General features: G+C 60.6%; 42 protein-coding genes. 25 read left to right on the top strand and 17 right to left on the bottom strand.

The annotated features are described in order from the left end of the window. Positions 1-100: 100 nt before the first annotated feature. The 7 genes from NTD85_RS22260 to NTD85_RS22230 form a co-directional block, all read right to left on the bottom strand. Positions 101-448, bottom strand: coding sequence for a ribonuclease E inhibitor RraB (locus NTD85_RS22260; RefSeq protein ID WP_003223226.1), 348 nt, complete (start codon positions 446-448; stop codon positions 101-103). 212 nt (positions 449-660) lie between these two features. Next, complete coding sequence (locus NTD85_RS22255) at positions 661-894, bottom strand: hypothetical protein (RefSeq protein ID WP_003223224.1); 234 nt, start codon at positions 892-894, stop codon at positions 661-663. 256 nt (positions 895-1,150) lie between these two features. Beyond that, positions 1,151-2,026: a polyamine aminopropyltransferase gene (speE, locus tag NTD85_RS22250; protein ID WP_041068886.1), complete on the bottom strand. Its 876-nt coding sequence runs from the start codon at positions 2,024-2,026 to the stop codon at positions 1,151-1,153. A 254-nt stretch (positions 2,027-2,280) separates the two neighbouring features. Continuing rightward, positions 2,281-2,472: a PLDc N-terminal domain-containing protein gene (locus tag NTD85_RS22245; protein ID WP_003223221.1), complete on the bottom strand. Its 192-nt coding sequence runs from the start codon at positions 2,470-2,472 to the stop codon at positions 2,281-2,283. 71 nt (positions 2,473-2,543) lie between these two features. Continuing rightward, positions 2,544-3,074 (bottom strand): hypothetical protein, encoded by a 531-nt coding sequence (locus NTD85_RS22240; protein WP_003223219.1) that lies wholly within the window; start codon positions 3,072-3,074, stop codon positions 2,544-2,546. A gap of 157 nt (positions 3,075-3,231) precedes the next feature. Then, positions 3,232-3,750, bottom strand: coding sequence for an ankyrin repeat domain-containing protein (locus NTD85_RS22235; RefSeq protein ID WP_003223216.1), 519 nt, complete (start codon positions 3,748-3,750; stop codon positions 3,232-3,234). Between the two features lie 96 nt (positions 3,751-3,846). Further along, a complete protein-coding gene (locus NTD85_RS22230; protein ID WP_262143230.1) occupies positions 3,847-5,685 on the bottom strand; it encodes a long-chain-acyl-CoA synthetase in 1,839 nt (612 codons plus the stop codon). 377 nt (positions 5,686-6,062) lie between these two features. Between NTD85_RS22230 and NTD85_RS22225 the strand changes: the two genes are divergently transcribed. Then, complete coding sequence (locus tag NTD85_RS22225; RefSeq protein WP_027613327.1) at positions 6,063-6,341, top strand: DUF3509 domain-containing protein; 279 nt, start codon at positions 6,063-6,065, stop codon at positions 6,339-6,341. A gap of 104 nt (positions 6,342-6,445) precedes the next feature. Here the strand turns inward: NTD85_RS22225 and mtnC are convergent, their stop codons facing one another. The 5 genes from mtnC to aroC all read right to left on the bottom strand — a co-directional run bounded on the left by mtnC (position 6,446) and on the right by aroC (position 10,663). Further along, positions 6,446-7,129 carry an acireductone synthase gene (gene mtnC / locus NTD85_RS22220; protein ID WP_262143229.1) on the bottom strand — a complete coding sequence of 228 codons (684 nt, stop codon included), beginning with the start codon at positions 7,127-7,129 and terminating at the stop codon, positions 6,446-6,448. 4 nt (positions 7,130-7,133) lie between these two features. Continuing rightward, positions 7,134-7,679: a 1,2-dihydroxy-3-keto-5-methylthiopentene dioxygenase gene (locus NTD85_RS22215; protein WP_103486004.1), complete on the bottom strand. Its 546-nt coding sequence runs from the start codon at positions 7,677-7,679 to the stop codon at positions 7,134-7,136. 92 nt (positions 7,680-7,771) lie between these two features. Then, positions 7,772-8,398 carry a methylthioribulose 1-phosphate dehydratase gene (locus NTD85_RS22210; RefSeq protein WP_103486002.1) on the bottom strand — a complete coding sequence of 209 codons (627 nt, stop codon included), beginning with the start codon at positions 8,396-8,398 and terminating at the stop codon, positions 7,772-7,774. After that, positions 8,395-9,540, bottom strand: a complete 1,146-nt coding sequence (locus tag NTD85_RS22205) for an MFS transporter (protein WP_103486001.1) — start codon at positions 9,538-9,540, stop codon at positions 8,395-8,397. The genes NTD85_RS22210 and NTD85_RS22205 overlap by 4 nt, the downstream gene beginning before the upstream one ends. 31 nt (positions 9,541-9,571) lie before the next feature. Beyond that, positions 9,572-10,663, bottom strand: coding sequence for a chorismate synthase (gene aroC, locus NTD85_RS22200; protein WP_262143228.1), 1,092 nt, complete (start codon positions 10,661-10,663; stop codon positions 9,572-9,574). 130 nt (positions 10,664-10,793) lie between these two features. Here aroC and NTD85_RS22195 point away from each other — a divergent pair, with 130 nt between their 5' ends. Together NTD85_RS22195 and NTD85_RS22190 are read left to right on the top strand one after the other, a co-directional pair. Next, positions 10,794-11,747 carry an alpha/beta hydrolase gene (locus NTD85_RS22195; RefSeq protein ID WP_262143227.1) on the top strand — a complete coding sequence of 318 codons (954 nt, stop codon included), beginning with the start codon at positions 10,794-10,796 and terminating at the stop codon, positions 11,745-11,747. Positions 11,748-11,846: 99 nt separating this feature from the next. Then, positions 11,847-12,638: a hypothetical protein gene (locus tag NTD85_RS22190; protein WP_003223198.1), complete on the top strand. Its 792-nt coding sequence runs from the start codon at positions 11,847-11,849 to the stop codon at positions 12,636-12,638. Between the two features lie 160 nt (positions 12,639-12,798). Here NTD85_RS22190 and prmB read toward each other — a convergent pair whose 3' ends face one another. Further along, positions 12,799-13,707 (bottom strand): 50S ribosomal protein L3 N(5)-glutamine methyltransferase, encoded by a 909-nt coding sequence (gene prmB, locus NTD85_RS22185; RefSeq protein ID WP_262143226.1) that lies wholly within the window; start codon positions 13,705-13,707, stop codon positions 12,799-12,801. 238 nt (positions 13,708-13,945) lie between these two features. Here prmB and NTD85_RS22180 point away from each other — a divergent pair, with 238 nt between their 5' ends. The 8 genes from NTD85_RS22180 (at position 13,946) to NTD85_RS22145 (ending at position 22,836) form a co-directional block, all read left to right on the top strand. Further along, the gene (locus NTD85_RS22180; RefSeq protein WP_003223193.1) at positions 13,946-14,536 is read left to right on the top strand and encodes a cysteine hydrolase family protein; all 591 of its coding nucleotides are present in this window, start codon (positions 13,946-13,948) and stop codon (positions 14,534-14,536) included. A gap of 130 nt (positions 14,537-14,666) precedes the next feature. Continuing rightward, positions 14,667-14,987 carry a hypothetical protein gene (locus NTD85_RS22175; protein WP_003223191.1) on the top strand — a complete coding sequence of 107 codons (321 nt, stop codon included), beginning with the start codon at positions 14,667-14,669 and terminating at the stop codon, positions 14,985-14,987. 74 nt (positions 14,988-15,061) lie between these two features. Then, positions 15,062-15,619, top strand: a complete 558-nt coding sequence (locus NTD85_RS22170) for a Smr/MutS family protein (RefSeq protein WP_262143225.1) — start codon at positions 15,062-15,064, stop codon at positions 15,617-15,619. 77 nt (positions 15,620-15,696) lie between these two features. Further along, the gene (gene folE, locus NTD85_RS22165; protein ID WP_003204506.1) at positions 15,697-16,242 is read left to right on the top strand and encodes a GTP cyclohydrolase I FolE; all 546 of its coding nucleotides are present in this window, start codon (positions 15,697-15,699) and stop codon (positions 16,240-16,242) included. A gap of 104 nt (positions 16,243-16,346) precedes the next feature. Beyond that, a complete protein-coding gene (locus NTD85_RS22160; RefSeq protein ID WP_003223187.1) occupies positions 16,347-16,718 on the top strand; it encodes a glutathione S-transferase N-terminal domain-containing protein in 372 nt (123 codons plus the stop codon). A 281-nt stretch (positions 16,719-16,999) separates the two neighbouring features. Then, entirely contained in the window at positions 17,000-20,203 is a 3,204-nt protein-coding gene (locus NTD85_RS22155; protein ID WP_262143224.1) for an efflux RND transporter permease subunit, read from the top strand. Between the two features lies 1 nt (position 20,204). Beyond that, positions 20,205-21,395, top strand: coding sequence for an efflux RND transporter periplasmic adaptor subunit (locus tag NTD85_RS22150; protein WP_262143223.1), 1,191 nt, complete (start codon positions 20,205-20,207; stop codon positions 21,393-21,395). After that, the gene (locus NTD85_RS22145; RefSeq protein ID WP_103521097.1) at positions 21,388-22,836 is read left to right on the top strand and encodes an efflux transporter outer membrane subunit; all 1,449 of its coding nucleotides are present in this window, start codon (positions 21,388-21,390) and stop codon (positions 22,834-22,836) included. Before NTD85_RS22150 ends, NTD85_RS22145 begins: the two co-directional genes overlap by 8 nt. A gap of 6 nt (positions 22,837-22,842) precedes the next feature. On the opposite strand, the gene NTD85_RS22140 is transcribed toward NTD85_RS22145, so the two are convergent. Next, positions 22,843-24,009, bottom strand: coding sequence for a PLP-dependent aminotransferase family protein (locus NTD85_RS22140; protein WP_262143222.1), 1,167 nt, complete (start codon positions 24,007-24,009; stop codon positions 22,843-22,845). 82 nt (positions 24,010-24,091) lie between these two features. Here NTD85_RS22140 and NTD85_RS22135 point away from each other — a divergent pair, with 82 nt between their 5' ends. From NTD85_RS22135 to NTD85_RS22125, 3 genes are all read left to right on the top strand, one after another. Beyond that, positions 24,092-24,538 (top strand): MarR family winged helix-turn-helix transcriptional regulator, encoded by a 447-nt coding sequence (locus NTD85_RS22135; protein WP_045122353.1) that lies wholly within the window; start codon positions 24,092-24,094, stop codon positions 24,536-24,538. Between the two features lie 290 nt (positions 24,539-24,828). Beyond that, a complete protein-coding gene (locus NTD85_RS22130) occupies positions 24,829-26,178 on the top strand; it encodes an NCS2 family permease (RefSeq protein ID WP_201138326.1) in 1,350 nt (449 codons plus the stop codon). A 90-nt stretch (positions 26,179-26,268) separates the two neighbouring features. Next, entirely contained in the window at positions 26,269-26,895 is a 627-nt protein-coding gene (locus NTD85_RS22125) for a LysE family translocator (protein WP_003223174.1), read from the top strand. Between the two features lie 192 nt (positions 26,896-27,087). On the opposite strand, the gene uraH is transcribed toward NTD85_RS22125, so the two are convergent. Continuing rightward, complete coding sequence (gene uraH / locus NTD85_RS22120; RefSeq protein ID WP_003223171.1) at positions 27,088-27,441, bottom strand: hydroxyisourate hydrolase; 354 nt, start codon at positions 27,439-27,441, stop codon at positions 27,088-27,090. 421 nt (positions 27,442-27,862) lie between these two features. Between uraH and puuE the strand changes: the two genes are divergently transcribed. The 8 genes from puuE to NTD85_RS22075 all read left to right on the top strand — a co-directional run bounded on the left by puuE (position 27,863) and on the right by NTD85_RS22075 (position 36,067). Next, on the top strand, positions 27,863-28,789 hold the full coding sequence (gene puuE, locus NTD85_RS22115) for an allantoinase PuuE (protein ID WP_003223169.1): 927 nt from the start codon (positions 27,863-27,865) through the stop codon (positions 28,787-28,789). Next, positions 28,786-29,301: a 2-oxo-4-hydroxy-4-carboxy-5-ureidoimidazoline decarboxylase gene (gene uraD / locus NTD85_RS22110; protein ID WP_098967921.1), complete on the top strand. Its 516-nt coding sequence runs from the start codon at positions 28,786-28,788 to the stop codon at positions 29,299-29,301. Before puuE ends, uraD begins: the two co-directional genes overlap by 4 nt. Positions 29,302-29,388: 87 nt before the next feature. Then, positions 29,389-30,384 (top strand): allantoicase, encoded by a 996-nt coding sequence (alc, locus tag NTD85_RS22105; RefSeq protein WP_262143221.1) that lies wholly within the window; start codon positions 29,389-29,391, stop codon positions 30,382-30,384. 117 nt (positions 30,385-30,501) lie between these two features. After that, on the top strand, positions 30,502-31,005 hold the full coding sequence (locus tag NTD85_RS22100) for an ureidoglycolate lyase (RefSeq protein ID WP_007960046.1): 504 nt from the start codon (positions 30,502-30,504) through the stop codon (positions 31,003-31,005). Positions 31,006-31,056: 51 nt separating this feature from the next. Further along, entirely contained in the window at positions 31,057-32,373 is a 1,317-nt protein-coding gene (locus NTD85_RS22095) for a urate hydroxylase PuuD (protein WP_201138329.1), read from the top strand. 237 nt (positions 32,374-32,610) lie between these two features. Next, positions 32,611-33,963 carry a nucleobase:cation symporter-2 family protein gene (locus NTD85_RS22090; RefSeq protein ID WP_003223161.1) on the top strand — a complete coding sequence of 451 codons (1,353 nt, stop codon included), beginning with the start codon at positions 32,611-32,613 and terminating at the stop codon, positions 33,961-33,963. 159 nt (positions 33,964-34,122) lie between these two features. After that, positions 34,123-34,908, top strand: a complete 786-nt coding sequence (locus NTD85_RS22080; protein WP_201138331.1) for an outer membrane protein OmpK — start codon at positions 34,123-34,125, stop codon at positions 34,906-34,908. A 373-nt stretch (positions 34,909-35,281) separates the two neighbouring features. After that, entirely contained in the window at positions 35,282-36,067 is a 786-nt protein-coding gene (locus tag NTD85_RS22075; RefSeq protein WP_003223156.1) for an outer membrane protein OmpK, read from the top strand. A 123-nt stretch (positions 36,068-36,190) separates the two neighbouring features. Here the strand turns inward: NTD85_RS22075 and NTD85_RS22070 are convergent, their stop codons facing one another. Both NTD85_RS22070 and NTD85_RS22065 read right to left on the bottom strand, forming a co-directional pair. After that, positions 36,191-37,363: a patatin-like phospholipase family protein gene (locus NTD85_RS22070; protein ID WP_262143220.1), complete on the bottom strand. Its 1,173-nt coding sequence runs from the start codon at positions 37,361-37,363 to the stop codon at positions 36,191-36,193. Positions 37,364-37,398: 35 nt separating this feature from the next. Further along, positions 37,399-38,334: a lipid A biosynthesis lauroyl acyltransferase gene (locus NTD85_RS22065; RefSeq protein ID WP_003223152.1), complete on the bottom strand. Its 936-nt coding sequence runs from the start codon at positions 38,332-38,334 to the stop codon at positions 37,399-37,401. Between the two features lie 117 nt (positions 38,335-38,451). Here NTD85_RS22065 and minC point away from each other — a divergent pair, with 117 nt between their 5' ends. The 3 genes from minC (at position 38,452) to minE (ending at position 40,455) form a co-directional block, all read left to right on the top strand. Beyond that, a complete protein-coding gene (gene minC / locus NTD85_RS22060; protein ID WP_045122352.1) occupies positions 38,452-39,189 on the top strand; it encodes a septum site-determining protein MinC in 738 nt (245 codons plus the stop codon). A gap of 199 nt (positions 39,190-39,388) precedes the next feature. Further along, positions 39,389-40,201: a septum site-determining protein MinD gene (minD, locus tag NTD85_RS22055; RefSeq protein WP_003223148.1), complete on the top strand. Its 813-nt coding sequence runs from the start codon at positions 39,389-39,391 to the stop codon at positions 40,199-40,201. Then, positions 40,201-40,455: a cell division topological specificity factor MinE gene (gene minE / locus NTD85_RS22050; RefSeq protein ID WP_003223146.1), complete on the top strand. Its 255-nt coding sequence runs from the start codon at positions 40,201-40,203 to the stop codon at positions 40,453-40,455. Before minD ends, minE begins: the two co-directional genes overlap by 1 nt. Positions 40,456-40,517: the final 62 nt, after the last annotated feature.

Raw genomic sequence — 40,517 nt, 5'->3', positions numbered from 1 at the left:
CGGGATTCTTGTTTCAGGGTTTTGCCAGAGCATTCTCAAGGCCGGAAACGACAACGGCCGACCCGAAGGTCAGCCGTTGCTCGACAATAGTTGCGCTGAATCAGTTAAGACGATAGCGATTGCGCACCTCCTGCTTCACGCCCCAGCCCTCGATGATGCCGCCCAGCGGCTCGACCACGGCAGAAAATCCCTGCTCGAAATCGCCAATGTCGTCATACGTTGCGTACATCACTTTGCTCAGTTCCAGCGACCAGGCGCCATCGTCGCGCGCACTGACCTGAGCATTGATGGATTCACCACGGAATTTACCTGCCGCCCTGCGCGCCCGCTCCTCGTCCGGGAAAATGGCGTAGAACTCGATGGGATGGAACCGGGAAAAGTCGAAACCGCCTTCTTTCATGCGGCGCAGTACGTTGCTGCTGATGTCTTCTTGATAGGCTGTGCTCATGAAACGTCCCCCTCGCATAGATGGATAGACTTTCCGTATTCCCGCCCCGGGCCTTACAGGCCGAAGTGCATCGGCAACAGGGTTGCCGGCGGGAAACAAGCATGTAGCTGACAAGACCAGACCTTAGCGATTGTTTCGCTGATCTCGCTTGCAGAGTAGCCCCAAGACAGAGGCGCTGCCAAGGCCTGGTACTTCAAGTGACAGGAAGAATTTCAGATTGGAGTGATGCTGCGGATTTCGATGCTGTTCTGGGCTTTCAGATTTTTCGCACCTGCATCCGGGGTTCGCCCTTCCAGATCATTCATATCCAGTTCGGCGGCCACCGGCAGGAGCCGTTCCTTGATCAGGCGTGCAGCCTCGTCGTCGCTGGGGCATTCCGCGCGCTCGAACACCTCATCGACAATTTCACCATGATCGTCCACGAAAGTGACTTTCCACTTTTGCATCGGTGCCTCCTCGATCAAACCCGCAAATGGGCTTACTTCTATCTCGACTTTTGGCGAGATTGATCGTTCAAAAGGATTGCAGCAGACGAACATGAAAAAAACATCATTTTCATGGCTGGAAAAATTGTGTGGCGAGGGAGCTTGCTCCCGCTGGGCTGCGAAGCGGCCCCAAAATATTTAGCGATCGCAGACTTTGTGAGTGCTGCGCACTCAAGCGGGAGCAAGCTCCCTCGCCACAAGGACTCCATCGACCTGGTCAGTCGTTGCTTGGCTTGTTGATCGCCTGCAGCACGTACTGTGGCAACGCGAACGCGCCGATGTGGATTTCCGGGTTGTAGTAGCGGGTGACGATGCCGCTGCCGATGAAGCGCTGTTGCAGGGTTTCACGGCTCAGCTTGCGGTAGGCCGGATTAGTCGAGCCCCAGGCGAAAGTCATCGAACCGCCGATGTAGGTCGGCACGGCCGCCTGATAGAAGTGCCAGTCCGGGAACAGGCTGCGCAGGCGACCGGCAGTGGTTTTGACTTCATCGATCTGCATGAACGGCGTGCCGTTCTGAGTCACGAGGATCCCGCCTTCGTTCAGGCAGCGGTGGCACGCCTGGTAGAAGTTCTCCGAGAACAGCACTTCGCCCGGGCCGATCGGGTCGGTGGAGTCGGAAATGATCACGTCGAATTTTTCCGTGGTGGTGGCGACGAAACGCATGCCGTCGTCGATCACCAGGTTCAGCCGTGGGTCGTCGTAGGCGCCCTTGGAGTGGTTCGGCAGGAATTCCTTGCACATGTCGACCACGGTGCCGTCGATCTCGACCATGGTGATGTGCTCGACGCTCGCGTGTTTGGTCACTTCGCGCAGCATGCCACCGTCGCCGCCGCCGATGATCAGCACGCGCTTGGCGGTGCCGTGGGCGAGGATCGGCACGTGGGTGAGCATTTCGTGGTAGATGAATTCATCGGCTTCGGTGGTCTGGATCACGCCGTCCAGCGCCATTACCCGACCCATGCGCGGGTTCTGGAAGATCACCAGGTGCTGGTGTTCGGTGCGCACTTCGTGCAGCAGTTTTTCCATGCGAAAACGCTGGCCGTAGCCTTCGTAGAGGGTTTCCAGGTACTCGCTGGTCTTGGTGACGGTCATGGTCAAGTGCTCCGATGAATGCGCGGGCGTCAATCGTGGAAACGATTGCCCGGGAAAGGCGCGCATTCTACGTTGCTGAAGATGACAGGTCGAACCTTCCTCCGACAGGGCACACTCTGAAGCTAACGCAAGACCAATGTGGGAGCGGGCTTGCTCGCGAAAGCGGAGTGTCATTCAACCTGTGTTTCGACTGAACAATCGCCTTCGCGAGCAAGCCCGCTCCCACAGGGGATCAGCGTGTTTTCGGGAAAGCGTCAGATCCGCACATTGCCCCGCGGCCCGGCAATTGCCCAGATGATCAGGCCCAGCACCGGCAGGAGGATGATCAGCAGGACCCAGAGGATTTTCATCCCGGTCTCGGCCCCGCTTTTCAGCACGTTGATGATGGCCCAGATGTCGAGGGCAAGGATGATCAGGCCAATCAGACCGTTGAACGTGGAACCCATGGTGTCGCTCCAGAATAGTGGCATGCACTTTTAGGATAGACGGTCGCGCGCAGGGTTCCCTTTTATTGCGTTCAAACGTGAACGGCGACCTTCAACGCTTCCAGCGACGGCGCGGCAGCGATACCGACTTCAGCGCACAGTTCCAGCACTCGCGGCACGTCGTTGCCGTAGACCAGTACCACTTGCAGCTCGTCGTCGAGCAACTGGCTGAAATTCATCAACGTGTAACCGCCGTTTTCCTTGTTCAGGCTGCTCATCTGCACCTGGATGCGGTTAAGCGCGGTCAGCGCTTCGGTCTTGGCCAGTTGTTTGGGCTTGAGGTTGAAATCCACGCCCGGGCCGAACGAGGCGACGATCTGCGCGAACAGGTCAACGTAGGTGTCGGCCTGGAACAACACGGTTTCCGGCAGACTGCCGACCACGACCCACTCGCCCAGCGGGATCGGGAAGGTGTCGTCGTAGTTGATGTCCGGGTTGGCCGCCAGAAAGGCTTCGGCATCGGCGTAGGCCTGCGCGGCTTCGTCGGCCACATTCAGGATCTCGTCCTCGCCCATGCAGCCGGAGCTGATTTTGCTGATGAGTTCGACGAGTGCGGCTTTCATGAGAGCGGATCCTGTGGAAGGTTGAATTCGAGGGCGCGGAGAATAGCGCACAAAGCAAAAGATCGCAGCCTGCGGCAGCTCCTACAGGTTCCGCGTCCATTTGGCGAACGAATGTGAGACCTGTAGGAGCTGCCGCAGGCTGCGATCTTTTGACTTATCAGGCCAGCAGTTTTTCCAGCTGCGCCGTGGTATCGACCGCGCCCATGGTGCGGGCCGCATCCAGCGCGGTGATGCCGTTGGCATCCTTGGCCTTCGGATCCGCTCCCTTGCTGATCAGGTAATCGACGATTTCCACGCGATTGAACATCGCCGCCATCATCAGCGCGGTGCGGCCATCGAAGGACGAACCTTCGATCTCGGCGCCCGCTTCCACCAGCGCCTTGACCACGGCCAGATCGCCCTTGAACGCCGCGCCGGCAATCGGGCTCTGGCCGTTGCCGTTACGCAGTTCCGGGTCGGCCTTGTGTTTGAGCAGCACCTGCACCGCGTCGACGTGGCCGTAGTAGCTGGCGAGCATCAACAGCGTGTCGCCCTTGCTGTTTTTCAGGTTCACCGGCAAACCGGCGCTGATCAGGCGATCGAGCATCAGCGCATCACCGTCGCGTGCCTTGTTGAAAACCTGCTCGGTGAATTCGGCAGCTTCTTCAGGGGTCATCTGGCGGCTTTGGTCAGACATGGGCAACTCCACTTTCGGTTATTCGCAAAGCCGACAGTTTCCCGAGCGCGACGATAGCTGTCACCCCCTTTTTCTCAAGACGTGCCATAGCCAATCTCAATAGCGGTACTTGCCCTGATGAATATCGGCCAACACCTGATCCGTCACCTGCACGTAAGTCTGGGTGCCGGGCAGCCACGCGTAGATCGGGTCATCGCCCGTCTGGCCGGGGTCGAAGCCTTCGTTTTTCAGTCGGGTCTTTTGGTATTTGAAAGTCCCGGTGGTTTCCATTTTCACCTTTACCCGCAGAAACAGCGGCACCGCATAGGCCGGCATGCGCTGACGGGCGAACGCCAGCAATTCGGCGAAATCCAGGGTCGCGAGGGATTCGGCGGGCGTGATTGCGGCCATCCCGGCGCGACCGTTGGTGTTGCGCACTTCCACACCGTAAGCGACTGCCTCGGAAATGTGTGGATGTTGCAACAACAGGTTTTCCACCTCGGTGGTCGAAACGTTTTCACCCTTCCAGCGATAGGTATCGCCGAGCCGATCGACGAATTGCGCATGGCCAAAACCGATATTGCGCAGCAGGTCGCCGGTATTGAAGTAGCGGTCGCCCTTGCTGAACACGTCGTGCAGCACCACCTTGGCGGTTTTCTGCGGATCGGTGTAGCCATCCAGCGGAGCTTTTTCGTCAATCCGCGCGAGCAGCAAGCCCTGCTCGCCTTTGCCGACCTTGCGCATGAAACCGTCGGCGCTGCGCAGCGGCTGCCCGCTGTCGTGGTCGTACGCCACCAGCTCCCAGGCCATCAGCGAGAAACCGATGGTGTTGTCGAAGTTGAGGATATTGCTGAAGCCGATATTGCCGTCGCTCGCCGCGTACAGCTCACAGATGTGCTCGACGGCAAACCGGGTCTTGAACTCGGCCCAGGCGCCAGGGCGCAAACCGTTGCCGATCATCTTGCGCACCCGGTGACGGCTGTCCTCGGCGCTGGCCGGTTGATCGACCAGATAGCGGCACAATTCGCCGACATACCCGAGGGTGGTTGCGTTATAGCGACGCACATCAGGCCAGAACTGGCTGGCGCTGAACTTGCGGCGGATCGCGAACCCCGAAGCACCGTTGATCGCCGAGCCCCAGCACACACAGAGCCCGGTAGCGTGGTACAGCGGCAAGGTGCAATAGACGACGTCGTCGGGGGTCATGTTCAGGGCAATCATGCCGAAGCTGGCCGAGCTGCGCATCCAGCGACCGTGCTTGAACACCCCGGCCTTGGGCAGGCCGGTAGTGCCGGAGGTGTAGATGTAAAAGCACGGGTCGTTGAAGAACACTTCGCCGCTGCTGGCCGGGTTGTCACCGGGCGCTTCGGCGCTGGCGCCGATCAGGTTGATGTAGCCCTCGGGGGCAATTCCGGGCTGGCTGTAAGTGTCACGGTCGGCGATAAACCAGGTGCGTTGCGCCGGGATCGACACTTGCTCGCGGATCGCGGCAAACGCCGGCTGCAGCTCCTCACCAAGGACAACCGCCACTGGCGCGACCAGATTTATGCTGTGGATCAGCGTATCGCGGGTCTGCGAAGTATTGAGCAGTGCACTGACCGCACCGACCTTGGCCAGCGCCAGAATGGTCACCAGCAGTTCCGGACGGTTCTCGATGAACACCGCCACCACATTACCCTTGCCGATCCCCTGCGCGCTCAGATAGTGGGCAATCCTGTTGGCCCACTGGTTGACCTGCGCATAGGTCAGCAAGACGCTGTCCTGCAAGATCGCCAGGCCTTCGGGGTTACGCAGCGTTGCCTGCTCGAAGGTCCAGCCGAGGCCACACGTTTGGGTCGGATCCGTGACGTTGGCGACTTTCATGCCTTTGACCACCCTTGGGATGGCTTTGGCGATCGTCGGCAGTTTGCGGAGCATCATGCCCCAGGTAATCGTGTCGCTCGGCGCGTGACTCATGGCAGCTCCCCGGTCGGCCTGGTTGGCCGTTTTTTATTGTTCGGGCTGTGGGCATGACCTGCGTTGTGGGCAAGGTCGAGTCCGAAAATACGTCAGCGCTTCTCGGCCTGTACACGCGGTTTTTGCAATGTTTTGTATCCGCCCTGTCACATCTGGCGGCGGTGATTGCGCCTTTGCCGTTTGGTTCCGTTTAATCCGTGACGATCCCGCAAAATGCAGGATGCACGATGGCCATTCATGCAGATTGCACGACCCTTGCAGATTTCACGATTTTTAACTTATTGATTTATAAGGATTTTATTTTTTCAGGGTGCTGGCACAATCACTGCAATCTCCTTTGCATGCTTGCCATTCAAGTGCATACGGAGCTGAAAGACATGAGCCTGATCCAAGAAAAATTTACCTCGCTGTTCTCCAACTTCAACGTCACCACTGCGCCACGTCCCGATGGCGGGATTTTGCTGACCTTGCGCAGCAGTGAAGGCAAAGTGTTCAAGCGCGCCCTGACGTATCAGCAAATGCACAACGCCGACCAACTGTCGTGGGCGATCAGCGCGATCCGTCGTGACCTGGCGGAAGAAGCCAGCGAACTGCCGCAGATTGCGATGCTGCAAAGCCAGCAGCGCTTTGCTCTGCCGACGTATCACTCGCTGTAATTGATTCGAAGCTTTAAACAGCTTTAAACAAAAACAGGCCGGGCAGCTTTCACTGTCCGGCCTGTTTTTTTGACTGATGCAAAACTCCGTGTGGGAGCGGGTGGTTAAAAGGCTTCGGGTTCGATGCCGGTGAAGCTGTCGACGGTGATATGGTTGCCCAGCTCCCCACCCTCGCGCGCCAGGCCGCAGGTCTGCAGGCCTGCCGATTGAGCGGCATCCAGCTCCTCAACGATGTCGGACAGAAACAGAATGTCCTGCGGTTCGACACCAATCGCCTGTTGGATGTTGGTGTAAGACTGCGCCTCACGCTTGGGCCCCGACGTGGTATCGAAATACCCGCTGAACAGCGGCGTCAGATCCCCCGCCTCGGAACAGCCGAAGATCAGCTTCTGCGCCTGGATCGAACCCGACGAATACACAAACAGTTGATAACCGGCCTGATGCCATTGCTTGAGCGCTTCAACAGCGTCCGGGTAAACGTGGCCTTTCAACTGCCCGGCCTGATAGCCCTGCTCCCAGACCATGCCTTGCAGCGCTTTCAGCGGCGTGGCCTTGCGGTCTTCGGCGATCCAGCTCAGGAGAATTTCCACCACCCGTTCAACATCGGCCTGCGGCTCGTTGCTGTCGCGGCGCACGGCGGCGATCTGCTCGGCGACATCGGCGCGCTCGGCGTTCTGCCGCACGAAGTCCGGCAGATGTTTGGCGGCGTAGGGAAACAGCACGTCGAAGACGAAACTCACCGCGCTGGTGGTGCCTTCGATATCGGTGAGGATGACTTTGATCGACATCGGCTCAGTCCTCCAGACGCGGGAAGCGCCCGGCGATGTCTTCGCCGGTGAAATTCGCGACCCAGCCTTCGGGGTTGTTGAACAGACGAATCGCCACGAAGTGCGGGTGCTCGCCCATGTCGAACCAGTGCTTGGTACCGGCCGGCACCGAGATCAGGTCGTTCTTCTCGCACAGCACCGCGTAGACGTAATCGTCGATGTGCAGGGTAAACAGGCCACGGCCAGCAACGAAAAAGCGCACCTCGTCTTCGCCATGGCGGTGTTCTTCAAGGAACTTGGCGCGCAATTCGGCTTTTTGCGGGTGGTCGCTGTTGAGGCTGATCACATCGACGGTGATGTAACCGCGCTCGGTCATCAGTTTGTCGATTTGCTCCTGATAGGCGCTGATCACTTCTTCCTGACTGGCGCCGGGCTGGATCTTCGCTGCGGCTTGCCAGCGGTCGAAGCGTACGCCCTGCTCGGCGAGCGTCGAGGCGATGTCTTCGAAATGGGTCAGCACCTTGTTCGGAATGTCAGGGCTGGAAACGTGATAGACGGACAGGCTGCTCATGGGCAATTCCTCGGTATCGGCCTTGCCGTCCGGCTCTTGCAGACCGGTCGGGCAGTGCATTTCATCAGGCGAATGGGCGGCTTCTGGTGAAGTCAGCCTTGGCGGTTCATGACGCTGCGGGTTTTCAACTCGCATTCAAACAGGAATTCAAAGGCCTCGATCTGCCGCAGGGCATCGCTCATCTGCGCGCCCCAGGTGTAGAGGCCGTGGCCGCGAATCAGGTAACCGACGCAATCGGGATGGGCGTCGAGCCAAGGCTGCACCTTGGCGGCGAGGCGCGCAATGTCCTGATCGTTGTCGAAAATCGGCACGCGTACCCGGGATTCGTGGGTGGAGATGCCGCTGAAGGCTTTTTGCAGTTCGTAGTCTTCGAACTCGATGAAATCTTCCGGCGTCAGGCGCGACAGCACCGTGGCATTCACCGAATGGGTGTGCAGCACCGCGCCGATCTCCGCGCGCCAGCGATACAACTGAGTGTGCAGCAGAGTTTCGGCGGAGGGCTTTTTGCCCGGTTCCAGGCTGTTGCCGGACAAATCCGTGGCGAGCACGTCGTCCAGGCCCAACTGGCCCTTGTGCTTGCCGGACACGGTCAGCAGCGCTTCGCTCGGCGACAGCCGCGTCGAGTAATTGCTGCTGGTGGCCGGCGACCAGCCGCGACCATAAAGAAAACGCCCGGCGTCGACGATCTGCTGGGCGAGCTGTTCACGCGTAAGGCTCATGGCCTGTCCTCTTGCATACGTGTGGCAATGATAACGGCAGCAGCGAGCGCCGCGAGACTGGCAATACTAAAGGTCAATGTCGCGCCGAGGGCATTCCAGCTGTAACCGGAATACAACGCACCCAACGCGCCACCGGTGCCGGCCAGCGCCGCGTACAGCGCCTGGCCCTGACCTTGCTGACGCGCACCGAAGCTACGTTGCACGAACGCGATGGCAGCGGCATGAAAGCTGCCGAAGGTCGCCGCGTGCAACACCTGGGCGAACAACAGCACCCAGAGGAATTCGGCGAACGAACCTAGCAGTAACCAGCGCAACGCCGCCAGCAGAAAACTCGCCATCAGCACGCGGCGCAATGAAAACCGCGCGAGAATCCGGCTCATCGCCATGAACATCAGCACTTCGGCGACCACGCCCACGGCCCAGAGCATGCCGATCACACCACGGCTGTAACCGAGGCGTTCAAGGTGCAAGGTCAGAAAGGTGTAATACGGGCCGTGGCTCATCTGCATCAGCGCGACGCAGGCGTAAAACGCCAGCACACCGGGGCTGCGCAGTTGCTTGAGGAACCCTTCCCCGCTCGGCCGGTTACCTTGCGGTGGTTGCGCATTCGGCACCCACAAACTGCTGAGGACGATGCCGGCCATGATCAGCACCAGCGCCGCCGGGTAGATGTCGAGGCTCAGCCATTCGAACAAACGGCCCAGCGCGACCACGGTGATGATGAAACCGATCGAGCCCCACAGGCGAATCTGGCTGTAGCGCGAGGTTTGCCCCTGCAAGTGCGCGAGGGTGATGACCTCGAACTGTGGCAGCACCGCATGCCAGAAGAATGCGTGCAGGGCCATGACCATCGCCAGCCAGGCGTAGGTCTTGCTGACGAAAATCAGCGAGAACGTCAGCAACGTGCACACCGCGCCGAAGCGCACGATGGCCAGGCGCTTGCCGGTGTAGTCGCCGAGCCAGCCCCAGATGTTCGGCGCCACGCAGCGCATCAGCATCGGAATCGCCACCAGTTCGCCGATCCGCGCAGGGCTGAAGCCGAGGTGATCGAAGTACAGCGCCAGAAACGGCGCTGTCGAACCAAGCAAGGCGAAATAGAACAGATAGAAACTGGACAGCCGCCAGTACGGGAGCGCCGCCACGCTCAGACCGCGACGGCTTGGCGATCAACCATCAAAGCTGACCCAGTACCGGGGTGCTGACGCGCACGTCGGCGTTTTGCCCACGATGACGCAGCAAGTGGTCCATCAGCACGATGGCCATCATCGCTTCGGCGATCGGCGTGGCGCGGATGCCGACACACGGGTCGTGACGGCCCTTGGTGATCACGTCGACCGGATTGCCGTGGATGTCGATCGAACGGCCCGGAGTGGTGATGCTCGACGTTGGCTTGAGCGCCAGATGCGCGACGATCGGCTGACCGGACGAAATGCCGCCGAGGATGCCGCCAGCGTTGTTGCTGAGAAAACCTTCCGGGGTCAGTTCATCGCGATGCTCGGTGCCGCGCTGGGCGACGGAGGCGAAACCGGCGCCGATTTCCACGCCTTTGACCGCGTTGATGCTCATCAGCGCGTGCGCCAGTTCGGCATCGAGGCGGTCGAAAATCGGCTCGCCGAGACCCGGCATCACGCCTTCGGCGACCACCGTGATCTTGGCGCCGACCGAGTCCTGATCACGGCGCAACTGGTCCATGTAGGCTTCCAGCTCCGGAACCTTGTCCGGATCCGGGCTGAAGAAGGCGTTCTCTTCCACCGAATCCCAGCTCTTGAACGGGATTTCGATCGGGCCGAGCTGGCTCATGTAGCCACGGATGACGATGCCCTGGGTGGCGAGGAATTTCTTCGCAATCGCCCCGGCCGCCACGCGCATCGCGGTTTCCCGCGCCGAGCTGCGACCGCCGCCGCGGTAATCGCGCTCACCGTATTTGTGGTGGTAGGTGTAGTCGGCGTGTGCCGGGCGGAACAGATCCTTGATCGCCGAGTAGTCCTTGGACTTCTGGTCGGTGTTGCGGATCAGCAGACCAATCGAGCAACCGGTGGTGCGCCCCTCGAACACGCCGGAAAGGATTTCGACTTCGTCGGCTTCCTGGCGCTGGGTGGTGTGGCGGCTGGTGCCCGGCTTGCGGCGATCGAGGTCGCGCTGCAGGTCTTCAAGGGAGATCTCCAGGCCCGGCGGGCAGCCGTCGACAATGGCGACCAACGCCGGACCATGGCTTTCGCCAGCGGTGGTGACAGTGAACAACTTGCCGTAGGTATTGCCGGACATGCAGGACGCTCCGTGAAATCAAACCCGAATTCGTGATGCGCGCCAGTATACGCAGGCTAACCGACTAGTTCATCCTCGAACCTTAGTGGTGTTGGTGAGTCCAACCCGCACCTTGGCGAATGATGGCGTGATGATGCTGCGAGTTCTGATCTTGAGTCTTACCCTGTTTACCGGTTTTGCCCACGCGACTGTCCTGCAAAGACCGATCTCTCTGGAGACCGGCAGCGGAGAACTTTTCGGCTCGCTGCTGCTGCCAAAATCCGACAACCCGGTGCCGGTTGTCCTGATCCTTGCGGGTTCCGGTCCGACGGATCGTGACGGCAACAATCCCGATGGCGGGCGCAATGACAGCCTCAAGCGGCTGGCCTGGGTGCTGGCCAAACACAACATCGCCAGCGTGCGCTACGACAAGCGCGGGGTGGCCGCAAGCCTGGCGGCCACGCCCGACGAGCGCAATCTGTCGGTGGAAGCCTACGTCAACGATGCGGTGGCCTGGAGCCAGAAGCTGAAAAACGATCCGCGTTTCGGCCCGTTGATCCTGCTCGGACACAGCGAAGGCGCATTGATTGCCACCCTCGCCGCCCCCCGTGCCGACGCCGCCGCGCTGATTTCGCTGTCCGGCAGCGCCCGCCCGGTGGATCAGGTGATCCGCGAGCAACTGGCGCGCAGCCTGCCACCGCCGTTGATGCTGCGCAGCAATGAAATTCTCGACAGCCTCAAGGCCGGCCACACCGACGACAACGTGCCGGCGCCGCTTCAAGCGATTTTCCGTCCGAGTGTGCAGCCTTACCTGATTTCCCTGTTTCGCCAGGATCCGGCCAAGGCCTTCGCGCAACTGAAAATGCCGGCGCTGATCATTCAGGGCACGCACGATATGCAGGTCGGCGTAGGCGATGCGCAGGCACTGAAAGCCGCCAGACCCGAGGCCCAACTGGTGGTGATCGAAGGCATGAACCATGTCATGCGCATCGTTCCCGCCGACGTGAAGCGGCAATTGGCCTCGTACAAGGACCCGAATTTGCCACTGGCAGCGGAGCTGGGCGGCAAACTCATCGAATTTATTGACGGACTTCGCACCCGTTAAGGGCTTTTTGCCCTCCAGTCCTGGAAAAAACGGCCGATAAGCCTTTGTCGCCAGCGTACCGGCTGGCGACAAGCAGGGCTTGGACAGGATCTCGCCGTTATGACTGATACCCCGACTTCACCCGACACCACCGCTGAAAAAGACGCACCGCCAGCGGTCGAGCTGCCATGGGCGGACGTCAGCGTCGAGCACCACAAGATGCTCCGCCTGGCCCCGCTGCAGACCGACCGCAACACCGGTGGCCGGCCGCTGCGCTTTGTCGAATTCGGCTATGCCGAGCGCAACAGCAAAGAACACAGCCTGATGCGCATGGCGATCAAACTGCCCGGCCAGCGCGTGCGCAAGGAGCAGAACCAGCTCGACGTGTGGGTCAATCACACCAGCAAACGTGTGCATTTCGGCCCGGACAGCGGCTTGCAGATCGAACCGCTGAACCGTGGCATCGGTCGTTTCATGGCCGCGCAAGGCATCAACTGGGCGAAAAAACGCTGGCCCGCCTACACCGTCGACGGCATGGACTTGAACAACAAGGACGCGCTGAATGAAGACACCCGCCTGCGTCGCGATCACTTCTTGCGCGTGCATGGTTTTGATGTGGTGTACGCCGATGCCCAGCATCTGAAGGGCAGCGTCAAAGAGGTGCAAGTCGGTGACTTGCTGGGCGACTGGAACAGCGAAAAGCTGCAGATCGTCGAGATTCTTGAAGCGGCGCAGATGCTGCAACAGGCCGAGCAGAACCTGGCCGAGCAGGAAGTGAAGCTGAAGAAGCAGGAAGACAAAGTCAGCAAGTTCAAGCGTGAAGACGCCGGGTTGCGCTTCACCATTACCTGTCTGGTGGCGTTTGCGGTGTTTCAGGCGGGGTTGCTGATCTGGATTGCTACGCACCGCTGAAATCAGCGATGACCTGTGGCGAGGGAGCTTGCTCCCGCTCGGCTGCGAAGCAGTCGTAAAACATGCGCATGCGGTATGTCTGGTGCACCGTCATTGCATATTTTGGGTCTGCTTCGCAGACCAGCGGGAGCAAGCTCCCTCGCCACAGAAGTCAGTCAGGTCAAACGCGGGAAGCGAACAGCGCCTGATGATTGCGGCACTGCTCCGCCGTCAGCATGAACACGCCATGCCCGCCGCGCTCGAATTCGAGCCAGGCGAAGTCGACTTCCGGGTACAGCGCTTCGACGTGCACCTGGCTGTTGCCCACTTCAACGATCAGCAAACCCTTCTCGGTCAGGTGATCTGCCGCTTCGGCGAGCATCCGCCGTACCAGGTTCAGACCGTCATCACCGCAGGCCAGGCCCAGCTCCGGTTCGTGCTGGTATTCATCCGGCATGTCGGCGAAATCTTCCGCGTCAACGTACGGCGGGTTCGACACGATCAGGTCAAAACGCTGCCCCGGCAAACCATCGAAACCATCGCCCTGCACGGTATAAACGCGCTCATCGACGCCATGACGCTCGATGTTCTGATTGGCCACTTCCAGTGCTTCGAACGACAGATCCGCCAGCACCACTTCGGCGTTCTGGAATTCGTAGGCGCAGGCGATGCCGATGCAACCGGAGCCGGTGCACAGGTCGAGAATCCGCGCAGGCTCGTCGCCGATCCACGGTGCAAAGCGGTTTTCGATCAGTTCGCCGATCGGTGAACGCGGGATCAGCACGCGCTCATCGACGATGAACGACATGCCGCAGAACCACGCCTCGCCCAGCAGGTACGCAGTCGGGATGCGCTCTTCAATGCGGCGCTTGAGCAGGCGTTGCAGGTTGACCAGTTCGTCGTCTTCCAGCGCACAATCGAGGTAGCTGTCGGCAATTTCCCACGGCAGGTGCAGGGCACCCAGCACCAGTTGCCGGGCTTCATCCCAGGCGTTGTCGGTGCCATGACCGAAAAACAGATCCTCCCCATGGAAGCGGCTGACGGCCCAACGGATGTGGTCGCGCAGGGTACGAAGTCGGGAAGTGATCACGGGGCAGAACTCCAGAAAAAACGACTGACGATTCTACCAGCCAAAACGCCCGCCGACGACGCAGGAAAATCAGCGGAGCGACAGTAGGACTTTTCTGATTTTTGCATCAGCTATTGAACAGAACGTGTAACTTGACAAGGCTGCAGGCCAGTAACGACGGCGCCTACGATGGTAGCGGTTCACAGAACCGCTCAGCCAGAGGACAATGCCGCAAAAGCCCCACCCCAAGGAGCCCCGAATGTCCGTTCCAAAAACGATGTTTCAACTCAGCGGCCGCGGTTACGCAGCGGCCACCCTGAGCCATGCCACCGTGGTCATCATCGATGCCCAGAAAGAGTACCTCAGTGGCCCGCTGGCCCTGAGCGGCATGGACGCGGCCGTCGCGAACATCAAACAACTGGTCGCCGCGGCCCGTGCAGCCGGTCGGCCGATCGTGCACGTGCGTCATCTCGGCACCGTCGGTGGCCTGTTCGACCCGCAAGGCGAACGTGGCGAGTTCATCCCCGGCCTTGAGCCACAGGGCGATGAAACCATCATCGGCAAACTGCTGCCGAGCGCGTTCCATGGCACCGAACTGCTCGATCGCCTGCAAAACCTCGGTTCGCTGGACCTGATCGTCTGCGGCTTCATGAGCCATTCCAGCGTCAGCACCACCGTGCGCGCGGCGAAGAACCTGGGCTTCCGTTGCACCCTGGTCGAAGACGCCTGCGCCACCCGTGACCTGCCGTTCAAGGGCCGCGTGCTCAGCGCCGCCGTGGTGCAGGAAGCGGAAATGGCGATCATGGCCGACAACTTCGCCACCCTCGCCCTGACTCAAGATCTGATCTGATCTGCTCTGATGAGCGGCTCAGCACGCCGCTCATCCGCAAAAGCCTCGCATTTGCTTCAATTGCCTTAGCCTCAGGAACAACCCGGTCAACTCCCGGTCGAAGGGCCGATACCCATTGAGGAAGGTCGGAATGAAGTTATCCGATGGATTTGACGCACGCCGCTTGCGGCCCAAAGGCCAAAGCAACTGGCGTTTTCGATTCGGCGCAGCGATCGCCGCCATTCTGGCGACGTTCGGTGTGCTGCTGGCGATGGCCGGTGCCGCCAGCCTGCTGGGGCGCCCGCCGGCGCTCGGCGACTTGAATGCCACGCCGACGGGTTCGGCGATCATTCTGGCGGTCGGTTTGTTGTTCCTGTACTTCGGCGTGGCGCTGTGGCGTCGATGCCGGCGTCGCGCCCGGCAATCGCGGGAACTGAACATGTCCCCGCACCTGATGAAAAAACACGACTGAGGTGATGGCCTGGCTTTTTGCCGGGCCGTTTTGTTTCGACTTGGGTAAACTGGCCGCCCTTCGCGGAGGCTGACATGCAAGACGACGATTTTTCCCTGTTCAAAAGTGCGATCCAAGGCGTCAAGCCGATCAAGCACGACCGCGCCGACACCGGCAAACCCAAGGCTGACCGCGCGCGGATCGCCAAGCTGCGCCAGTCCGCCACCGTGCGCACCGACACCACCACCGTGGATGGCCTGTCCGATCAGTTCGTGATCGACGTCGGCCCCGAAGACGAGTTGATGTGGGCCCGCGACGGGGTGCAGGAAAGCCAGATGCGCAAGCTCAAGATCGGCCAGATCCCGTTCGAAGGCAGCCTCGACCTGCACGGCATGAACGTAGAGAAGGCCCGGGAAACCCTCTGGGCTTTTCTCGCCGAAGCGACCAAATTCGAAATCCGCTGCGTGCGCGTCACCCACGGCAAGGCTGTGCGTCTGGACGGCAAGCGGCCGATGATCAAAAGCCACGTCAACACCTGGCTGCGTCAGCATCCGCAAGTGCTCGGTTTCTGCTCGTGCCAGGCGAAACACGGCGGTGCCGGTGCGGTGTACGTGATGCTCAAACGCACCATGATGGAAGGCCGCGACGAATAATCGCGTTACACCGAACTTGCAGGGTTGTGTCCGCCACCGTACCCTTGCCCTTTGCGAAAATCCCCACAGGTAGTTTCATGTCCCTGGAACAGAATTACACCGCGATTCTCGGCCAACTGGGCGAGGACGTCTCCCGCGAGGGCCTGCTCGACACGCCAAAGCGTGCCGCCAAAGCCATGCAGTACCTCTGCCGCGGTTATGAACAGACGCTCGAAGAGGTCACCAATGGTGCCCTGTTCAGCTCCGACAACAGCGAAATGGTGCTGGTCAAGGACATCGAGCTGTACTCGTTGTGCGAACACCACCTGCTGCCGTTCATCGGCAAGGCGCACGTTGCGTACATCCCGAGCGGCAAAGTGCTGGGCCTGTCGAAGGTCGCGCGGATCGTCGACATGTACGCCCGCCGCCTGCAGATCCAGGAAAACCTCAGCCGCCAGATCGCCGATGCGGTGCAGCAAGTCACCGGCGCGCTGGGCGTGGCCGTGGTGATCGAGGCCAAGCACATGTGCATGATGATGCGCGGTGTCGAGAAACAGAATTCGTCGATGATCACTTCGGTGATGCTCGGTGAGTTCCGCGAAAACGCAGCAACCCGCAGCGAATTCCTCAGCCTGATCAAGTAATTCGCGGTACGAAGAAAACCGGCATTCATCGCCGGTTTTTTTTCGCCCGCAAAAAATCGGGTAAGCTGCGCGCCCTTCTCTTTTTGCACCGTGAGGCTTTCAACGTGTTCGTCAAAGCGCTTCGTGTCGGCCTCGGCCAACTGATCATCTTCATCGACTTCATTACCCGCCCGGGCAAGAAACAGCGTCCGGCCGAAGTTCAGGCACAGGTCAACTCGGCCGCCAAAGACCTGACGCTGTACCAGTTCCACGCCTGCCCGTTCTGCGTGAAAACCCGCCGCACCCTGCGTCGCTTGAACGTGCCGGTGGCACTGAAGGACGCGAAGAACAACGAGCATGACCGCCAGACGCTGCTGGAACAGGGTGGCAAGATCAAGGTGCCGTGCCTGCGCATTGAAGAGAACGGGCAGACGACCTGGATGTATGAGTCCAAGGTAATCATTGATTATCTGGATAAGCGGTTTGCTGCTATCTGAATGATTTTCGGTGTCCTGAGCGACGCCTTCGCGAGCAAGCTCGCTCCCACAGGGGGCGGGTCACGCCTGATTGCTTACCAAGCTAACTAAATATTCATCTACTGTTGGTCGATTTGCCGGCTGCCACAGCCACGGCGGTCTATTCTGCGAAAAGCAGAGCCAGAGGCGCATTCACCTGCCATCCGGGCTCACCCACGCTCCCACGGACAGGCAGTCGATCAAGCGCTCACGGCCCGTTCATCGCTCGTATCGCTGTCCGCTCCGTTGCCCGGACAATCGCAATGCATGCACTGGTACGTATCGCGCTGGGAAAACCGTATACCTTTGTGGTGCTGGCGATTCTGATCCTGATCGCCGGTCCGCTGGCGGCGCTGCGTACGCCCACCGACATCTTTCCCGAGATCCGCATTCCGGTGATCGCGGTGATCTGGCAGTTCACCGGTTTATCGCCCGACCAAATGGCCGGACGGATCACCTCACCGTTCCAGCGCGTATTGACCACCACGGTCAACGACATCCGCCACATCGAGGCGCAGTCGCTTAACGGCTTCGGGATCGTGAAGATCTTCTTCCAGCCCAACGTCAATATCACCAACGCCAACGCGCAAGTGACTTCGGTGTCGCAAGCGATCCTGCGCCAGTTGCCGCCGGCGACCACCCCGCCGCTGATCCTCAACTACAGCGCCTCGACGGTGCCGATCATTCAACTGGCGTTGTCCGGCAAGAATCTGAGCGAACAACAACTGGGCGATATCGGCCTGAACACCGTGCGATTGATGCTGACCACTGTCGCCGGAGCGGCCATCCCCTATCCGTTCGGCGGCAAGAGCCGGCAGATCCAGATCGACCTCGACTCGGCCGCCATGCAGGCCCGCGGGCTCTCGGGGCAGGATGTCGCCAACGCACTGGCCACGCAGAACCTGATCACCCCGGTGGGCACCGAAAAAATCGGCGACTATGAGTACCCGCTGCTGCTGAACAACGCGCCGACGGACTTCAAGGACCTGCAGGATTTACCGATCAAGACCGCCAACGGCACCACAGTGCTGATTCGCGATGTGGCAACCGTGCGTGACGGCAATCCCCCTCAAACCAACATCGTTCACGTCAACGGCAGCCGCTCGGTGCTGCTGACCATTCTCAAGACCGGGTCGGCCTCGACCCTTGGCGTGATCGACGGTATCCGCAACAAACTCGCCGACTCCAAGGCTGCGCTGCCTGACAACCTGAAAATCGAGTTCATCGAGGATCAGTCAGTGTTCGTCCGCGCGGCGATCAGCAGCGTGGCCAAGGAAGGGATCATCGCGGCAGCCCTGACCAGCCTGATGATTCTGCTGTTCCTTGGCAGCTGGCGCTCGACGGTGATCATTGCCGTGTCGATTCCGCTGTCGATTCTGGCCTCGATCGCGACCCTCGCCGCCCTCGGCGAAACCCTCAATATCATGACCCTCGGTGGCCTCGCCCTGGCAGTGGGGATTCTGGTGGATGAAGCGACCGTCACCATCGAAAACATCAACTGGCACCTGGAACAGGGTAAAGAGGTGAAGACCGCGATCCTCGACGGTGCCGCGCAAATCGTAACCCCGGCCTTCGTTTCGCTGCTGTGCATCTGCATCGTGTTCGTGCCGATGTTCTTCCTTGAAGGCATCGCCCGCTATCTGTTCGTGCCGATGGCCGAAGCGGTGGTGTTCGCCATGATCGCTTCGTTCCTGCTGTCGCGGACGCTGGTGCCGACCATGGCCAACTACCTGCTCAAGCCGCACACCAAGGAGGAACAAGCAGCGCACAATCAGCGTTCGCGCAATCCGCTGGTGCGTTTTCAACGCGGTTTCGAGAAGCGCTTCGAGGCCGTTCGCGATCGCTACCACGCGATGCTGGAAACCACCCTGCACCACCGGGGAATTTTCGTTGTGTGCTTTTTCGGCTTCGTGCTTTTGTCGTTTACCCTCGTGCCGTTTCTGGGGCGCAACTTTTTTCCGGCGGTCGATGCGGGACAGATCCTGCTGCATGTACGCGCGCCGGTCGGCACCCGCGTAGAGAAGACCGCCGAGCTGATTTACGACGTCGAGAACGCGATCCGCCGCATCATCCCACCCGCCGATCTCGGCTCGGTGGTCGACAACATCGGCCTGTCTATCAGCGGCATCAACATCACCTACAACAACACCGGCACCGTGGGTTCGCAGGACAGCGACATCCACATCAAGCTCAATGACGGTCACCGCCCCAGCGCCGACTATATGCGGCAGATTCGCGAGCAACTGCCCAGGCAATTTCCCAGTCTGGTGTTTTCCTTTCCACCGGCGGATATCGTCGGGCAGATCCTGAATTTCGGTGCGTCGGCGCCCATCGACCTGCAGATCCAGGGCGGCAATCAAGTCGCCAATTTCGCCTACGCCAATACCTTGTTGCGTGAGATCCGGCGAGTCCCGGGAGTGGCCGATGCGCGCCTGCAACAATCCGAGCAACTGCCAACCTTTCAGGTCAACGTCGACCGCACCCGCGCGCAACTGGTGGGCATCACCGAACGCGATGTGACCAACAGTCTGGTGGTCAACCTCGCGGGTTCGAGTCAGGTGGCGCCGACGTACTGGCTCAACACCGCCAACGGCATTTCTTATCCGATCGTGATGCAGACGCCGCAATACAACCTCGACTCGCTGTCAGCGCTGAACAACCTGCCACTGAGTCCGGCCGGCGCCGGCAATGCCCAGCAGATTCTCGGCGGTCTGGCGACGCTTGAGCGCACCAACAGCCATTCGGTGTTCAGCCAGTCGGAGTTGCAACCGGTGGTGGAGATTTTCGCGTCGACTCAGGACCGCGACCTTGGCGCCGTGGCGGCGGATATTCAGGACATCATTAATGCCCACGCCAAAGATGTTCCGAAGGGTTCGAAAGTCGCCCTGCAAGGCCAGGTGCAAACCATGAACAGTGCGTTCAACGGCATGCTCTATGGCTTGCTCGGCGCGGTGGTGCTGATCTATCTGGTGATCGTGGTCAACTTCCAGTCGTGGCTCGATCCATTCGTGATTCTCATGGCGTTGCCGGCGGCACTGGCGGGGATTGTCTGGATGCTGTTTCTCACCCACACGCCATTGTCGGTGCCGGCGCTGACCGGGGCGATCATGTGCATCGGGGTGGCAACCGCCAACGCGATTCTGGTGGTCAGTTTCTGCCGCGAGCGCCTCGACGCCCATGGTGACTCGGTCAGTTCGGCACTGGAGGCCGGGTTCACCCGTTTTCGCCCGGTGCTGATGACTGCGCTGGCGATGATCATTGGCATGACCCCGATGGCCCTGAGCCTGGGAGAAGGTGGCGAGCAAAACGCGCCACTGGGTCGGGCGGTGATCGGCGGGCTGTCCTTTGCCACGGTGGCGACGTTGTTCCTGGTGCCGATCATTTTCAGCATTGTCCACGCCCGAGACGCCCGCGAGCCGGCCCCGGCCGCTGACGCGCCACTGCCTCCTGCCCCGGAGGGCGCCTGACATGACTGACGAGCACATTGCCCCGGACACCCCTGCGCCCCAGCGGCGCAAGCACAGACTGTGGCGCATCGCATTGACCGGGCTGGTGCTGGTGTTGATCGTCATCGCGTGCATCATCTGGCGCGTCAGCGAATCGCGCACGCTCAAGGACTGGACCGACAAACAGGCCGTGGCCAACGTGGTGCTGATCTCGCCAAGCATCGCCCCGCAAGGTCCGGTGCTGAATCTGCCGGGACGGCTGGAGGCGTACTCCCGCGCCTCGATTTTCGCCCGCGTCAGCGGGTATTTGAAGTTATGGAAATTCGACATCGGTGCGCCGGTCAAGGCCGGTCAATTGCTCGCCGAAATCGATGCCCCGGAGCTTGATCAACAACTGCTGCAAGCCCGCGCCGACCTCGCCACCGCCCAGGCCAACGAGTCGCTGGCGGCGACCACGGCAAAGCGCTGGCAGGCGATGCTGGCCTCCGATTCGGTGTCGCGCCAGGACGTTGATCAACGCAACGGCGACCTCAGCGCCAAGCAGGCGCAGGTACTGGCGGCAAAAGCCAACGTCGACCGATTGGTGGCAACCAAAGGCTTTCAGCGTCTGGTAGCGCCGTTCGATGGCGTGGTGACCGCGCGCGAAACCGATGTCGGCGCGCTGATCAACGCTGGCAGCGGCAGCAACGGTCCCGAGCTGTTTGTGGTGTCCGATGTCAGCCGCTTGCGGGTTTATGTGCAGGTACCACAGAATTTTTCGCCACTGGTCCGTGCGGGGACCAGCGCCAATCTGACCGTGCCGGAATATCAGAAGGAGCAGTTTCCGGCCAAGGTCATCGCCACCGCCGACTCGGTGAATGCCACCTCCGGCACGACACTGGTTCAGTTGCTGGTGGATAACCCCGGCGGACGCCTGATCCCGGGCGGCTTCACCAATGTCGAGTTCAAGTTGCCGGTGCAGGTCAACGCCTTGCGGCTGCCGGCCAGTGCGTTGCGCTACGACGAACACGGCTTGCGCGTGGCGACGCTGGATGCAAATGACAAGGTGCGCTTCAAGACCATCACCATTGCCCGCGAGTTGGGAGATTCAGTGGAGATCGGCTCCGGCCTGCTGGCCAGTGACCGAGTGATCGATACCCCGCCGGACGGCCTCGCCGACGATGACAGCGTGCAGATCGTGCAGCCCGACAAGGGAGGCAAAAACAATGGCTGAGCGCTCGGCGTTGTGCACTGCCGCGTGGGTGTTGGGCGCGGCGCTCGGGCTCAATGCCTGTTCGCTGGCACCCACCTACCACGTGCCGCCGACGCCGGTTGCCGCGCCGTTTCACACGGTCGCACCGTGGACCACGGCGCAGCCTTCCGACCAGTTGAACCGCGATGGTTGGTGGCGGATGTACAACGACCCGCAGCTCGACGCGCTGCAACAGCAATTGCTGCACAACAACCCCGACCTGAGCGCCGCGCTGGCGCATTACGCCCAGGCGCAGGCGTTCGTCAAACAGGTCGAGGCCGGGCTGTTTCCGAGCATCACCGGCAATGCCCAGCCGCAGCGCATTCGCCAGTCGGACAACAAGCCGCTGCGCAATGGCGGCCCGGATGAGTACAACTCGGTGACGCTCGGGGCCGAGATCGATTACGAGGTGGATTTGTGGGGCCGGGTGCGCGACACGGTCGCCGCCGGCAAGGACGAAGCCCAGGCGCAGAAGGCTGACCTGGCCTCGGCGCGCCTGAGCCTGCAGACGCAACTGGCCGACACCTACATCCGCCTGCGCGGACTGGATCAGCAAACCCGCCTGCTGAAGGAAACCGGTGCGGCGTTCGAGAAAGCCCTGAACCTGACGCAGGGCCTGCATGACGGCGGCATCGTCTCCGGACTGGACGTGGCCCGTGCCCGCACGCAATTGTCATCGACCAAATCGCAGCTGACGCAAAACCAGGCGCAACGGGCCTTGCTGGAACATGCGATCGCCGCGTTGGTCGGCGCATCGGCCTCGGACTTCAGCATCGCCGAGAGCACTCATCCGGTGACCCTGCCGGTAGTGCCGGTCGGGTTGCCGTCAACCTTGTTGCAGCGCCGCCCGGACATCGCCGCCGCCGAGCGCCGCACCGCTGAAGCCAACGCGAAAATCGGCGTGGCCAAGGCCGCGTTCTATCCCAGCCTGACCCTGAGCGCGCAGGCCGGTTTTCAAAGTGCCGAGTACGCCAAACTGCTTTCCGCACCTAATCTGTTCTGGGTCATCGGCCCTTCGCTGTTGGGCACTATTTTCGATGGCGGCGCACATCAGGCTGAACTGGATGCAGCACGGGCCGCCACCGACGAAGCCGGCGCGCACTATCGCAGCGTGGTACTGGCGGCGTTCGCCCAAGTCGAAGACAACCTGTCGCTGGTGTCCGGCCTGGGCTCGGCACTGAAGGATCAGCGCGACGCGGCGGACGCGGCGCAGCAGTCAGAGAACCTTGCGCTGGACCAGTATCGTCAAGGGGCGGTGGGTTATCTGGATGTGGTGTCGGCGCAGACCACCGCCCTGCAGGCGCAGAGCAGTGTGCTGGATTTGCAGACCCGTCAGCTCAGCGCCAATGTCGGCTTGATCAAGGCGCTGGGTGGCGGCTGGTCGAACGAGGAGTTGGCGAGCATCGCCGCGCAGAAAGAGTGATCGCTCTTACGCCGCTAACGCTGCCTGGGCTTGGCGCACCACCGCCGCCAGTCGCTTGAGCCCTTCATTCAGACGCGCCGGATCGATGTGGCTGAAGTTCAGGCGCAGATGCCCGTGATGGTTGTCCGGATCCGCAAAGAACGGCTCACCGGGCATGAACGCTACGTCGTTGGCCAGCGCGGCGTTGAGCAGCGTTCGCGTATCCAGCGGTTGCTTTAGCGTCAGCCAGAAAAACAGCCCGCCCTGCGGCATGTTCCAGTGCGCCAGATCGGAAAAATGCGTTTCGAGCGCTGATTGGAAAGCATCCCGGCGCTGCCGGTAAAAACCGCGCAACTCGCTCAGGTGCTGCTGATATTTTTCACTACCAATCCATTGCAGCGCCTGCCACTGGCCGATGCGGTTGGTGTGCAGATCCGCCGATTGCTTGAGCTTGAGCAAATGCGGGAACAGGTCCGGACTGGCGATCAGGTAGCCGACGCGCAAACCCGGCAGCAGGGTTTTCGATACGGTGCCGGTGTAGATCCAGCTGGCTTTGTGCAGGCGCCCGGCAATCGGTTTGGCGCTGCCGCCGTCGAACGTCAGTTCGCGGTACGGCTCGTCTTCGATCAGGGTTACGCCGAATTCATCCAGCAACGCGGCGACGGCGGCGCGTTTGGCTTCGCTGTAGCGCACGGCGGAGGGGTTCTGGAACGTCGGGATCAGGTAGATGAACGCCGGGCGATGTTGCTCAAGGCGACTGCGCAGTTGAGCGAGATTCGGGCCATCGGATTCTTGCGGCACGGTCAGGCATTCGGCGCCGAACAGCTGGAAGATCTGTAGCGCGGCCAGGTAGGTCGGCGCCTCCAGGAGAATTTCGGTGCCTTTGTCGATGTACAACTTGGCTGCCAGATCGAGGGTCTGCTGGGAACCGCTGACCACCAGCACCTGACTCGCCTCGCACGCCAGGCCCAGCGCCCTCGCCTCCGCTGCCAGTGCTTCACGCAGCGCCGGCTCGCCCTCGCTCATGCCGTACTGACCCAGCGCCAGCGGCATCTCGGCCCATTCGACTTTCGGCAGCATGGCTTCGGCGGGCAGGCCACCGGCGAACGACATCACCTCCGGGCGCTGGGCGGCGGCGAGGATTTCACGGATCAAAGAACTTTTAAGGCGCGAGACACGTTCGGAAAAAGCCATGGGAGTCACCGGTAGCGAGGCTGGAGAGATTTGAGTCAAACTGCTTGACCGAAACTACGACAGCTTGAGCGAGTACGTCAACATGCTTGACCTTAAAAGCCCCGCCAGCCAGCAACAGGCGATGGAAGCGTTTTTCTTCGGCTATCAGGCGTTCACCGCCAAGGCCGATGAAATGCTGGAGCGCCGCGGTCTGTCCCGGGTGCATCAGCGGATTGTATTTTTCATCGCGCGCTATCCGAATTTGAGTGTGAAGGAGTTGCTGGGATTGCTCGGCGTGAGCAAACAGGCGCTGAACATGCCGTTGCGCCAACTGCAGGAAATGCACCTGGTGGACAGCGTGGCGTCGGCGGCGGACAAGCGTAAGCGTCTGCTGGAATTGACCGTGGAAGGTGCGAAGTTCGAGCAGGCGTTGCGTCGTGAGCAGGTGAAGTTGCTCGAACGGGTGTTTGCCGAGGCTGGGGAGGCGGCGGTGAATGGGTGGCTGGCGGTGAATATGGCGCTTGGGAACACTCAGTCACCTCTCGATTGACTGGACTGGCCTCTTCGGGAGCAAGCCCCCTCCCACAGTGGAACGCATTTCAAATGTGGGAGCGAGCTTGCTCGCGAAGGGCCCCCAAGAGCGATATATCCCTATCGCCTGACCTTTCGTAAACAAAACCAAAAACAATATTTGCTTTATTTGTACACAAAAGCATAATCCACTGCGTGCGAGTTCCTGACCGCATGGTCAACAAATTCGCGTATGCCTCAAAGGGCTGCTGCCACCCCTCATGGGTCCGGCCCTGGAAATAACAATAAAACTCTTGAGGAGTACTCGCTGTGGAAAGCCGCAAATCCGAAGCATCGACGCTGGAACTCTCGCCGCCCTTACGCACAGGCGTGCTGGAGCGCATCTTCAAACTCAGCTTGCATGGCACCACGGTGAAGACCGAGCTGATTGCCGGTCTGACAACCTTCATCACCATGGCCTACATCATCTTCGTCAACCCGAACATCATGGCCGATGCCGGGATCGATCACGGTGCAGCCTTCGTCGCCACCTGCATCGCCGCCGCGCTCGGCTGCCTGCTGATGGGTCTGTACGCCAACTGGCCGGTGGGCCTGGCGCCGGGCATGGGCCTCAACGCATTCTTCACTTACACCGTGGTCGGCACCATGGGCTACAACTGGGAGACCGCGCTCGGTGCGGTATTCGTCTCCGGCGTGCTGTTCATGATCCTGACCTTCTCGCGCATTCGCGAATGGCTGCTCAACAGCATCCCGGTCAGCCTGCGCTTTGCGATGGGCGCCGGTGTCGGTCTGTTCCTCGGGCTGATCGGCCTGAAAACCGCCGGCATCGTCGTCGACAGCCCGGCGACGCTGATCAAACTCGGCTCCCTGCGCGAGCCCGGCCCGCTGCTCGCCGCGATCTGCTTCCTGATGATCGCGATCCTCAGCTACCACAAAGTCTTTGGCGCGATCCTCATCAGCATCATCACCGTGACCCTGGCCGGTTGGGGCCTGGGCATCGTGCACTACTCGGGCATCATGTCGACCCCGCCGAGCCTGGCGCCTACGTTCATGGCCATGAACATCGCCGGTGTGTTCAACGTCAGCATGATCAGCGTGGTCCTGGCCTTCCTCTTCGTACACATGTTCGACACCGCCGGCACCCTGATGGGCGTCGCCCAGCGCGCGAATCTGGTCAACGCAGACGGGCGTATCGAAAACCTTTCCCGCGCGATGAAAGCCGACAGCGCCTCCAGCGTCTTCGGTGCGGTGGTCGGCGTTCCTCCCGTCACCAGCTATGTGGAAAGTGCCGCTGGCGTAGCAGCTGGTGGTCGGACTGGTCTTACCGCAGTCACCGTGGGTGTGCTATTTATAGCCGCGATGTTTTTCGCGCCACTGGCCGGCATGATTCCGGCTTACGCCACAGCCGGTGCGCTGATTTACGTAGCGATGCTGATGATGGGCGGCATGGCGCACATCGAATGGGATGAGGCCACTGACGCCATCCCGGCGATTGTCACCGCGATCATGATGCCGCTGACCTTCTCGGTCGCCGATGGCATTGCGCTGGGCTTCATCACCTACGTGGCGCTGAAGGCCGGCACCGGCAAGCACAAGGAAATTTCCGTCAGCCTGTGGGTGCTCTGCGCGATCTTCATCGCCAAGTTCATCTTCTTGTAAGCGTCACGCGGTTCAAGCGTCAAAACAGCCTCACCCTCGCGGGTGGGGCTTTTGCACATTCTTGAGTACAACAAAAAAAGGAGCAAAGTGATGAGTCTGGAAACCTGGCTGCTGTTCAGCGGCGCTGCATTGGTGGTGATCCTGATTCCGGGGCCGCTGTCGTTGTTGATGATCAGCAACAGTCTGAACTACGGCTTGCGCCGCTCTTACCCGGCATTTCTCGGCGGCGTGATCGCCTCGATCTGCCTGCTCAGTGCTTCGGCGCTGGGGCTCGGCGCCCTGCTGCTGGCGTCGGAACAACTGTTCAGCGCCCTGAAAATCGTCGGCGCGCTGTACCTGTTCTATCTCGCCTGGCAGAGCTGGCAGCAATCGCGTCAGCCAGCGGTCGGTGCCGAAGTACCACAAGCCGCTCCAGTGCCACGCTTTCGCACACTGTTCGGGCGCGCCTTTGTCTTGGGCGCGAGCAATCCGAAAGACATTCTGTTCTTCGCCGCGTTTCTGCCGCAGTTCCTCAGCGCACAACAGCCGTTCCTGCCGCAGTTGCTGATCATGATTGCGACGTGGGTGGTGCTGGATCTGTGCTGCAAACTGGCTTACGGGCTGGGCGCGCATGGTGCAGCGCGGTATCTGCGTAGCGGCAAGGGACAGAGCTGGTTCAATCGGGTGAGTGCCGGGTTGTTCAGTGGTGCCGGGGCTGCTTCCCTGTTGAGCCGCTGACAGCAAAAGCTTCGCGAGCAAGCCCGCTCCCACAAGGGAATGCATTCCAAATGTGGGAGCGGGCTTGCTCGCGAAGGCGTCAGATCAGACAACACTTTCCTCCAGGCGAAAAAAAGCCCGCAGTGTGAGCGGGCGAAAGACCAAAGAAGCTATATGCGCAGTCGCTTCCCGGTGGGGGCAGCTGCTTGGGGGTCAGCTGCCCCGATAGGTGGAATAGCTGTAAGGCGAAATCAGCAGTGGCACGTGGTAGTGATCCTGTTCGGCGGAGATGCCGAAACGCAGCACCACCACGTCGAGGAACGCCGGTTCCGGCAACTGAACGCCACGGGCGCGGTAGTAATCGCCAGCGTGGAACTGCACCTGATAGACCCCGGTGCGGTAGTCATCGCCTTGCAGCAGCGGTGCATCGACCCGGCCATCGCTGTTGGTAATCGCACTGGCGACCAATTCCAGGTGCGAACCTTCGACGCGGTACAGCTCGACCTTGATCGAGCTGCCCGGGCAACCGTGTGCAGCGTCCAAAACGTGTGTTGTCAAACGTCCCATTGATTCTGCGCGCCTGGCCGCAAAGAGCAGTCAGACTTCGCGCCTCCCGAAGTCAGGTAAAAAGGAGACCGCACCGATTCGGAGCACGAAAAGTTGCGGCGAGCGACTGATTAAGACACTTTTCAAAAAAATTGTACACAATAAAAACGACATTTTTCGCATCACCCCCGTCATTCGGGCGTTTAACGCGAACCTGCGCCTAAAGCGCCTGGCTATTGAACCTCGCATCCATTAGCTGACTGATCAGGCAGGTTTCTTGCAGGTTTACGCCATTAGCAGCAAAAGATGACAGTCGGTGAAAAATGCGAAAAATCAGGCTTACAAATTGAGAATAAAGTTGTATACAATCAGCCCATCGCTGTGACGCCAGCCTGTGCATGCCGTTACACAAACCTGTCAACGAACAAGAAGGAAGACTGCAGTGAGCGCTGACTACCCACGCGACCTGATCGGTTACGGCAGTAACCCTCCTCACCCACACTGGCCGGGCAATGCCCGCATCGCCCTGTCGTTCGTGCTCAATTACGAAGAAGGCGGCGAACGTAACATCCTGCACGGCGACAAAGAATCTGAAGCCTTCCTCTCGGAAATGGTCGCTGCCCAGCCGCTGCAAGGCGCGCGCAACATGAGCATGGAATCGCTTTACGAGTATGGCAGCCGCGCCGGCGTCTGGCGGATTCTGAAACTGTTCAAGGAATTCGACATTCCACTGACCATCTTCGCCGTGGCCATGGCCGCCCAGCGCCACCCGGACGTGATCCGCGCGATGGTCGAAGCCGGTCACGAGATCTGCAGCCACGGCTACCGCTGGATCGACTACCAGTACATGGACGAGGCGCAGGAGCGCGAGCACATGCTCGAAGCGATCCGCATCCTCACCGAACTCACCGGCGAACGCCCACTGGGCTGGTACACCGGCCGCACCGGCCCGAACACCCGTCGGCTGGTGATGGAAGAAGGTGGTTTCCTCTACGACTGTGACACCTACGACGACGACCTGCCCTACTGGGAACCGAACAACCCGACCGGCAAGCCGCACCTGGTGATCCCGTACACCCTCGACACCAACGACATGCGCTTCACGCAAGTTCAGGGTTTCAACAAGGGCGACGACTTCTTCGAATACCTCAAAGACGCATTCGACGTGCTCTACGCCGAAGGTGCCGAAGCGCCGAAGATGCTCTCGATCGGTCTGCACTGCCGCCTGATCGGCCGTCCGGCGCGTCTGGCCTCGCTCAAGCGCTTCATCGAATACGCTAAAAGTCATGAACAGGTGTGGTTCAGCCGTCGCGTCGACATCGCACGCCACTGGCACGCAACCCACCCGTACCAAGGGGCCGCCAAATGAGCCGCTTTCAAACCCTGCAACCGTCGACTCTGAGCCGCGACGCCTTCGTCAAAGCCTTCGCCGACATCTACGAACATTCGCCATGGGTGGCCGAGAAGGCCTACGACTTGGGCGTGGACGCTTCGATCGACGAGATCGAAACTCTGCACCAGCGCATGAGCGACATCCTGTTGAGCGCCGATCACGCCAGTCAACTGGCACTGATCAACGCTCACCCGGACCTGGCCGGCAAAGCCGCCGTCCAGGGCCAATTGACCGAAGCCAGCACCAATGAACAGGCTGGCGCCGGTATTCACCAATGCACGGCCGAAGAGTTCCAGCGCTTCACCGAGCTGAACGACGCCTACAAAGCCAAGTTCAAGTTTCCCTTCATCATGGCGGTAAAAGGCAGCAACCGGCATCAGATCCTCGCGGCGTTCGAAACGCGCATTCACAACTCGGTCGACACCGAATTCAAATGCGCGCTGGCGGAGATCAACAAGATCGCCCTGTTCCGTTTACTGACTCTTTAGCAAGCCTGGCCCGAGCATGTCAGACGCGGAGAATGCCCAGGGCCTCGCAAGCATCCCCAGCCACTTATTTAAAGGCAGACAAGAAGAATGAAAGCTTACGCCGTACCTTTCGAGAAGTTCGTCAACCTGGCCGATGCCCGTCTGGGCACCAAAATCATCTCGGTCACCGATGACTGGTTCGCAGACGCCAATCGTCTGTTTCAGCCGACCCCGGCCGTGTGGAAGGAGGGTGTGTTCGACGACAACGGCAAGTGGATGGACGGCTGGGAATCGCGTCGCAAGCGCTTTGAAGGCTACGACAGCGCGGTGATCCGTCTGGGCGTACCGGGCTCGATCAAAGGCGTGGACATCGACACCTCATTCTTCACCGGCAACTTCCCGCCATCGGCCTCGCTGGAAGCGTGCTTCCTGGCCTCGGGCGAGCCGGACGAAAACACCCAGTGGACTGAAGTGCTGTCGGCCGTCGAGCTGCAAGGCAACAGCCACCACTACCACGAAATCAGCAACGACCAAGCGTTCAGCCACCTGCGCTTCAACATCTACCCGGACGGCGGTGTCGCCCGTCTGCGCGTGTACGGCATTCCGTTCCGCGACTGGTCCGCTGTTGGCGATAACGAGCAAGTCGACCTGGCTGCAGCCCTTAACGGTGGCCGCGCCCTCGCCTGCTCCGACGAACACTTCGGCCGCATGAGCAACATCCTCAACCCGGGCCGTGGCATCAACATGGGCGACGGCTGGGAAACCGCACGTCGTCGTACCCCGGGTAATGACTGGGTGATCGTCGCGCTGGGCCATCCGGGCGAGATCGAAAAAATCATCGTCGACACCCTGCACTTCAAGGGCAACTACCCGGACACCTGCTCGATCCAGGGCGCGTTCGTCAAGGGCGGCACCGACAGCCAGATCGAAACCCAGTCGCTGTTCTGGCGTGAACTGCTGCCGAGCCAGAAGCTGGAAATGCACGCCGAACACACGTTCGTCGAGCAGATCAAGGCACTGGGCCCGATCACCCACATCCGTCTGAACGTGTTCCCGGACGGTGGTGTGAGCCGCCTGCGCGTTTGGGGCAAGGTCGCGAAGTAAGCGGCGCGACCATTCGCGAGCAAGCTCGCTCCCACATTGATCGCAATTCCTGTGGGAGCGAGCTTGCTCGCGAAAGCGTCAGATCAAACAACACAGAATTCGGATAAGAAGAACAGCATGCGCACACTAACGATTGAACCGCTGACCAAAGAAGCCTTCGCCCCCTTCGGTGACGTGATCGAAACCGACGGCAGCGACCACTTCATGATCAACAACGGTTCGACCATGCGCTTCCACAAACTGGCGACGGTCGAAACCGCTACGCCTGAGGACAACGCGATCATCAGCATCTTCCGCGCCGACGCGCAGGACATGCCGCTGACCGTGAGCATGCTGGAACGCCATCCGCTGGGCAGCCAGGCTTTCATTCCGCTGCTCGGCAACCCCTTTCTGATCGTGGTCGCGCCACTTGGCGATGAACCTGTATCAGGCTTGGTCCGCGCCTTCGTCACCAACGGCAGGCAGGGCATCAATTACCATCGCGGCGTCTGGCACCACCCGGTGCTGACGATCGAAAAGCGGGATGACTTCCTGGTGGTTGATCGCAGTGGCACAGGCAATAACTGCGATGAGCATTTTTTCAAAGAGGATGAGCGTTTGATCCTCGCCCCCCACCAATAAGAGAAGGTCTGATCACCCGACAACAAGGGTGACAGGCGAGAGGTAAAGACTGTGGAAGCACATCTGTTGGAATGGCTGAACCTGAGCGTGCGCTGGGTTCACATGATCACTGGCGTGGCCTGGATCGGCGCGTCGTTCTACTTCGTCTGGCTGGAGAACAACCTCAACCGCGTCAACCCGAAAACCGGTCTTGCCGGTGATCTGTGGGCAATCCACGGCGGCGGTATCTATCACCTGGAAAAATACAAACTGGCCCCACCGTCGATGCCGGAGAACCTGCACTGGTTCAAATGGGAAGCCTACTTCACCTGGATGTCGGGGATCGCGCTGCTGTGCGTGGTGTTCTACTCCAACCCCGTGCTCTACCTCGTGGCACCCGGCAGCGGCCTGACCGGCCCTGAAGGCGTGGCCATCGGCATCGGTTCGCTGATCGCCGGCTGGTTCGTCTACGACTTCCTCTGCGATTCGCCACTGGGCAAAAAACCTGCTCTGCTGGGCTTCATCCTGTTCGTGCTGATCATCGGCGCGGCGTATGGCTTCAGCAAGGTGTTCAGCGGTCGTGGTGCGTACCTGCACGTCGGCGCGATCATCGGCACCATCATGGTCGGTAACGTGTTCCGCATCATCATGCCGGCGCAACGTGCACTGGTCGCAGCGATCGCCGAGAACCGCACACCGGACCCGGCGCTGCCAGCCAAGGGCCTGCTGCGTTCGCGTCACAACAACTACTTCACCCTGCCGGTGCTGTTCATCATGATCAGCAACCACTTCCCGAGCACCTACGGCAGCCAGTACAACTGGTTGATTCTGGCCGGGATCGCGGTGTTGGCGGTGTTGGTGCGTCACTACTTCAACACCCGTCACGACAGCCACAAGTTTGCCTGGACCCTGCCGGTGGCAGCGGTGGGCATGATCACCCTGGCGTACGTCACCGGCCCTGCGCCGATGCCGACCGCACCGGACGTGGCCAAGGCACCCGCGAAAATCGAGTACCAGCCACTGCCGGAAACGGCACTGGGCGGTGGCGCGAAACCGGCTGAAGCGGCGGCACCTGCAGCGCCAGCAGCAGCCCCTGCTGCGGCACCGGCGCAAGCGTCCAACGCCGGTCCTGCGTTCGACAAGGTGCACAACGTGATCCAGGAACGCTGCGCGGTCTGCCATTCGGCCAAACCGACCAGCCCGTTGTTCAGCGCGGCACCTGCCGGTGTGATGTTCGACACCCCCGAGCAGATCCGCCAGAACGCGGCGCGGATCCAGGCGCAAGCCATCACCACGCAGATCATGCCACTGGGCAACATCACTCAGATGACCCAGCAGGAACGTGACCTGATCGGTGCATGGATCGCGCAGGGAGCCCAGACCAACTGAGCCAGACAAAAGCCTGTGTAAAAGCAGGCTTTTGTGGCGAGGGAGCTTGCTCCCGCTGGGTCGCGAAGCGGCCCCTCTCTTTGCCTGAAGAGCAGGGACTGCTGCGCAGTCCAGCGGGAGCAAGCTCCCTCGCCACAAACAAGCTCTGCAGCCACAACTATGAATGATGCAAAAGGACAGCTGTGAGCCACCCGGCAGCTGTTCAATCACAAGAATAAAAAAGATCCGAGGTGTTGCATGTCCGAGCTGTCCAAAGCGCGCATCCCCGACGCACCCGCCATTCAGCGTTTGCCCCTTTTGCAACTGATCCTGGTCGGTTTGCAACATGTTCTGCTGATGTACGGCGGTGCCATCGCGGTGCCGTTGATCATCGGACAGGCCGCTGGCCTGAGTCGTGAAGAAATCGCCTTCCTGATCAACGCCGACCTGCTGGTCGCCGGTATCGCCACCATCGTCCAGTCGCTGGGTATCGGCCCGATGGGCATCCGCATGCCGGTGATGATGGGCGCCAGTTTCGCCGCTGTCGGTAGCATGGTCGCCATGGCCGGTATGCCCGGTATTGGTCTGCAAGGGATCTTCGGTGCAACCATCGCCGCCGGGTTCTTCGGCATGCTCATCGCGCCGTTCATGTCCAAGGTCGTGCGTTTCTTCCCGCCGCTGGTGACCGGCACAGTCATCACCTCGATCGGTTTATCGTTATTTCCCGTGGCTGTGAACTGGGCCGGTGGCGGCGCCGCGGCTGCGCAATTCGGCTCGCCGATTTACCTGGCCATCGCCGCCCTGGTGCTGGCGACCATTCTGTTGATCCACCGCTTCATGCGCGGGTTCTGGGTGAATATTTCCGTGCTGATCGGCATGTGTTTCGGCTACGTACTTTGCGGCGCGCTCGGCATGGTCGACCTGAGCGGCATGGCCAGCGCGCCATGGGTTCAGTTCGTCACCCCGCTGCACTTCGGCATGCCGAAATTCGAACTCGCGCCGATCCTGTCGATGTGCCTGGTGGTGGTGATCATCTTCGTCGAGTCCACCGGCATGTTCCTGGCGCTGGGCAAAATCACCGGCCAGGAAGTCTGCCCGCGCATGCTGCGTCGCGGCTTGATGTGTGACGCGGCTGCATCGTTCTTTGCCGGGTTCTTCAACACCTTCACCCACTCCTCGTTCGCGCAGAACATCGGCCTGGTGCAGATGACCGGCGTGCGCTGCCGCTCGGTGACCATCGTCGCCGGTGGTCTGCTGATCGTGCTGAGCCTGCTGCCGAAAGCGGCGTTCCTGGTGGCGTCGATTCCACCGGCGGTGCTTGGCGGTGCAGCGATTGCGATGTTCGGCATGGTGGCGGCTACCGGGATCAAGATCCTTCAGGAAGCCGACATCGGTGACCGTCGCAACCAGTTGCTGGTGGCGGTGAGCATCGGCATGGGCCTGATCCCGGTGGTGCGTCCGGAGTTCTTCGCGCACTTGCCGATGTGGATGAGCCCGATCACCCACAGCGGCATCGCCATGGCCACGCTCAGCGCACTGACCCTGAACCTGCTGTTCAATATCCTCGGCGGCGCCGAACGCGCAGCGATCAACGACTGCCATGCGCATTAACAGCATTACCGATTACCCCTGTGGGAGCGAGCTTGCTCGCGAAGAGGCCATGTCAGTCAACATCACTGTTGAATGACACACCGCTTTCGCGAGCAAGCTCGCTCCCACATGGACTATGCAACACCCTGCTTCAACAATAAAAACAAGAGGGAGCAACAGATGATTCGCACGCAAACCAACGTTCTGTTGAGTGGCGGCCTGCTGGCCGCGAGTCAGGCCATGGCCGGCGATTTACTGCTGTGGCAGACCAACAGCCTGAGCTACCTGTACGGCAAGAACTTCGCGATCAACCCGTCGATCCAGCAGACGGTGACGTTCGAGCACGCCGACAAGTGGAAGTACGGCGACAACTTCCTGTTCGTCGACAAGATCTTCTACAACGGCCAGGACGACCGCAACAAAGGCCCGCACACCTACTACGGCGAATTCACTCCGCGCTTCTCGTTCGGCAAGATCTTCGACCAGAAGCTCGAGTTCGGCCCGATCAAGGACGTGCTGCTGGCGATGACCTACGAGTACGGCGAAGGCGACAGCGAGGCCTACCTGATCGGCCCCGGCTTCGACCTGAAAGTGCCTGGCTTCAACTACGTGACCCTGAACATCTTCCGCCGCCACACCGAAGGCCCGCGCCCTGGAGACGGTGTGTGGCAGGTCACCCCGGGCTGGTCGTACAGCGTTCCCGTGGGCAATTCCGATCTGCTGATCGACGGCTATCTGGACTGGGTCGTCGACAACGACCAGAACTCGCGCGGCACCTACCACGCCAACCTGCACATCAATCCGCAGATCAAATACGACCTGGGCAAAGCCCTGGGCTGGAGCCACAAGCAACTGTACGTCGGCACCGAGTACAGCTACTGGAAGAACAAGTACGGAGTCGAAAGCAGCCATAACCTCGACACCAACCAGAACACCGCCAGCCTGCTGGTGAAGGTGCACTTCTAAGATGGCCCGCAACCGTGCCCCATACCTGTCGTCGGTGCTCTGTTGCGGGGCACTTGAGACCTGGCCGAGGAGTCAGTATTCTCCGCGGCCTCTTGAATTCGGTCTAAAAAAAAGCCCGGATTTAATTCCTGACCGAAGAGCCAACTTATCCCGGCCCCGGTCAGTACCGAGGCATCCCGAAAACACGCTCAATCGACTGTTTTTCAGCAGCCGAACGGGCGTTTTTTTGCTTTTCGAAAGCCTTGGCCCAGCTCTTGCTATCACCAGCGAAGCTGACCGATCGGATGACTTTTGCAGCAACGAAAAAAGGCGCCACACCAGAGCGCCGATCTTAAAAAAATAAACGTGGAACACCTACTTTGGGAGCAACCGAATGAAACGTATGTGCACCAGCCTGATGCTCGCGGGATCGATGTTGGCCGGGGGTCAGGCCATGGCCGATGGCCTGCTGCAATGGCAGAACAACAGCCTGACCTACCTCTACGGCAAAGACTTCAAGGTCAACCCGGCGATCCAGCAGACCGTCACCTTCGAACACGCCGACGCCTGGAAATACGGGGATAACTTCCTGTTCGTCGACAAGATCTTCTACAACGGCAAGGACGACGCCAACGTCGGCCCGAACACCACTTATGGTGAGTTCCAGCCACGTATTTCGCTGGGCAAAGTCCTGGACCAGAAGATCGAGTTCGGCCCGATCAAGGACGTGTTGCTGGCGATGACTTACGAGTTCGGTGAAGGCGACGTCGAGTCGTACCTGATCGGTCCTGGCTTCGATCTGGCGATCCCGGGTTTCGACTATTTCCAGTTGAACTTCTACCAGCGCCACACCGACAGCTCGCGTCCGGGTGACAACGTCTGGCAGATCACTCCGGTCTGGTCCTACACCATTCCGGTCGGCAGCTCGAACGTGCTGATCGACGGCTACATGGACTGGGTGGTCGACAACGACGTCAACAACAAGGGCGAGTATCACGCCAACCTGCACTTCAACCCGCAGGTCAAATACGACCTGGGCAAGGCCCTGCATTTTGGCGAGAAGCAGCTGTACGTCGGTGTTGAGTACGACTACTGGAAAGACAAATACGGGATCGAAGACTCCCGTGGCTTTACCACCAATCAGAACGTGACCAGCTTCCTGGTGAAGTTCCACTTCTGATCCTGGTATCAGTGGCGTCTGCAAGGACGCCTTCGCGAGCAAGCCCGCTCCCACACTGGTTTTGTGACCGACACAGAACCCATGTGGGAGCGGGCTTGCTCGCGAATGGCCGCACCGCAAATCTCAGGCCGGCACCACCGCTTCGCTGATCCCCAGAAACCGGCACAACTCTGCACGCTTGGCCAACGCATCGCGCCGTCCCAGGTCGATCAGTTCGCTGCAATACCCCGCCTCGAACAGCAGATAGCTCAACACCCCTGCCCCACTGGTCTTGGTCGCACCCGGGCCGCGCAGGAACAGGCGCAACGCCGCCGGCAACTCCTGGCGATGCCGCGCCGCGATTTCATCGATCGGCTGACTCGGCGCAATCACCAGCACCTCCACCGGCGCCACCCCCAGCTCCCGAGTCGGTACGCCCTCGGGCATCAGGTGACTGAACTGGTTCAGACGCTGCAGCAACTCGATGTCGCTCTCCAGGCTGTCGATGAACGTACTGTTGAGAAGGTGCCCGCCGATCTGCGCCAGGGTGGGCTGCTGACCGGTGTAGGAGCGCTCCAGCGGTTGCTGAGGATCGAAACCGCGCGGGTTGCCGCTGACGCCCACCACCAGCACCCGGCTCGCGCCCAGGTGCAGCGCCGGGCTGATCGGCGCCGATTGGCGGACTGCGCCGTCACCGAAATATTCCTCGCCGATTTTCACCGGGGCGAACAACAGCGGGATTGCTGAACTGGCCAGCAAGTGGTCCACCGACAACTGCGTCGGCACACCGATACGGCGATGCCGCAACCATGCATCGATCTTGCCGCCGCCCTGATAGAAGGTCACCGCCTGCCCCGACTCATAACCGAACGCCGTCACCGCCACCGCATGCAACTGCTCGCAGGCAATGGATTCGGCAATGCCGGACATGTGCAGTTTTTCGTTGAGTAAATCGCGTAAGGGCGAGCTGTTGAGCAGCGCCACCGGCAGGTGGCGGCCCATACCCAGCAGGCTGTGGCTGACGAAGCGGCTGGCCTGACGGATCACCCCCGGCCAGTCACTGCGCAGCACCCGATGGCTGCGAAAGCCCTGCCAGAACAGTGTGAGGCGTTCGATCGCCGCGCGAAAATCGGTGGCGCCACTGGCGAGGCTGACCGCGTTGATCGCCCCGGCCGAAGTGCCGACGATCACCGGAAACGGATTGTCCGCCCCCAGTGGCAGCAGTTCGGCAATCGCCGCCAGCACCCCCACCTGATACGCCGCCCGAGCCCCGCCGCCGGAAAGAATCAAACCTGTGACCGGTTCAGCTGGGCTCATCGCAACGCTCCATGGTGCTTGAAAGGGTGAGTGAATCAGCCGCGCCGTTTCGGGTAAAGCTTCGGCTCGCCCGGTGGACGGCTCTTGAAGCGGCGATGCGCCCACAAGTATTGCTCAGGGCAGGCGCGCAACGCACTTTCCACCCACTGGTTGATGCGGATGCAGTCGGCCTCTTCGGTTTCACCCGGGAAGTCTTCCAGCGGCGGATGGATCACCAGCCGGTAACCGCTGCCATCCGCCAGACGTTCCTGAGTGAACGGCACCACCAGCGCCTTGCCCAGCCGGGCGAACTTGGTGGTGGCGGTCACCGTTGCAGCCTGAATGCCGAACAACGGCACGAAGATACTTTGTTTGGCGCCGTAGTCTTGATCCGGTGCGTACCAGATCGCCCGGCCCGAACGCAGCAGCTTGAGCATGCCGCGCACATCGTCACGCTCCACCGCCAGCGAATCGAGGTTGTGCCGCTCGCGGCCACGACGCTGGACGAAGTCGAACAACGGGTTCTTGTGCTCGCGGTACATGCCGTCGATGGTGTGCTGCTGACCGAGCAGCGCCGCACCGATTTCCAGCGTGGTGAAGTGCGCGGCCATGAGGATCACGCCTTTGCCTTCGCGCTGGGCCTGTTGCAGATGCTCCAGGCCTTCGACGTGGGCCAGCTTCGCCAGACGCTCACGCGACCACCACCAACTCATCGCCATTTCAAAAAACGCAATGCCGGTGGAGGCGAAGTTTTCCTTGAGCAGGCGTTTGCGCTCGGCGGCGGATTTTTCCGGGAAGCACAGTTCAAGATTGCGCTTGGCGATGCGCCGCCGGTCGCCGGCCACGCGATACATCAATGCGCCCAGAATACGACCGATCGTCAGTAAAACCGCATACGGCAACTGCACGACCAGCCACAACAGCCCCAGACCGCACCAGAGCGGCCAGAAGCGGGGAGAAAGAAAGGCTCTTCGAAAACGCGGGCGATCCATTAAAGCTTCCGTAAATTCAGTGGCCGCGCATTCTACATTGTTCGACCCGGCTTGCGGCTCGCGGGCGTTCTCGTTATAAGTCTCGGCACTTTTAGTGACAAGCCGTTGTATGCCGATATGAGCCAAAACGAATCGCCAGATCAAGATCCTGTGTTCCAGTTGAAGGGCAGCATGCTGGCCATTACGGTGCTGGAGTTGTCCCGTAACGACCTCGACAGCCTCGATCGGCAACTGGCCGCCAAAGTCGCCCAGGCCCCGAACTTCTTCAGCAATGCCCCGCTGGTCCTGGCGCTGGACAAACTGCCACCGGGCGAAGGCGCGGTCGATCTGCCCGGTCTGATGCGCGTGTGCCGCCAGCATGGCCTGCGTACCCTGGCGATCCGCGCCAGTCGCATCGAAGACATCGCCGCCGCCATCGCCATCGACATCCCGGTGCTGCCGCCGTCCGGCGCCCGGGAACGACCGCTGGAAGCCCCGGAACCGGAAGTCAAAAAGAAGCCGGAAAAGCCGCCGGAGCCGACCGTCAAACCGACCCGTGTGATCACCACGCCAGTACGTGGTGGCCAACAGATATACGCCCAGGGTGGCGATTTGGTCGTGGTTTCCTCGGTCAGTCCGGGGGCGGAACTTCTTGCCGATGGCAACATCCATGTATACGGCCCGATGCGCGGTCGCGCGCTGGCCGGTGTCAAGGGCGACACCAAGGCGCGGATTTTCTGTCAGCAATTGAGCGCTGAACTGATCTCCATCGCCGGGCATTACAAGGTTTCCGAAGATTTGCGCCGCGATCCACTGTGGGGCTCCGGTGTACAGGTCAGCCTGTCGGCCGACGTGTTGAACATCATTCGGCTTTAACGGATACTGCCGCATTTTCCAAGCATCTCTAAAACGTAGCGAAAACGGCTCAAACGAAGTAGGAAAAAGGATCAAGGAGCGTTTGCCCCCGGCAAGTGCGACTTGCGCCGAACTCCAGCCAAGGCTGTCCGACTGCAGTAGTTTTCAAGAGATGTTTTTCAGGGGCTAAAAAGTCCTTCTTCCTTAGGGGTGAAACACCTTGGCCAAGATTCTCGTGGTTACATCCGGCAAGGGTGGTGTGGGTAAGACCACCACCAGCGCCGCTATCGGTACCGGCCTCGCTCTGCGCGGCCACAAAACAGTGATCGTCGACTTCGACGTGGGCTTGCGTAACCTCGACCTGATCATGGGTTGCGAGCGTCGCGTGGTGTACGACTTCGTCAACGTGGTCAACGGCGAAGCCAACCTGCAGCAGGCCCTGATCAAAGACAAGCGCCTGGAAAACCTCTACGTGCTGGCCGCCAGCCAGACCCGCGACAAAGACGCGCTGACCGTCGAAGGCGTGGAAAAAGTCCTGATGGCGCTCAAGGAAGACTTCGACTTCGTGGTCTGCGACTCCCCGGCGGGCATCGAGAAAGGTGCGCACCTGGCCATGTACTTCGCCGACGAAGCGATCATCGTGACCAACCCGGAAGTGTCCTCGGTACGTGACTCCGACCGCATGCTGGGCCTGTTGGCCAGCAAATCGCGTCGCGCCGAAAACGGCGAAGAGCCGATCAAGGAACACCTCCTGCTGACCCGTTACAATCCGCAGCGCGTCAGCGATGGCGAGATGCTGGGCGTCGAAGACGTGAAGGAAATTCTGGCCGTGACCCTGCTGGGCGTCATCCCTGAGTCGCAAGCGGTTCTGAAAGCTTCCAACTCGGGCGTCCCGGTGATTCTCGACGACCAGAGCGATGCCGGTCAGGCGTACAGCGATGCCGTTGATCGTCTGCTGGGCAAAGAAAAAGAACATCGTTTCCTCGATGTTACGAAGAAGGGATTCTTCGAGCGCCTGTTTGGAGGTAGGTAATGAACCTTTTTGACTTCTTTCGTGCCAACAAAAAGCCAAGTACCGCCTCGGTAGCGAAAGAGCGTCTACAGATCATCGTGGCGCATGAGCGCGGCCAGCGCAGCACGCCGGATTACTTGCCAGCCTTGCAGAAGGAACTGGTCGACGTGATCCGCAAGTACGTCAACATCGGTAACGACGACGTACATGTTGCACTGGAAAGCCAGGGCAGTTGCTCGATTCTGGAACTCAACATCACCCTGCCAGATCGCTGAGTCGATCCGGCAGTCGCTACGGCGGCTCGGGCTGCTGATGCTCGTGTAGGAGCTGGGGGGGG

Origin of the sequence: Pseudomonas sp. 13B_3.2_Bac1 (assembly GCF_025466205.1) — a bacterium.
Lineage (GTDB): Bacteria > Pseudomonadota > Gammaproteobacteria > Pseudomonadales > Pseudomonadaceae > Aquipseudomonas > Aquipseudomonas fluorescens_H.
This window is presented reverse-complemented; position numbering and strand designations above follow the sequence as displayed.

Bases quoted from the DNA above. Each gene is read 5' to 3' on its own strand.
- NTD85_RS22170 (WP_262143225.1), top strand. From the start codon at position 15,062: ATGCAAGACGACGATTTTTCCCTGTTCAAAAGTGCGATCCAAGGCGTC.
- NTD85_RS22255 (WP_003223224.1), bottom strand. From the start codon at position 894: ATGCAAAAGTGGAAAGTCACTTTCGTGGACGATCATGGTGAAATTGTC.
- NTD85_RS22145 (WP_103521097.1), top strand. From the start codon at position 21,388: ATGGCTGAGCGCTCGGCGTTGTGCACTGCCGCGTGGGTGTTGGGCGCG.
- NTD85_RS22155 (WP_262143224.1), top strand. From the start codon at position 17,000: ATGCATGCACTGGTACGTATCGCGCTGGGAAAACCGTATACCTTTGTG.
- NTD85_RS22215 (WP_103486004.1), bottom strand. From the start codon at position 7,679: ATGAGCAGCCTGTCCGTCTATCACGTTTCCAGCCCTGACATTCCGAAC.
- mtnC (WP_262143229.1), bottom strand. From the start codon at position 7,129: ATGTCGATCAAAGTCATCCTCACCGATATCGAAGGCACCACCAGCGCG.
- NTD85_RS22125 (WP_003223174.1), top strand. From the start codon at position 26,269: ATGAGTCTGGAAACCTGGCTGCTGTTCAGCGGCGCTGCATTGGTGGTG.
- NTD85_RS22180 (WP_003223193.1), top strand. From the start codon at position 13,946: ATGTCCGTTCCAAAAACGATGTTTCAACTCAGCGGCCGCGGTTACGCA.
- NTD85_RS22225 (WP_027613327.1), top strand. From the start codon at position 6,063: ATGAGCCTGATCCAAGAAAAATTTACCTCGCTGTTCTCCAACTTCAAC.
- NTD85_RS22135 (WP_045122353.1), top strand. From the start codon at position 24,092: ATGCTTGACCTTAAAAGCCCCGCCAGCCAGCAACAGGCGATGGAAGCG.
- NTD85_RS22140 (WP_262143222.1), bottom strand. From the start codon at position 24,009: ATGGCTTTTTCCGAACGTGTCTCGCGCCTTAAAAGTTCTTTGATCCGT.
- speE (WP_041068886.1), bottom strand. From the start codon at position 2,026: ATGACCGTCACCAAGACCAGCGAGTACCTGGAAACCCTCTACGAAGGC.
- minE (WP_003223146.1), top strand. From the start codon at position 40,201: ATGAACCTTTTTGACTTCTTTCGTGCCAACAAAAAGCCAAGTACCGCC.
- NTD85_RS22210 (WP_103486002.1), bottom strand. From the start codon at position 8,398: ATGAGCCTTACGCGTGAACAGCTCGCCCAGCAGATCGTCGACGCCGGG.
- NTD85_RS22195 (WP_262143227.1), top strand. From the start codon at position 10,794: ATGATGCTGCGAGTTCTGATCTTGAGTCTTACCCTGTTTACCGGTTTT.
- NTD85_RS22065 (WP_003223152.1), bottom strand. From the start codon at position 38,334: ATGGATCGCCCGCGTTTTCGAAGAGCCTTTCTTTCTCCCCGCTTCTGG.
- minC (WP_045122352.1), top strand. From the start codon at position 38,452: ATGAGCCAAAACGAATCGCCAGATCAAGATCCTGTGTTCCAGTTGAAG.
- NTD85_RS22100 (WP_007960046.1), top strand. From the start codon at position 30,502: ATGCGCACACTAACGATTGAACCGCTGACCAAAGAAGCCTTCGCCCCC.
- folE (WP_003204506.1), top strand. From the start codon at position 15,697: ATGTCCCTGGAACAGAATTACACCGCGATTCTCGGCCAACTGGGCGAG.
- uraH (WP_003223171.1), bottom strand. From the start codon at position 27,441: ATGGGACGTTTGACAACACACGTTTTGGACGCTGCACACGGTTGCCCG.
- alc (WP_262143221.1), top strand. From the start codon at position 29,389: ATGAAAGCTTACGCCGTACCTTTCGAGAAGTTCGTCAACCTGGCCGAT.
- NTD85_RS22240 (WP_003223219.1), bottom strand. From the start codon at position 3,074: ATGAAAGCCGCACTCGTCGAACTCATCAGCAAAATCAGCTCCGGCTGC.
- uraD (WP_098967921.1), top strand. From the start codon at position 28,786: ATGAGCCGCTTTCAAACCCTGCAACCGTCGACTCTGAGCCGCGACGCC.
- NTD85_RS22070 (WP_262143220.1), bottom strand. From the start codon at position 37,363: ATGAGCCCAGCTGAACCGGTCACAGGTTTGATTCTTTCCGGCGGCGGG.
- NTD85_RS22150 (WP_262143223.1), top strand. From the start codon at position 20,205: ATGACTGACGAGCACATTGCCCCGGACACCCCTGCGCCCCAGCGGCGC.
- NTD85_RS22245 (WP_003223221.1), bottom strand. From the start codon at position 2,472: ATGGGTTCCACGTTCAACGGTCTGATTGGCCTGATCATCCTTGCCCTC.
- NTD85_RS22260 (WP_003223226.1), bottom strand. From the start codon at position 448: ATGAGCACAGCCTATCAAGAAGACATCAGCAGCAACGTACTGCGCCGC.
- NTD85_RS22075 (WP_003223156.1), top strand. From the start codon at position 35,282: ATGAAACGTATGTGCACCAGCCTGATGCTCGCGGGATCGATGTTGGCC.
- NTD85_RS22190 (WP_003223198.1), top strand. From the start codon at position 11,847: ATGACTGATACCCCGACTTCACCCGACACCACCGCTGAAAAAGACGCA.
- NTD85_RS22235 (WP_003223216.1), bottom strand. From the start codon at position 3,750: ATGTCTGACCAAAGCCGCCAGATGACCCCTGAAGAAGCTGCCGAATTC.
- NTD85_RS22230 (WP_262143230.1), bottom strand. From the start codon at position 5,685: ATGAGTCACGCGCCGAGCGACACGATTACCTGGGGCATGATGCTCCGC.
- NTD85_RS22090 (WP_003223161.1), top strand. From the start codon at position 32,611: ATGTCCGAGCTGTCCAAAGCGCGCATCCCCGACGCACCCGCCATTCAG.
- aroC (WP_262143228.1), bottom strand. From the start codon at position 10,663: ATGTCCGGCAATACCTACGGCAAGTTGTTCACTGTCACCACCGCTGGC.
- NTD85_RS22080 (WP_201138331.1), top strand. From the start codon at position 34,123: ATGATTCGCACGCAAACCAACGTTCTGTTGAGTGGCGGCCTGCTGGCC.
- NTD85_RS22175 (WP_003223191.1), top strand. From the start codon at position 14,667: ATGAAGTTATCCGATGGATTTGACGCACGCCGCTTGCGGCCCAAAGGC.